The organism is Roseobacter sp. HKCCA0882 (assembly GCF_037805225.1).
In the GTDB taxonomy this organism is placed as follows: Bacteria; Pseudomonadota; Alphaproteobacteria; order Rhodobacterales; family Rhodobacteraceae; genus M30B80.
In genome coordinates, this window is sequence record NZ_JBBLYI010000001.1 from 1 (window position 1) to 54,286 (window position 54,286).

At 55.7% G+C, this 54,286-nt stretch carries 68 protein-coding genes and 1 tRNA gene (1 of these 69 cut by a window edge); 55 read left to right on the forward strand and 14 right to left on the reverse strand.

The features are described from left to right. The 10 genes from AAC622_RS00005 to rplP form a co-directional block, all read left to right on the forward strand. Positions 1–77, forward strand: a 77-nt coding sequence (locus tag AAC622_RS00005) for an EF-Tu C-terminal domain-related protein (protein ID WP_340261355.1), incomplete at its 5' end; no start/stop codon positions are given. Positions 78–222: 145 nt separating this feature from the next. After that, a complete protein-coding gene (gene rpsJ, locus AAC622_RS00010) occupies positions 223–531 on the forward strand; it encodes a 30S ribosomal protein S10 (protein ID WP_010400227.1) in 309 nt (102 codons plus the stop codon). A 14-nt stretch (positions 532–545) separates the two neighbouring features. Beyond that, a complete protein-coding gene (gene rplC, locus AAC622_RS00015) occupies positions 546–1,289 on the forward strand; it encodes a 50S ribosomal protein L3 (protein ID WP_340259764.1) in 744 nt (247 codons plus the stop codon). Further along, positions 1,289–1,909 carry a 50S ribosomal protein L4 gene (rplD, locus tag AAC622_RS00020; protein ID WP_317657408.1) on the forward strand — a complete coding sequence of 207 codons (621 nt, stop codon included), beginning with the start codon at positions 1,289–1,291 and terminating at the stop codon, positions 1,907–1,909. Before rplC ends, rplD begins: the two co-directional genes overlap by 1 nt. Then, positions 1,906–2,202: a 50S ribosomal protein L23 gene (locus AAC622_RS00025; RefSeq protein WP_317657409.1), complete on the forward strand. Its 297-nt coding sequence runs from the start codon at positions 1,906–1,908 to the stop codon at positions 2,200–2,202. Before rplD ends, AAC622_RS00025 begins: the two co-directional genes overlap by 4 nt. A 307-nt stretch (positions 2,203–2,509) precedes the next feature. Continuing rightward, positions 2,510–3,352: a 50S ribosomal protein L2 gene (rplB, locus tag AAC622_RS00030; protein ID WP_317657410.1), complete on the forward strand. Its 843-nt coding sequence runs from the start codon at positions 2,510–2,512 to the stop codon at positions 3,350–3,352. Positions 3,353–3,355: 3 nt separating this feature from the next. Beyond that, complete coding sequence (rpsS, locus tag AAC622_RS00035; protein ID WP_217777634.1) at positions 3,356–3,634, forward strand: 30S ribosomal protein S19; 279 nt, start codon at positions 3,356–3,358, stop codon at positions 3,632–3,634. 3 nt (positions 3,635–3,637) lie between these two features. Continuing rightward, positions 3,638–4,018 carry a 50S ribosomal protein L22 gene (gene rplV, locus AAC622_RS00040; protein ID WP_317657411.1) on the forward strand — a complete coding sequence of 127 codons (381 nt, stop codon included), beginning with the start codon at positions 3,638–3,640 and terminating at the stop codon, positions 4,016–4,018. Beyond that, positions 4,018–4,725, forward strand: coding sequence for a 30S ribosomal protein S3 (gene rpsC, locus AAC622_RS00045; RefSeq protein WP_317657412.1), 708 nt, complete (start codon positions 4,018–4,020; stop codon positions 4,723–4,725). The genes rplV and rpsC overlap by 1 nt, the downstream gene beginning before the upstream one ends. A gap of 12 nt (positions 4,726–4,737) precedes the next feature. Beyond that, positions 4,738–5,151: a 50S ribosomal protein L16 gene (gene rplP, locus AAC622_RS00050; protein ID WP_317657413.1), complete on the forward strand. Its 414-nt coding sequence runs from the start codon at positions 4,738–4,740 to the stop codon at positions 5,149–5,151. Positions 5,152–5,209: 58 nt separating this feature from the next. On the opposite strand, the gene AAC622_RS00055 is transcribed toward rplP, so the two are convergent. Beyond that, positions 5,210–5,830: a 2OG-Fe(II) oxygenase family protein gene (locus AAC622_RS00055; protein ID WP_340259765.1), complete on the reverse strand. Its 621-nt coding sequence runs from the start codon at positions 5,828–5,830 to the stop codon at positions 5,210–5,212. 242 nt (positions 5,831–6,072) lie between these two features. Between AAC622_RS00055 and rpmC the strand changes: the two genes are divergently transcribed. The 27 genes from rpmC (at position 6,073) to AAC622_RS00190 (ending at position 24,790) form a co-directional block, all read left to right on the forward strand. After that, positions 6,073–6,282: a 50S ribosomal protein L29 gene (rpmC, locus tag AAC622_RS00060; RefSeq protein ID WP_317657415.1), complete on the forward strand. Its 210-nt coding sequence runs from the start codon at positions 6,073–6,075 to the stop codon at positions 6,280–6,282. Further along, positions 6,282–6,512: a 30S ribosomal protein S17 gene (gene rpsQ / locus AAC622_RS00065; protein ID WP_317657416.1), complete on the forward strand. Its 231-nt coding sequence runs from the start codon at positions 6,282–6,284 to the stop codon at positions 6,510–6,512. Before rpmC ends, rpsQ begins: the two co-directional genes overlap by 1 nt. A 75-nt stretch (positions 6,513–6,587) precedes the next feature. Then, entirely contained in the window at positions 6,588–6,956 is a 369-nt protein-coding gene (rplN, locus tag AAC622_RS00070; protein WP_005621870.1) for a 50S ribosomal protein L14, read from the forward strand. A gap of 1 nt (position 6,957) precedes the next feature. Next, a complete protein-coding gene (gene rplX, locus AAC622_RS00075; RefSeq protein WP_340244637.1) occupies positions 6,958–7,263 on the forward strand; it encodes a 50S ribosomal protein L24 in 306 nt (101 codons plus the stop codon). Beyond that, positions 7,263–7,826: a 50S ribosomal protein L5 gene (rplE, locus tag AAC622_RS00080; protein WP_317657418.1), complete on the forward strand. Its 564-nt coding sequence runs from the start codon at positions 7,263–7,265 to the stop codon at positions 7,824–7,826. The genes rplX and rplE overlap by 1 nt, the downstream gene beginning before the upstream one ends. A gap of 21 nt (positions 7,827–7,847) precedes the next feature. Continuing rightward, a complete protein-coding gene (gene rpsN / locus AAC622_RS00085) occupies positions 7,848–8,153 on the forward strand; it encodes a 30S ribosomal protein S14 (protein WP_340244635.1) in 306 nt (101 codons plus the stop codon). Positions 8,154–8,166: 13 nt separating this feature from the next. Next, a complete protein-coding gene (rpsH, locus tag AAC622_RS00090) occupies positions 8,167–8,559 on the forward strand; it encodes a 30S ribosomal protein S8 (RefSeq protein WP_317657420.1) in 393 nt (130 codons plus the stop codon). 13 nt (positions 8,560–8,572) lie between these two features. Further along, positions 8,573–9,106 (forward strand): 50S ribosomal protein L6, encoded by a 534-nt coding sequence (gene rplF / locus AAC622_RS00095; protein ID WP_340259766.1) that lies wholly within the window; start codon positions 8,573–8,575, stop codon positions 9,104–9,106. Positions 9,107–9,117: 11 nt separating this feature from the next. Further along, positions 9,118–9,477 (forward strand): 50S ribosomal protein L18, encoded by a 360-nt coding sequence (gene rplR / locus AAC622_RS00100; protein ID WP_317657422.1) that lies wholly within the window; start codon positions 9,118–9,120, stop codon positions 9,475–9,477. 120 nt (positions 9,478–9,597) lie between these two features. After that, on the forward strand, positions 9,598–10,161 hold the full coding sequence (rpsE, locus tag AAC622_RS00105) for a 30S ribosomal protein S5 (RefSeq protein ID WP_317657423.1): 564 nt from the start codon (positions 9,598–9,600) through the stop codon (positions 10,159–10,161). A gap of 12 nt (positions 10,162–10,173) precedes the next feature. Further along, positions 10,174–10,362, forward strand: coding sequence for a 50S ribosomal protein L30 (gene rpmD / locus AAC622_RS00110; RefSeq protein WP_213675014.1), 189 nt, complete (start codon positions 10,174–10,176; stop codon positions 10,360–10,362). 106 nt (positions 10,363–10,468) lie between these two features. Then, positions 10,469–10,942 (forward strand): 50S ribosomal protein L15, encoded by a 474-nt coding sequence (gene rplO / locus AAC622_RS00115; RefSeq protein WP_340259767.1) that lies wholly within the window; start codon positions 10,469–10,471, stop codon positions 10,940–10,942. A 129-nt stretch (positions 10,943–11,071) separates the two neighbouring features. Then, on the forward strand, positions 11,072–12,448 hold the full coding sequence (gene secY / locus AAC622_RS00120) for a preprotein translocase subunit SecY (RefSeq protein ID WP_340259768.1): 1,377 nt from the start codon (positions 11,072–11,074) through the stop codon (positions 12,446–12,448). Then, positions 12,445–13,101 carry an adenylate kinase gene (locus AAC622_RS00125; RefSeq protein ID WP_340259769.1) on the forward strand — a complete coding sequence of 219 codons (657 nt, stop codon included), beginning with the start codon at positions 12,445–12,447 and terminating at the stop codon, positions 13,099–13,101. Before secY ends, AAC622_RS00125 begins: the two co-directional genes overlap by 4 nt. 178 nt (positions 13,102–13,279) lie before the next feature. Further along, on the forward strand, positions 13,280–13,648 hold the full coding sequence (gene rpsM, locus AAC622_RS00130; protein ID WP_317657427.1) for a 30S ribosomal protein S13: 369 nt from the start codon (positions 13,280–13,282) through the stop codon (positions 13,646–13,648). A 14-nt stretch (positions 13,649–13,662) separates the two neighbouring features. Then, positions 13,663–14,052, forward strand: a complete 390-nt coding sequence (gene rpsK / locus AAC622_RS00135) for a 30S ribosomal protein S11 (protein ID WP_213675009.1) — start codon at positions 13,663–13,665, stop codon at positions 14,050–14,052. Positions 14,053–14,162: 110 nt separating this feature from the next. Next, on the forward strand, positions 14,163–15,179 hold the full coding sequence (locus AAC622_RS00140) for a DNA-directed RNA polymerase subunit alpha (RefSeq protein ID WP_340259770.1): 1,017 nt from the start codon (positions 14,163–14,165) through the stop codon (positions 15,177–15,179). 117 nt (positions 15,180–15,296) lie between these two features. After that, entirely contained in the window at positions 15,297–15,716 is a 420-nt protein-coding gene (gene rplQ / locus AAC622_RS00145; RefSeq protein ID WP_317657430.1) for a 50S ribosomal protein L17, read from the forward strand. A gap of 118 nt (positions 15,717–15,834) precedes the next feature. Further along, positions 15,835–17,154 (forward strand): replication-associated recombination protein A, encoded by a 1,320-nt coding sequence (locus AAC622_RS00150; RefSeq protein ID WP_340259771.1) that lies wholly within the window; start codon positions 15,835–15,837, stop codon positions 17,152–17,154. 55 nt (positions 17,155–17,209) lie between these two features. Continuing rightward, positions 17,210–17,590: a fluoride efflux transporter CrcB gene (crcB, locus tag AAC622_RS00155; protein WP_340259772.1), complete on the forward strand. Its 381-nt coding sequence runs from the start codon at positions 17,210–17,212 to the stop codon at positions 17,588–17,590. Then, complete coding sequence (locus tag AAC622_RS00160; protein WP_340259773.1) at positions 17,587–18,651, forward strand: RluA family pseudouridine synthase; 1,065 nt, start codon at positions 17,587–17,589, stop codon at positions 18,649–18,651. Before crcB ends, AAC622_RS00160 begins: the two co-directional genes overlap by 4 nt. After that, positions 18,648–19,331, forward strand: a complete 684-nt coding sequence (locus AAC622_RS00165; protein ID WP_340259774.1) for an HAD-IA family hydrolase — start codon at positions 18,648–18,650, stop codon at positions 19,329–19,331. The genes AAC622_RS00160 and AAC622_RS00165 overlap by 4 nt, the downstream gene beginning before the upstream one ends. Continuing rightward, positions 19,328–20,059 carry an ATP12 family chaperone protein gene (locus tag AAC622_RS00170; RefSeq protein WP_340259775.1) on the forward strand — a complete coding sequence of 244 codons (732 nt, stop codon included), beginning with the start codon at positions 19,328–19,330 and terminating at the stop codon, positions 20,057–20,059. The genes AAC622_RS00165 and AAC622_RS00170 overlap by 4 nt, the downstream gene beginning before the upstream one ends. Before the next feature lie 230 nt (positions 20,060–20,289). Then, complete coding sequence (locus AAC622_RS00175) at positions 20,290–21,309, forward strand: amino acid ABC transporter substrate-binding protein (protein WP_340259776.1); 1,020 nt, start codon at positions 20,290–20,292, stop codon at positions 21,307–21,309. Positions 21,310–21,444: 135 nt separating this feature from the next. Then, a complete protein-coding gene (locus tag AAC622_RS00180) occupies positions 21,445–22,659 on the forward strand; it encodes an amino acid ABC transporter permease (protein ID WP_340259777.1) in 1,215 nt (404 codons plus the stop codon). A gap of 1 nt (position 22,660) precedes the next feature. Beyond that, positions 22,661–23,977: an amino acid ABC transporter permease gene (locus AAC622_RS00185; protein ID WP_340259778.1), complete on the forward strand. Its 1,317-nt coding sequence runs from the start codon at positions 22,661–22,663 to the stop codon at positions 23,975–23,977. Between the two features lie 12 nt (positions 23,978–23,989). After that, positions 23,990–24,790 carry an amino acid ABC transporter ATP-binding protein gene (locus tag AAC622_RS00190; protein WP_317657439.1) on the forward strand — a complete coding sequence of 267 codons (801 nt, stop codon included), beginning with the start codon at positions 23,990–23,992 and terminating at the stop codon, positions 24,788–24,790. Between the two features lie 6 nt (positions 24,791–24,796). Here the strand turns inward: AAC622_RS00190 and AAC622_RS00195 are convergent, their stop codons facing one another. The 7 genes from AAC622_RS00195 to ttcA all read right to left on the reverse strand — a co-directional run bounded on the left by AAC622_RS00195 (position 24,797) and on the right by ttcA (position 31,116). Then, positions 24,797–25,303, reverse strand: a complete 507-nt coding sequence (locus AAC622_RS00195; protein WP_340259779.1) for a SixA phosphatase family protein — start codon at positions 25,301–25,303, stop codon at positions 24,797–24,799. Next, positions 25,300–25,950, reverse strand: coding sequence for a ferredoxin (locus tag AAC622_RS00200; protein WP_340259780.1), 651 nt, complete (start codon positions 25,948–25,950; stop codon positions 25,300–25,302). The genes AAC622_RS00195 and AAC622_RS00200 overlap by 4 nt, the downstream gene beginning before the upstream one ends. Positions 25,951–25,991: 41 nt before the next feature. After that, positions 25,992–26,855: an acetylglutamate kinase gene (gene argB, locus AAC622_RS00205; RefSeq protein WP_340259781.1), complete on the reverse strand. Its 864-nt coding sequence runs from the start codon at positions 26,853–26,855 to the stop codon at positions 25,992–25,994. 90 nt (positions 26,856–26,945) lie between these two features. Continuing rightward, entirely contained in the window at positions 26,946–27,602 is a 657-nt protein-coding gene (gene yihA, locus AAC622_RS00210; RefSeq protein ID WP_317657443.1) for a ribosome biogenesis GTP-binding protein YihA/YsxC, read from the reverse strand. After that, positions 27,599–28,345, reverse strand: coding sequence for an MOSC domain-containing protein (locus tag AAC622_RS00215; protein WP_340259782.1), 747 nt, complete (start codon positions 28,343–28,345; stop codon positions 27,599–27,601). Before AAC622_RS00215 ends, yihA begins: the two co-directional genes overlap by 4 nt. Further along, positions 28,342–30,165, reverse strand: a complete 1,824-nt coding sequence (yidC, locus tag AAC622_RS00220; protein ID WP_340259783.1) for a membrane protein insertase YidC — start codon at positions 30,163–30,165, stop codon at positions 28,342–28,344. The genes AAC622_RS00215 and yidC overlap by 4 nt, the downstream gene beginning before the upstream one ends. A gap of 105 nt (positions 30,166–30,270) precedes the next feature. Further along, positions 30,271–31,116: a tRNA 2-thiocytidine(32) synthetase TtcA gene (gene ttcA / locus AAC622_RS00225; protein WP_340261357.1), complete on the reverse strand. Its 846-nt coding sequence runs from the start codon at positions 31,114–31,116 to the stop codon at positions 30,271–30,273. 129 nt (positions 31,117–31,245) lie between these two features. Here ttcA and AAC622_RS00230 point away from each other — a divergent pair, with 129 nt between their 5' ends. Further along, complete coding sequence (locus tag AAC622_RS00230; RefSeq protein ID WP_340259784.1) at positions 31,246–31,770, forward strand: DUF3833 domain-containing protein; 525 nt, start codon at positions 31,246–31,248, stop codon at positions 31,768–31,770. Here the strand turns inward: AAC622_RS00230 and yidD are convergent. The 3 genes from yidD to rpmH form a co-directional block, all read right to left on the reverse strand. Further along, positions 31,752–32,000: a membrane protein insertion efficiency factor YidD gene (yidD, locus tag AAC622_RS00235; protein WP_340259785.1), complete on the reverse strand. Its 249-nt coding sequence runs from the start codon at positions 31,998–32,000 to the stop codon at positions 31,752–31,754. The two genes, AAC622_RS00230 and yidD, sit on opposite strands and share 19 nt — an antisense overlap. Then, positions 32,001–32,360, reverse strand: coding sequence for a ribonuclease P protein component (gene rnpA / locus AAC622_RS00240; protein ID WP_340259786.1), 360 nt, complete (start codon positions 32,358–32,360; stop codon positions 32,001–32,003). 95 nt (positions 32,361–32,455) lie between these two features. Beyond that, positions 32,456–32,593 carry a 50S ribosomal protein L34 gene (rpmH, locus tag AAC622_RS00245; RefSeq protein ID WP_317657449.1) on the reverse strand — a complete coding sequence of 46 codons (138 nt, stop codon included), beginning with the start codon at positions 32,591–32,593 and terminating at the stop codon, positions 32,456–32,458. 243 nt (positions 32,594–32,836) lie between these two features. Between rpmH and AAC622_RS00250 the strand changes: the two genes are divergently transcribed. Continuing rightward, on the forward strand, positions 32,837–34,228 hold the full coding sequence (locus AAC622_RS00250; RefSeq protein ID WP_340259787.1) for a sensor histidine kinase: 1,392 nt from the start codon (positions 32,837–32,839) through the stop codon (positions 34,226–34,228). Positions 34,229–34,275: 47 nt separating this feature from the next. Further along, positions 34,276–34,352, forward strand: a tRNA-Arg gene (locus AAC622_RS00255). Positions 34,353–34,438: 86 nt separating this feature from the next. Here the strand turns inward: AAC622_RS00255 and AAC622_RS00260 are convergent. Beyond that, complete coding sequence (locus AAC622_RS00260) at positions 34,439–35,041, reverse strand: DUF1285 domain-containing protein (RefSeq protein WP_340259788.1); 603 nt, start codon at positions 35,039–35,041, stop codon at positions 34,439–34,441. 76 nt (positions 35,042–35,117) lie between these two features. Here AAC622_RS00260 and AAC622_RS00265 point away from each other — a divergent pair, with 76 nt between their 5' ends. Genes AAC622_RS00265 through AAC622_RS00280 form a run of 4 tightly spaced genes read left to right on the forward strand, consistent with a single transcriptional unit; the run spans position 35,118 to position 41,902 of the window. After that, positions 35,118–36,119 carry an AAA family ATPase gene (locus AAC622_RS00265; RefSeq protein WP_340259789.1) on the forward strand — a complete coding sequence of 334 codons (1,002 nt, stop codon included), beginning with the start codon at positions 35,118–35,120 and terminating at the stop codon, positions 36,117–36,119. Beyond that, a complete protein-coding gene (locus tag AAC622_RS00270) occupies positions 36,120–37,016 on the forward strand; it encodes a DUF58 domain-containing protein (RefSeq protein ID WP_340259790.1) in 897 nt (298 codons plus the stop codon). Then, on the forward strand, positions 37,013–39,808 hold the full coding sequence (locus AAC622_RS00275) for a DUF4159 domain-containing protein (protein ID WP_340259791.1): 2,796 nt from the start codon (positions 37,013–37,015) through the stop codon (positions 39,806–39,808). The genes AAC622_RS00270 and AAC622_RS00275 overlap by 4 nt, the downstream gene beginning before the upstream one ends. Before the next feature lie 3 nt (positions 39,809–39,811). Further along, positions 39,812–41,902 carry a hypothetical protein gene (locus tag AAC622_RS00280; protein WP_340259792.1) on the forward strand — a complete coding sequence of 697 codons (2,091 nt, stop codon included), beginning with the start codon at positions 39,812–39,814 and terminating at the stop codon, positions 41,900–41,902. Here AAC622_RS00280 and AAC622_RS00285 read toward each other — a convergent pair. Beyond that, entirely contained in the window at positions 41,889–42,299 is a 411-nt protein-coding gene (locus tag AAC622_RS00285; protein WP_340259793.1) for a CopD family protein, read from the reverse strand. The two genes, AAC622_RS00280 and AAC622_RS00285, sit on opposite strands and share 14 nt — an antisense overlap. 122 nt (positions 42,300–42,421) lie before the next feature. On the opposite strand from AAC622_RS00285, the gene AAC622_RS00290 reads away from it, so the two are divergent. The 4 genes from AAC622_RS00290 to AAC622_RS00305 all read left to right on the forward strand — a co-directional run bounded on the left by AAC622_RS00290 (position 42,422) and on the right by AAC622_RS00305 (position 47,032). Next, positions 42,422–43,861 (forward strand): FAD-linked oxidase C-terminal domain-containing protein, encoded by a 1,440-nt coding sequence (locus tag AAC622_RS00290; protein WP_340259794.1) that lies wholly within the window; start codon positions 42,422–42,424, stop codon positions 43,859–43,861. A gap of 63 nt (positions 43,862–43,924) precedes the next feature. Next, positions 43,925–45,064, forward strand: a complete 1,140-nt coding sequence (locus AAC622_RS00295) for an FAD-binding protein (protein ID WP_340261359.1) — start codon at positions 43,925–43,927, stop codon at positions 45,062–45,064. Positions 45,065–45,082: 18 nt separating this feature from the next. After that, complete coding sequence (gene glcF, locus AAC622_RS00300) at positions 45,083–46,405, forward strand: glycolate oxidase subunit GlcF (protein ID WP_340259795.1); 1,323 nt, start codon at positions 45,083–45,085, stop codon at positions 46,403–46,405. A gap of 153 nt (positions 46,406–46,558) precedes the next feature. After that, a complete protein-coding gene (locus AAC622_RS00305) occupies positions 46,559–47,032 on the forward strand; it encodes an Hsp20 family protein (RefSeq protein ID WP_340259796.1) in 474 nt (157 codons plus the stop codon). Positions 47,033–47,112: 80 nt separating this feature from the next. On the opposite strand, the gene AAC622_RS00310 is transcribed toward AAC622_RS00305, so the two are convergent. Further along, on the reverse strand, positions 47,113–47,997 hold the full coding sequence (locus AAC622_RS00310; protein ID WP_340259797.1) for a hypothetical protein: 885 nt from the start codon (positions 47,995–47,997) through the stop codon (positions 47,113–47,115). Positions 47,998–48,150: 153 nt separating this feature from the next. On the opposite strand from AAC622_RS00310, the gene miaB reads away from it, so the two are divergent. The 7 genes from miaB to lnt form a co-directional block, all read left to right on the forward strand. Beyond that, positions 48,151–49,473 (forward strand): tRNA (N6-isopentenyl adenosine(37)-C2)-methylthiotransferase MiaB, encoded by a 1,323-nt coding sequence (gene miaB, locus AAC622_RS00315; protein ID WP_340259798.1) that lies wholly within the window; start codon positions 48,151–48,153, stop codon positions 49,471–49,473. Between the two features lie 205 nt (positions 49,474–49,678). Continuing rightward, positions 49,679–50,263, forward strand: coding sequence for an OmpA family protein (locus tag AAC622_RS00320; RefSeq protein WP_340259799.1), 585 nt, complete (start codon positions 49,679–49,681; stop codon positions 50,261–50,263). Between the two features lie 11 nt (positions 50,264–50,274). Next, complete coding sequence (locus AAC622_RS00325; protein ID WP_340259800.1) at positions 50,275–50,601, forward strand: hypothetical protein; 327 nt, start codon at positions 50,275–50,277, stop codon at positions 50,599–50,601. A 124-nt stretch (positions 50,602–50,725) separates the two neighbouring features. Then, a complete protein-coding gene (locus AAC622_RS00330) occupies positions 50,726–51,745 on the forward strand; it encodes a PhoH family protein (protein WP_317655747.1) in 1,020 nt (339 codons plus the stop codon). 11 nt (positions 51,746–51,756) lie between these two features. Next, a complete protein-coding gene (gene ybeY, locus AAC622_RS00335; protein ID WP_340259801.1) occupies positions 51,757–52,251 on the forward strand; it encodes an rRNA maturation RNase YbeY in 495 nt (164 codons plus the stop codon). A gap of 44 nt (positions 52,252–52,295) precedes the next feature. Beyond that, a complete protein-coding gene (locus tag AAC622_RS00340; RefSeq protein WP_340259802.1) occupies positions 52,296–53,195 on the forward strand; it encodes a hemolysin family protein in 900 nt (299 codons plus the stop codon). A gap of 2 nt (positions 53,196–53,197) precedes the next feature. Next, positions 53,198–54,286: the 5' portion of an apolipoprotein N-acyltransferase gene (lnt, locus tag AAC622_RS00345; RefSeq protein ID WP_340259803.1), read on the forward strand. 432 nt of this gene lie beyond the right edge of the window; 1,089 of the gene's 1,521 nt are visible here — the first part of the coding sequence; it begins with the start codon at positions 53,198–53,200; its stop codon lies beyond the right edge, outside the window.

A 54,286-nucleotide genomic window follows, 5' to 3' on the forward strand; every position in this document is an offset into this window, starting at 1 on the left:
AAGATGGTCTGCGCTTCGCCATCCGCGAAGGCGGCCGCACAGTCGGCGCAGGCGTGGTCTCCAAAATCATCGCTTAAGATTTGAGATTGGCACGCGGGGGAAACCCCGCGTGCCATCTTCACCCGCTGGGTGCAATTTCGCACCCAAATTGAAACCGGTTCGACGAGGAAATGTGGTGACACATTGCCCTCCTCTCAATCGTAAAGGATCAGAGTAATGGCCATTCAAAGCCAAAACATCCGTATCCGCCTCAAGGCGTTTGATTACCGCGTTCTGGATGCCAGCACGCAGGAAATCGTGAACACCGCCAAGCGGACGGGTGCACAGGTGCGCGGGCCTATCCCGCTGCCAAACAAGATCGAAAAATTCACTGTTCTGCGTGGGCCTCACATCGACAAGAAGAGCCGCGACCAGTGGGAAATTCGCACCCACAAGCGTCTGTTGGATATTGTTGATCCAACACCACAGACTGTGGACGCATTGATGAAGCTCGACCTCGCCGCTGGCGTGGATGTCGAGATCAAGGTCTAAGGGGGGCATCGGATATGTTGCGCTCTGGAGTGATCGCTAAAAAATTGGGTATGACCCGCCTGTTCATGGAAGATGGTCGTCAGATCCCTGTGACTGTTTTGCAATTGGATGGTCTTCAGGTTGTGGCACAGCGCACCACTGACAAAGATGGCTACACTGCCATCCAGCTCGGTGCAGGTTCCGCAAAAGCAAAGCGCGTTTCGGCGCCAATGCGCGGCCATTTCGCCGCTGCAAAGGTTGAGCCTAAGCGTAAGCTTGCGGAATTCCGTGTTGACCCTGAGAATTTGGTGGCCGTTGGTGAAGAAATCACCGCAGACCATTATTTCGAAGGTCAATTCGTTGACGTGTCTGGCACCTCGACCGGTAAAGGTTTCGCGGGTGCGATGAAGCGCCATAACTTCGGCGGTTTGCGTGCGTCTCACGGCGTTTCGATCAGCCACCGTTCGCATGGTTCGACAGGTCAGTGTCAAGATCCTGGTCGCGTGTTTAAGGGCAAGAAAATGGCAGGCCATTTGGGCTCGGTGCGCGTCACCACTCAAAACCTGCAAGTTGTTCGCACCGATGCAGATCGTGGCCTGATCATGGTCAAAGGCGCTGTTCCTGGCACCAAAGGTGGTTGGGTGACCATCAAAGATGCGGTGAAAAAGCCATTCCCTGAGAATGCTGTTTTGCCTGCTGCTTTGAAATCCGCCGCCGCAGCTGCGCCTGCAACCGAGGCCCCCGCAGAGGACGCCCCCGCCGAGGGAGGTGAAGCATAATGAAACTTGACGTCATTAAATTGGACGGTGGCAAAGCGGGATCAGTTGATCTTGGCGATGACATTTTTGGTCTTGAGCCCCGTGCTGACATCCTGCACCGCGTTGTCCGTTGGCAGCGTAACAAGGCGCAGGCAGGCACGCACAAGGTTAAAACTCGTTCTGAAGTCAGCTATTCGACCAAGAAGATCTATCGCCAAAAGGGCACTGGTGGCGCGCGCCACGGGTCTCGTAAGGCGCCGATCTTCCGTAAGGGTGGCATTTACAAAGGCCCAACCCCACGCAGCCATGCGCACGAGCTTCCTAAGAAGTTTCGTAAGCTTGGTCTGAAGCACGCTTTGTCTGCCAAAGTGGCGGCAGGCGAGTTGGTGATCATCGAAGCAGCGGCCATGGCCGAGGCGAAAACCGCACAATTGGCCAAGCAGGTGAAGAACCTTGGTTGGAAGCGTGCCTTGATCATTGACGGTGCAACGGTTGATGCGAACTTCGCCCAAGCGGCGCGCAACATCGAGGGTCTCGATGTGCTGCCATCCATGGGCGCGAATGTCTATGACATCCTCAAGCGCGACACTCTGGTGTTGACGAAGGCGGGTGTCGAAGCACTGGAGGCTCGCCTAAAATGAGCACGAAGCCAGAACATTATGACGTGATCCGCCGCCCGATCATCACGGAAAAAGCCACTATGGCCTCCGAGAACAATGCGGTTGTGTTCGAAGTTGCGATTGATGCGAATAAACCCCAGATCAAGGAGGCTGTTGAAAGCCTGTTTGGTGTGAAGGTGAAAGCGGTCAATACAACTGTCACCAAAGGCAAGAACAAGCGTTTCCGTGGCATCGCGGGCACCCGTAAGGATGTCAAGAAGGCCTATGTAACGCTCGAAGAAGGCAACACAATCGACGTGGCCACAGGTCTTTGATCTGTCCCACGTTCGGGCGTTTTGCCTGATCTGACCTCAGCGAGGCCCCGACTGCGGATGCGGTTGGGGCCTTGTTCATCGCAAAGGCGGCTACACAGTCGGGAAGGGGCCTTGACCTTAGGGCTTCACTTTCCTACACAGCGCCATCGCGATAGCCCCAGATTCGTCTGGGGCTTTCCTGTTGTTCGCATGAACGACATTTCACTGGGACCTTCGGGGCCCTTATTTATCGGTCACCCAATTCGGGGGACTTACAACATAGGTGGGTTTTTAATTACCTGCCGTTAGCAAACGGAAGACAGAAAGCATGGCACTTAAGTCGTATAAGCCGACGACGCCGGGCCAGCGCGGGCTGGTGCTGATCGACCGTTCGGAGCTGTGGAAAGGACGTCCTGTCAAATCCTTGACTGAGGGTTTGACGAAAAAGGGCGGTCGGAACAATACCGGACGGATTACCGCACGCCGCCGCGGTGGTGGCGCGAAGCGTCTATATCGTATCGTGGATTTCAAGCGTCGTAAATTTGACGTCACAGCCACGGTTGAACGGATCGAATACGATCCTAACCGCACCGCCTTCATCGCGTTGATCCGCTACAGCGATGGCGAGCAGGCCTATATCCTAGCGCCACAGCGTTTGGCTGTTGGGGATGCGGTTGTCGCCTCTGCAAAAGCAGATATTAAGCCCGGTAACGCAATGCCATTTTCGGGCATGCCCATCGGGACAATCGTTCACAATATCGAATTGAAGCCCGGTAAAGGTGGCCAAATCGCACGCGCGGCGGGCACGTATGCCCAGTTCGTTGGTCGTGACGGTGGCTATGCTCAGATCCGCCTCTCTTCTGGTGAATTGCGTCTGGTGCGTCAGGAATGCATGGCAACCATTGGTGCCGTGTCAAACCCTGACAACTCGAACCAAAACCTTGGTAAAGCGGGCCGCGTCCGCCACATGGGCAAGCGCCCAAGCGTCCGTGGTGTTGCGATGAACCCAATCGATCACCCACATGGTGGTGGTGAAGGCCGCACATCTGGTGGCCGTACGCCAGTTACCCCATGGGGTAAGGATACCAAGGGCACACGCACCCGCAACAAGAACAAGGCATCGCAGAAGCTGATTATCCGCTCGCGTCATGCCAAGAAGAAAGGGCGTTAATAGATGAGCCGTTCTGTATGGAAAGGCCCTTTTGTCGACGCATACGTCCTCAAGAAGGCAGAAAAAGCGCGGGAGTCTGGGCGCAACGAAGTGATCAAAATCTGGTCGCGCCGTTCAACCATCCTGCCGCAATTCGTTGGCCTCACCTTTGGTGTCTATAACGGGCAAAAGCACATCCCCGTGAACGTCACTGAAGACATGATCGGTCAGAAATTCGGTGAATATTCTCCAACGCGCACCTATTACGGGCACGCTGCGGATAAGAAAGCGAAAAGGAAGTAAGCCATGGGCAAGGATAAGAATCCCCGCCGCGTGGCGGACAATGAAGCGATGGCAAAACTGCGCATGTTGCGCACAAGCCCGCAGAAATTGAACCTCGTCGCGCAAATGATCCGTGGGAAGAAAGTTGACAAGGCTTTGACCGCGTTGACCTTTTCCAACAAGCGCATCGCGATTGACGTGAAGAAATGCCTTCAGTCTGCCATTGCGAATGCTGAAAACAACCACAGCCTTGATGTGGATGAATTGGTCGTTGCCGAAGCATATGTTGGTAAGAACCTGATCATGAAGCGTGGTCGTCCACGTGCCCGTGGTCGGTTTGGCCGCATCCACAAGCCGTTCTCTGAACTAACCATCAAGGTTCGCCAGGTCGAGGAGCAAGCGTAATGGGTCATAAGGTAAATCCAATTGGCATGCGCCTGCAGGTCAACCGCACTTGGGACAGCCGCTGGTATGCGGACACCAAGGATTACGGCAACCTGTTGCTCGAAGATCTGCGTATGCGTGAATTCGTGGCGAAAGAGTGCAAGCAAGCTGGTGTCTCCAAAGTCATCATCGAGCGTCCGCACCGCAAGTGCCGCGTCACCATCCACACCGCTCGCCCTGGTGTTATCATCGGGAAAAAAGGTGCGGATATTGAAGGCCTGCGCAAAAAGCTGGCCGCAATGACCGACAGCGAATTGCACCTCAACATCGTTGAAGTGCGCAAGCCAGAAGTTGATGCGGCATTGGTGGCAGAGTCCATCGCTCAGCAGCTTGAGCGCCGCGTTTCGTTCCGCCGCGCAATGAAGCGCGCCGTGCAGAACGCGATGCGCATGGGTGCCTTGGGTATCCGTGTTAACGTGGCTGGTCGCTTGGGTGGTGCTGAAATCGCCCGCACCGAATGGTATCGTGAGGGCCGCGTGCCGCTTCACACATTGCGCGCAGACATTGACTACGCGCATGCAGAAGCGTCCACACCTTACGGGATCATTGGGATCAAGGTCTGGATCTTCAAGGGTGAAATCCTTGAGCATGATCCATCGGCGCGTGATCGCCGTTTGGCCGAAATGCAGGATAGCGGTGGGGCACCACGCCCGCGCCGTGATCGCTGAGGAGTTTGACAGATGCTGCAACCAAAGCGCACAAAATTCCGCAAGATGCACAAAGGCCGCATCAAGGGTGAAGCAAAAGGTGGGTCTGACCTGAACTTTGGCACCTTTGGCCTGAAAGCCCTTCAGCCTGAGCGCGTTACCGCGCGCCAGATCGAAGCTGCCCGCCGCGCCCTGACACGCCACATGAAACGTCAAGGTCGTGTATGGATCCGCATCTTCCCTGACACCCCTGTAACTTCGAAACCAACCGAAGTGCGTATGGGTAAAGGTAAAGGTTCGGTCGATTACTGGGCATGCAAGGTCAAACCAGGCCGCGTTATGTTTGAGATTGACGGCGTTAACGAAGAAATCGCACGCGAGGCGCTGCGCCTTGCCGCGATGAAGCTGCCAATCAAAACACGCACCGTGGCACGCGAAGACTGGTAATTTCAGTTTCGTTTGTGAAAATCAAAACCCCCGCAGAGCAATCTGCGGGGGTTTTTCTTTAGTCCCAACGATAATTAAAGCTGACGCTGATCCGCTCATCCTCGGCCATATTCATCGGCACCTCATGGCGCAACCAGCTTTCCCATAGCAGCACATCACCGACATTCGGCTTTACATAGATAAAGGGCTGTAATTCTGCGCGTGCGGTCTTGGCCCGCGTTGGGGCCGCCATCATGCGCGACAGGCGCGGGTCTTCCAGTTTCAACGCCGATGCACCTTCGGGCATTGCAACATAGGTCGTCCCCGAAATCACCGAATGCGGATGAATATGCGAGCTATGCGTGCCGCCTTCGGGCAGGATGTTGATCCATAAATCCTCAAGAACCAAAGCGCGGCCATCCAGATCGAATTCCAAATCCTTGACGAATTCAGCGACATGATGATCGAGAATTTTCACCAAATCCGCAAAGATCGGAAAGCGCCAAGGCAGATCGGTGAGCGAGGCATAGGACGTATATCCAGGATATCCGTTTTCCTCGCACCATGTTTGACCTGCTTCGTCATCTTCTGCGATAACCAGGCAAGATTGCTCTAACTCGGCCAAATCAAGGTGAGGGGCTGCCTCGTGCAGATTGCCGTGATAGAGGAGTGTGACGAATAAGGATGATATCTGTGCCATAGGCCTTCCTTAGATCAAGATGCGCCAAGCCGCGCGGAACGGATGACGGAACCATAGCCTAGGTCTAGGTGCGGGGCGAGGGCAGACCACAACCGCCTTTGAAAAACGCGGATAAATTCCCCCGTGGGGTTGCCATATGCCCAAGATGCGCGTATGTGCCGCCGTTATCCACCTACTCCAACGGAATCAGGGTGACGCTTTTTGCGGCCCTCCGTTGATTGTTGAAAAGGAAGACCAACGCGATGAACGCGCAAGACCTACGTGATAAAACGCCTGACCAGCTGCGTGATCAGCTTGTTCAGTTGAAGAAGGAAGCGTTTAACCTGCGCTTCCAACAGGCCACTGGCCAATTGGAAAACACCGCCCGTATGCGCCAAGTGCGCCGTGACGTGGCCCGTGTGAACACGATTCTATCTCAGAAGGCAGCAGCAGCCGCAGGGGAGGCCAACTAATGCCCAAACGTATCCTGCAAGGTGTTGTCACCTCTGATCAGAATGAACAAACCGTCACCGTGTCTGTAGAGCGCCGCTTTACGCACCCAGTGATGAAGAAGACGGTTCGTAAGTCCAAGAAGTATCGGGCCCACGATCCGCAGAACCAATTCAAAGTTGGCGATATCGTCCGCATTCAGGAATGTGCGCCAATTTCGAAGTCGAAACGCTGGGAAGTCATCGCAAACTAAGCGCTGATTTTCAGTTTAACGAAACCCTGGGGGTAATGTCCGCATCGGCGCCCCCAAAGGTCGGGAGATACCACTATGATCCAGATGCAGACCAATCTGGATGTAGCTGACAACTCTGGCGCTCGCCGAGTTCAGTGCATCAAGGTTCTGGGTGGATCCAAGCGGAAATATGCCTCGGTGGGTGACATCATCGTGGTCTCCGTTAAGGAAGCCATCCCACGCGGTCGTGTAAAGAAGGGCGATGTCCGTAAGGCCGTTGTCGTGCGCACCGCAAAAGAAGTTCGCCGCGAAGATGGCACAGCCATCCGTTTCGACCGCAATGCGGCCGTGATCCTCAACAACAACAACGAGCCTGTTGGCACCCGTATCTTCGGGCCAGTTGTGCGTGAGTTGCGTGCGAAGAACTTCATGAAGATCATCTCGCTCGCTCCGGAGGTGCTGTAATATGGCTGCCAAGTTGAAAAAGGGCGACAAGGTCGTCGTGCTTGCTGGCAAGGATAAGGGCAAAGAGGGTGAAATCTCTGCCGTTATGCCAAAGGCCAACAAGGCCATCGTGGACGGCGTGAACATCGCCATCCGTCACACCCGCCAATCTGCACAGGGCCAAGGCGGCCGCCTTCCAAAGGCGATGCCAATTGACCTGTCCAATCTGGCGCTTCTGGACAAAAACGGCAAACCCACCCGTGTTGGCTTCAAGGTTGAAGACGGTAAGAAGGTGCGTATCGCCAAAACCACGGGGGAGGCCATCTAATGCTTGATACGGCAAACTATACCCCACGCCTGAAGGCGGCTTTTGCTTCGACTGTTCGCCCTGCGATGAAGGAAGAGTTCGGCTATAAGAACGATATGCAAATCCCACGTTTGGATAAGATCGTTCTGAACATCGGCGCAGGCGCCGAAGCCGTGCGTGACAGTAAAAAAGTCAAATCCGCTCAGGAAGACCTCAGCGCGATTGCAGGCCAGCAGGCCGTTGTGACCAAGGCAAAGAAATCCATCGCGGGCTTCCGTGTTCGCGAAGATATGCCTCTTGGCGCAAAGGTTACCCTGCGCGGCGACCGCATGTATGAATTCCTTGATCGTCTGATCACTGTGGCTATGCCGCGCATCCGCGACTTCCGCGGCGTGTCTGGCAAGTCCTTTGACGGCCGTGGCAACTACGCCATGGGCATCAAAGAACATATCGTTTTCCCTGAAATCAACTTCGACAAGGTCGATGAGGTTTGGGGAATGGACATTATCATTTGCACCACCGCGAAAACTGACGCGGAAGCCAAGGCGCTGTTGAAGCATTTCAACATGCCCTTCAATTCGTGATCGCGGGAGGAGAGTAGAACAATGGCAAAGAAGTCCATGGTTGCACGCGAAGTTAAGCGCCAAAAGCTTGTTGCGAAATACGCAACAAAGCGTGCCGCGCTGAAAGAAATCGCGAATGATGAATCGAAGCCGATGGAAGAGCGTTTTAAAGCTCGTCTGAAACTGGCAGAGCTGCCACGTAACAGCTCCGCCACTCGTCTTCATAACCGTTGCCAGCTCACGGGGCGCCCAAAGGCCTATTACCGTAAGCTGAAAGTCTCGCGTATCATGCTGCGTGAATTGGCCTCGAACGGCCAAATCCCCGGCATGGTTAAGTCGAGCTGGTAAGGAGGTCTGACAGATGAATGATCCTCTTGGTGATATGCTGACCCGCATCCGCAATGCGCAGATGCGTGGCAAGTCCACAGTCGTGACGCCCGCTTCCAAGCTGCGTGCTTGGGTCTTGGATGTATTGGCCGATGAAGGCTATATCCGCGGCTACGAGCGCACCTCTGATGCCGCAGGGCATCCTGCGCTGGAAATCAGCCTGAAATACTATGAAGGCAGCCCCGTGATCCGCGAGATTAAGCGCGTATCCACCCCCGGTCGTCGTGTTTACATGAACGTGCAGGATATTCCGCAGGTTCGGCAAGGTCTTGGTGTTTCCATCGTCTCCACCTCCAAAGGTGTGATGTCCGATGCGAATGCACGTCAGGCCAATGTCGGCGGCGAAGTTCTCTGCACCGTATTCTAAGGAGGCCTGAAGCATGTCTCGTATTGGGAAAAAACCGGTCGGACTGCCTGGTGGTGTAACAGCCACTGTGTCGGGCCAGACGATCGAGGTGAAGGGGCCAAAAGGCACCCGTAGCTTTACCGCCACCGATGATGTCACAATCGCAGTCAATGACAACGCGGTTGATGTGACACCACGCGGCAAGTCCAAGCGTGCGCTCCAGCAATGGGGTATGAGCCGTTCGATGGTTCAGAACCTCGTCACTGGCGTGACGGATGGCTTCAAGAAAGAGCTGGAGATCACAGGTGTGGGTTATCGCGCCGCTATCCAAGGCAATGTTCTGAAACTGTCCTTGGGTTATAGCCACGATGTGGATTTCCAAGTGCCACAAGGTGTGACGGTGACAACACCAAAGCCAACCGAAGTGGTGATCGAAGGGATTGATCAGCAATTGGTCGGTCAGGTTGCAGCAAACATTCGCGAATGGCGTGCGCCCGAGCCCTATAAGGGCAAGGGGATCCGCTATAAGGGCGAATATATCTTCCGCAAGGAAGGTAAGAAGAAGTAAGGGCGACGAAGATGGCAAACAGCAAACGAGAACTGTTCCTCAAGCGCCGCCTGCGCGTTCGGAACAAGCTGCGGAAAATGGCAGACGGGCGTGCGCGCCTCTCTGTTCACCGCTCGAACAAGAATATCAGCGTTCAGTTGATCGACGATGTAAAAGGCGTGACTTTGGCCTCGGCATCTTCGCTCGAAAAAGATCTGGGCGTTGTTGGCAAGAACAATGTCGAAGCGGCCGCAAAAGTGGGCGCAGCGATTGCAGACCGTGCAAAGAAAGCAGGCGTGTCGGAATGCTATTTCGACCGTGGCGGTTTCTTGTTCCACGGCCGCGTCAAAGCTTTGGCTGACGCAGCCCGCGAAGGTGGTTTGAAGTTCTAATCCATGTAGGCGGCGCGCAAGTGCCGCCTCGATGATCGGGGAGAGGGCCTTTCATGTGCCCCTCACTGCGATTGACCAAAACAGGCGCGCGGGATGCGCCAGAACTGAAGGATGCCAAACATGGCAGAACGTGAACAACGTCGGGGCCGTCGCCGCGAAGAGCGCGAAGAAACCCCAGAATTCGCCGACCGTCTGGTCGCAATCAACCGCGTATCGAAGACCGTAAAAGGTGGTAAGCGTTTCGGCTTTGCCGCTCTGGTGGTTGTCGGTGACCAGCGTGGTCGTGTGGGCTTTGGCAAAGGAAAAGCCAAAGAAGTGCCTGAAGCGATCCGTAAGGCAACCGAACAAGCCAAGCGCAACCTGATTCGCGTGCCTCTGCGCGAAGGCCGAACCCTGCACCACGATGCGCAGGGCCGTCATGGCGCAGGCAATGTTGTGATGCGCACCGCCCCTGAGGGGACGGGGATCATCGCGGGTGGTCCAATGCGCGCCGTGTTCGAGATGCTTGGCATCAAGGACGTTGTTGCGAAATCATTGGGCTCGCAGAACCCTTATAACATGATCCGCGCAACCCTTGATGGTCTGCGTCAGGAAAGCTCGCCTCGTCAGGTGGCTGCGCGCCGCGGCAAGAAAGTTGCCGACATCCTGCGCAAGCCCGAAGCCGAAGTTGCGGCAGACGCCTGAGGAGAGTGAGCAATGGCTAAAACTATCGTTGTAAAACAGATCGGCTCGCCGATCCGCCGCCCTCAAGACCAGCGCGCAACGCTGATTGGTTTGGGTTTGAACAAGATGCACAAAACCCGCGAGTTGGAAGATACCCCTTCCGTGCGTGGCATGATCAACAAGATCCCGCATCTGGTAGAAATCATTGAGGAGCGCGGTTAATCCGCGCCCTTAATCCTGCCCCAGCTTTCTGGGGCGCTTTTGATCATTGTGCCGCGTTTGCCGCCACGGTCGCTCGGGTGGTAATTCCGGCTAAAGGAGTAGCGACATGAAACTGAATGAATTGCGCGATAACCCAGGTGCAACCAAGAAAGCCAAGCGAATTGGCCGTGGCCCTGGTTCTGGCAAAGGTAAAATGGGTGGCCGTGGTATCAAAGGTCAGAAATCCCGTTCGGGTGTGGCCATCAACGCCTATGAAGGCGGTCAGATGCCCCTCTATCAGCGCCTTCCAAAGCGTGGCTTCAACAAGCCAAACCGCAAAGAATTCGCTGTCATTAATTTGGGCCTGATCGAGAAATTCCTCGAGGCGGGCAAATTGGACGCAAAAGCAGAAATCACCGAAGATGCATTGGTTGCATCGGGCTTGGTGCGCCGCAAGTTGGACGGCATCCGCGTTTTGGCCAAAGGTGATATCTCGAAGAAAGTAACGATCACTGTCACAGGTGCTTCCAAAGCAGCGGTTGAAGCTGTTGAAAAAGCAGGTGGCAAGCTCAACGTAGCGGCATCAGCAGCGGCAGAGTAATCTGCCGCAGGCTTTCGACCAAGATGAGCCTTGAGACTTGCGGCTGAGCCGCATACATCAAGGGCAGGGTTTATCGCGCCGCAAGATCGCAAGCTCGGTCTTGCGGCGCAATATATGATGAGGGGCGGTATGGCTTCAGCAGCTGAACAAATGGCGGCTAATCTGAGTTGGAAGTCGTTTGGCAAAGCGTCCGAATTGCGCCAGCGCATTTGGTTCACGCTTGGTCTTTTGATCATTTATCGGATCGGCACCTATATTCCTGTTCCAGGGATTGACGGGCAAGAGTTGCGCAATTTCTTTGACGCGGCCTCTGCAGGTCTGGGCGGTGTTTTGAACATGTTCACAGGCGGCGCCCTAAGCCGCATGGGTGTGTTCGCATTGGGGATCATGCCCTATATTTCAGCCTCGATCATTGTGCAGCTGATGACCTCGATGGTGCCTGCCTTGGAGCAGTTGAAGAAAGAGGGCGAACAGGGCCGTAAGAAAATCAACCAATATACGCGCTACGGCACGGTCGCCTTGGCAACCGCGCAGGCCTATGGTTTGGCTGTCAGCATGGAGTCGGGCGGTCTTGCCTCGGACCCGGGTTGGTATTTCCGCGCGGCCTGTGTGATCACCCTTGTGGGCGGGACGATGTTCCTGATGTGGCTTGGCGAGCAGATTACGCAGCGCGGCATCGGTAACGGCATTTCTCTGATCATCTTTGTTGGTATCATCGCAGAAATCCCTGCGGCTCTGGCGCAGTTTTTTGAACAGGGCCGTTCTGGTGCCTTGTCCACGCCTATGGTTTTGGGCGTGATTGTGATGTTGATCGCAACGCTGTTTTTCGTGGTGTTCATGGAACGCAGCCTGCGTAAGATCCACATCCAATACCCCCGCCGCCAAGTCGGCATGAAGGTCTATGATGGCGGCAGCAGTCATTTGCCGATCAAAGTTAACCCTGCGGGCGTGATCCCAGCGATCTTCGCATCATCCTTGTTGTTGTTGCCAACAACCATGACGACCTTTTCGGGCAGTGAGGCGTCAGGGCCAGTTCTGTCATGGATCCTTGCAAATTTTGGCCCCGGTCAGCCCCTCTATCTGCTGTTCTTTGCAGGTATGCTGATTTTCTTCACCTATTTCTACACGCTGAATGTGGCCTTTAAGACCGATGATGTGGCGGACAATCTAAAAAACCAAAATGGGTTTATTCCGGGCATCCGTCCTGGTCAGCGCACTTCGGAATATTTGGAATATGTGGTGAACCGTGTTCTCGTGCTTGGTGCAGGGTATTTGACCTTGGTCGCCCTCCTGCCCGAGATTGTGCGCTCGAACTTGTCAATCACGGCTTATTTCGGCGGCACATCCATTTTGATCATCGTCTCGGTCGGCATGGACACGGTGCAGCAGATCCAATCGCATTTGCTGGCCCATCAATACGAGGGCTTGCTTGAGCGATCTCAACTGCGTGGCCGCAAAGGGACGGGCGCGGGGCGTGCCAAGCGCCGCACGCCACAGCGCAAATGACCGCGATTATTCTTCTCGGCCCCCCAGGTGCGGGTAAGGGAACCCAAGCGCGCCTCTTGGTTGAGGCGCGTGGCATGGTTCAGCTTTCCACCGGGGATATGTTGCGCGAGGCGCAGGCCTCTGGCACGGAAATGGGCAAACGGGTCGCCGATGTGATGGCCCGTGGTGAATTGGTGACGGATGAGATTGTCATTGGCCTGATCCGCGAGAAACTAGATGCTGGCCCTGCTGGCGGCGTCATCTTTGACGGGTTTCCCCGCACCTTGGCACAGGCAGATGCGCTTGAGGCATTGCTGGCCGAGATGGGTCTTGCACTTGATGCCGTGATTGAAATGCGTGTGGATGATGAGGCTCTTGTGGCCCGGATCACGGCGCGCTCAACCTGCGGTGGTTGCGGTGAGGTGTATAATGACATCACCAAACCAATTCCTGCCGATGGCACCTGCAGCACCTGTGGCGGTACCGAGTTCAAGCGCCGCCCGGATGACAATGAAGACAGTCTGCGACAGCGCCTGATGGAATATTACAAAAAGACATCGCCGCTGATTGGCTACTACTATGCCAAGGGGCATTTGCAGGCGGTGGATGGTTTGGGCGAGATTGATGCGGTCGCAAGCGGCATCGCAGCCATATTGGATCAGCCCAAATCTTAACCCCTATCCCCTTGACGGGGGAAGGGAAAAAGCCTATGCGCAGGCTTCCCATTAAGGGAATCATCGGGCGGATGCCGCCCGATCAATCGAAAAAGGTCTTGCGGCTTTTTTGCGGCAAGACCTTTTGGTTGTGAAAAAAGGTTCTGGAGCTACGGAACCGCAACGAGAGGAAAGATAAGTGGCACGTATCGCAGGGGTCAACATCCCCACAGCCAAGCGCGTTCCTATTGCGCTGACATATATCACTGGCATTGGCCAATCATCTGCATATTCAATCTGCGAAGCCGTGGGGATCGACCCTGCGCGCCGCGTAAATGAATTGTCTGACGCCGAAGTCTTGAAAATTCGTGAACATATCGATGCGAATTTCACCGTAGAAGGTGACTTGCGCCGTGAAGTTCAGATGAACGTAAAGCGTTTGATGGATTTGGGGTGCTATCGTGGCCTCCGTCATCGCCGCAACCTGCCTGTGCGCGGTCAGCGCACCCACACCAACGCGCGAACCCGTAAGGGGCCTGCAAAGGCAATCGCGGGTAAGAAGAAGTAAGGGGAGGCAGATAAATGGCTCGTGACAAGACCCGCGTAAAACGCAAAGAACGTAAAAACATCGCCGCTGGTGTGGCGCATGTGAACAGCTCGTTCAACAACACAAAAATCCTGATCTCTGACGTGCAGGGCAATGCGATCGCTTGGTCGTCTGCTGGCACGATGGGGTTCAAGGGCAGCCGTAAATCCACCCCCTATGCCGCGCAGATGGCCGCAGAAGATGCGGGCCGCAAGGCACAGGAACATGGTGTGAAAACACTCGAAGTCGAAGTGCAGGGGCCAGGCTCTGGTCGTGAATCCGCACTTCGTGCTTTGGCCGCTGTTGGGTTCCAGATCACGTCTATTCGTGACGTGACCCCAATCGCGCACAATGGCTGCCGCCCGCCAAAGCGTCGCCGCGTGTGACAAGTGCGATTTTTCTTGGGTCGCGTGCGCGTCACGCGGCCTGAGTGGTTATTTGATCCTCGAGCGTCTCTGGCCTTGGATCGGTCAGCGACAGGAATGGAGGCTCCACAATGATCCATAAGAATTGGCAAGAACTGATCAAGCCAACCCAGCTGGTTGTAAACCCTGGCACCGACCCTGCGCGCAAGGCAACTGCGATTGCCGAGCCGCTTGAGCGTGGCTTTGGTCTGACGCTTGGCAACGCGCTGCGCCGCGTTTTGATGGGCTCGCTGCAAGGCGCGGCCATCACCTCTGTGCAGATCGATAACGTCTTGCACGAGTTTTCCTCGGTCGCCGGTGTGCGCGAGGATGTAACGGATATCGTTCTCAACCTCAAAGGCGTGGCCTTGCGAATGGAAGTTGAGGGGCCAAAGCGCCTTTCCGTGACCGCAAAAGGGCCTAAGGTTGTCACCGCAGGCGACATTTCCGAAAGCGCAGGTATCGAAGTTCTGAACAAGGATCACGTGATCTGTCACTTGGATGACGGCGCGGATTTCTTCATGGAACTGACGGTGAACACGGGCAAAGGCTATGTGTCTGCAGATAAGAACCGGCCGGAAGATGCGCCAATTGGTCTGATCCCGATTGACGCGATCTATTCGCCCGTCAAGAAAGTATCCTATGACGTGCAGCCGACCCGTGAAGGTCAGGTTCTCGATTACGACAAACTGACTGTCAAAGTGGAAACAGATGGCTCGGTCACCCCTGAGGATGCCTTGGCCTATGCTGCACGTATCTTGCAGGATCAATTGCAGATCTTCGTCAACTTTGACGAGCCAGAAGCCGCAGGTCGTCAGGATGATGATGATGATCTCGAATTCAACCCGTTGCTCCTCAAGAAGGTGGACGAGTTGGAATTGTCGGTTCGCTCTGCAAACTGCCTGAAGAATGACAACATCGTCTATATCGGTGATCTGATCCAGAAAACCGAAGCCGAGATGCTGCGCACGCCAAACTTTGGCCGCAAGTCCTTGAACGAGATCAAGGAAGTGCTGTCTGGTATGGGCCTGCATTTGGGTATGGATATCGTTGATTGGCCGCCAGACAATATCGAAGAGCTGGCTAAGAAATACGAAGACAATTTTTGATTTCGCAAGGGGCGCGCGTGATGCGCGCCTCTCGCACCCCCGGGCATCCCGCCCCAATAAGGAGAGAGACGCAACGCACGGCTCTCGGACAAAGCATGAAATGAAGGAGATTTAACCATGCGTCACGGATCTGGCTATCGCCGTCTGAACAGAACCCATGAACACCGCAAAGCGATGTTCTCGAACCTTGCTGGCTCATTGATTGAGCATGAGCAGATCAAAACCACCCTGCCTAAGGCGAAAGACCTGCGCCGTGTGGTTGAGAAGCTGATCACATTGGGCAAGCGCGGTGACTTGCACGCACGCCGTCAAGCGGCTGCTGCGTTGAAGCAAGACGCCCATGTAAAGAAATTGTTCGAAGTTCTCGGCCCCCGCTATGCGGAGCGTCAGGGCGGCTATGTGCGCGTTCTCAAGGCGGGTTTCCGCTATGGTGACATGGCGCCAATGGCCATCATCGAATTCGTGGATCGTGATCCCGAAGCAAAAGGTGCCGCAGATCGTGCGCGCCTTGCTGCAGAAGAAGCGGCTGCTGAATAAGCGCACCTCTTTTGCGAATAGTTTTGAAAACCCCTCGCGCCAATCGCGGGGGGTTTTCTTTTTGCGCGACCGCGCATGGGGGATTTTCCTCTGCCCCTGCAAAGGCTAGGCTTTGGCCATGAGTGATCTCTTTCAATCTGATCCAGACCCCTCCCCAAAGGCGCAGGCCATGCGCCCCTTGGCAGATCGTGTACGCCCGTCCGAGTTGAAGGATGTGATTGGTCAGCAGCATTTGCTAGGGCCTGAGGGCAGTTTGCGGTTGATGTTGGATGCCGGGGCGCTGTCCTCGTTGATTTTCTGGGGGCCACCTGGCGTGGGCAAGACCACGCTTGCACGGCTTTTGGCGCGAGAGACGGATTTCCAGTTTGAACAGATCAGCGCGATTTTTTCAGGCGTGGCGGAGCTGCGCAAAACATTCGATGCCGCAAAGCTGCGCCGCAAAGCGGGGCAGGGCACGCTTTTATTCGTGGATGAAATCCACCGCTTTAACAAAGCCCAACAAGATAGTTTTTTGCCCCTGATGGAGGATGGCACAATCTTGTTAGTGGGAGCCACGACCGAGAACCCCAGTTTTGAGATCAATTCCGCTGTGCTGTCTCGCGCGCAGGTTCTCACCTTGAACCGTCTTAGCGAGGACGACCTGCGCGCCCTTTTGGCACGGGCTGAGCGCGAATTGGCGCGCGATTTGGCCTTGCCTGAAGAAACTCAAGCAGCCCTCATTGCCATGGCCGATGGGGACGGGCGTGCCATGTTGAACCTCATCGAACAGGTGGCTGCATGGCCCGACCATGCGGGGGTGTCCGCGGCCACGCTCTCTGTGCGGCTACAGCGCCGCGCCGCGCAATATGACAAGTCGGGCGATGGCCATTACAACCTGATTTCTGCTTTGCACAAATCCATTCGCGGGTCTGATCCAGACGCGGCTCTCTATTGGTTCTCGCGCATGTTGGAGGGGGGCGAAGACCCTCGGTTCTTGGCGCGCCGTCTGACGCGTATGGCGGTTGAGGATATTGCCCTTGCTGACCCGCAGGCGCAGCAGGTCTGTTTGGCCGCGTGGCAAAGCTACGAGCGTTTGGGCTCGCCCGAGGGTGAGCTGGCCTTGGCCAATGCTGTGATCTATCTGGCCCTCGCGCCAAAATCGAATGCCGCCTATGTCGCCTATAAGGCCGCGCGTAAATTGGCGGCGCAGACAGGATCGCTTGCCCCGCCGAAGCATATCTTAAACGCCCCAACCAAGCTGATGAAAGAGCACGGCTATGGCGCAGGCTATGCCTATGATCACGATGCTGAAGATGGGTTTTCTGGGCAGAATTACTTTCCCGATACAATCACGCGCCCCAGTTTCTATGAACCTGTAGAGCGTGGGTTTGAGCGCGATCTTGGAAAGCGGGTAGCATATTTTGCGAAGCTTAGGCGCGACCGAAACCGCGATGAGTGACCCGTGCCGCCGCTTTTGGTTGACAACAGACAGGCAGGGGCAGAAAGAGCCACCCATGATTTGGACAGTTTTTCAGGTGGCCCTTGGGGGCGCGATTGGTGCATCGCTGCGCTATCTTGTTGGCGTGGGTCTACATCGTGCGCTTGGGCCGACCGCTTTTCCCGTTGGGGTGATCTCGGTCAATATTCTTGGCTCTTTCTTGATGGGCCTTTTTGTGGGCCTTGCCGCACAGCGCGGGCTGACCCATTTATCCCCTTTCGTCATGACGGGGATCTTGGGCGGGTTTACAACATTTTCTTCCTTTTCGCTTGAGGTCATCACGCTTTATGAGCGGGGCGATTTAGGGTTGGCGGCGGCCTATATTCTGGGCTCGGTCATCCTTTCTCTCGTTGCGATTTTCTTGGGGTTGATGCTGACACGGGTGGCGCTGCCATGACGGGTGTTCAGGTTTTGGCTGTCGCGGATGCAGATGCGGACCAGCGGCTTGATCGGTGGTTCCGCCGCCTTTTCCCGCATATCCCGCAAGGCCGCATTGAAAAGATGTGCCGTAAAGGTGAAATCCGTGTCGATGGTGGGCGCGTGAAACCCGCAACACGCCTGCAATCTGGGCAGGAGGTGCGCATCCCCCCCTTGCCTGACCCAATGCCCGAAGATGCGCTTGGCGCGCCGCGGGTGCAGAAATCGGCCATCTCGGACGCGGATGCCGCGATTATGCGCCGCGCGGTCATCTATCAAGATGATCATCTGATTGCGATTAACAAACCCGCAGGTTTGCCCACACAAGGCGGCAGCGGGCAAGGGGGGCGGCACGTTGATGCGTTGGCGGCCTGTCTCGCGCGCGAGGGTGAGGATAAGCCGCGCCTTGTTCATCGCTTGGATAAGGACACATCGGGCGTTTTGCTCTTGGCGCGCAGCAGGCAAGCCGCGCAGGCCCTCACCGATGCCTTTCGCCATCGTGAGACGCGCAAGATTTACTGGGCCGCCGTTGCAGGCGCGCCTTTGCCCCGAATGGGCAAAATCAAGTTTGGACTGGTAAAGGCCGCAGGTCATGGCAAAGGGGGCGAAGGCGAAAAGATGCGCTGCCTTCATCCGTCTGAAATCGCCACCACCGATGGGGCCAAGCGGGCCGAGACGGATTATGCAACGCTCTCTGCGCTTGGGGGGCGGGTGTCATGGGTGGCGATGGTGCCGATTACTGGTCGCACCCATCAATTGCGCGTCCATATCGCAGAGCTTGGCCACCCGATCGTGGGGGATGGCAAATATGGCGGCAGCAGTCAGGAAAATTTGGGCGATGGATGGGGCGCGCAATTGGGGGGTGAAATCAGCCGCAAACTGCATCTTCACGCGCGCTATCTGAAATTCCGTCACCCTTTCACCAAACGGGATCTCACGCTAACCGCAGCCTTGCCTGATCACATGGCCCGCACTTGGGAATTGTTCGACTGGCGCGCCGAAGATGTGCCCGTTGACCCGTTTTATGACGAGCTCGGATGACTGCGCCTTATCTGATCATTTTCGATGTCGATGGCACGTTAATCGACAGTCAGGCACATATTGTAGCTTCGATGGAGGCGGCATTTGGCGGCCTTGATTTGCCTGCGCCAAGCCGTGCGCAGACCTTGTCAATAGTAGGCCTATCGCTACCCGTGGCCATGCTGCGCCTTGCGCCTGATCATAGTGCCGAGATGCGCGCTGATTTGGTCGAAGGGTATAAGGCGGCCTTTCAATCTTTGCGCCTCAGCGCGGATGGCGCGGCCTTGTCGCCGTTGTTTGAGGGGGCGATGTCAGTTCTAGAGAAACTGCAGTCTGACCCGCGCTTTGTTTTGGCTATTGCAACTGGCAAGTCACGGCGGGGGATGGAACATATTATGGATCAACATGGGCTGCGACCCTATTTTGCCTCCGTTCAGGTTGCGGATGATCACCCCTCAAAGCCACATCCCGCGATGGTGAAGGCCTGTTTGTCTGAATGTGATGTGCCCGCCGCGCGGGCCGTGGTGATTGGCGACACGACCTATGATGTCGAAATGGCGAAGGCCGCAGGCGCACAGGCTATTGGCGTCTCTTGGGGGTATCACAGCGTAGAGGATTTGCGGCAGTCTGGGGCCGACCCCATTTTGCAGCGCTTTGGTGATTTGCCCGCTGCCCTTGAACGAATTTGGAGCCTTACATGAGCGAATGGAAAGCCCGCCGTTTTTGGACATCTGCCAGCGTTGAAACGGTGGAAGGTGGCTATACGGTTCACTTAGACACACGGGCCGTCAAAACACCGCTTAAGGCGCCGCTGATTGTGCCAACCCAAACCATGGCCGAGGCGATTGCAGCAGAATGGATGGCCCAAGCCGAAGAGATCAAGCCCCTCACCATGCCTGTCACACGGTCGGCAAATGCCGCGATTGATAAGGTCAGCGCACAAAAGCCAGAGGTTGTGGCGATGCTAGCGGCCTATGCTGAGACAGATTTACTCTGTCACAGGGCAGATCACCCACAGGAATTGGCCACACGCCAAGAAGCGGGATGGCGACCCGTTTTGGACTGGGCTGCAAGCGAGCTGAACGCGCCCTTGATCGTCACAATCGGCGTTTTGCCCGTGCCGCAACCGCAGGATAGCCTTGATCGGGTGCATCAACTTCTCTCGCAGTTTGATAATTTTTCTTTGACCGCATTGCATGACCTGATTTCCATCTCTGGCTCAGCCCTAATGGGGCTTGCCGTGGCGAAAGGCCAGTTCTCGCCGCAAGAGGCATGGAATCTGTCGCGAATCGATGAAAATTTTCAGGCAGAGCTTTGGGGCGCAGACGAAGAAGCCTTGGATGTGGCCGCGAAGAAAAAGGACGCTTTTCTTCACGCAGCACATTTTTACAGACTTGCAGGCGGGCACGAGGCCCTTGGGGCAGGTTGAGGCCTTTTTTTAATGAATATGTCATTTGCCCAAGCAGAAAGCATCCCGTGAACGGCTGCTATAAAGTTAGGCTTTACGTTTCGTAAACCTAGCTTCAACCCTTGACCTTGGGCGGTATATTTGTCCAATTAAGCGGCATTGGCTCGCTTCTGCGGGCCACTGACATGAAAGTGGTCTTACGGCCATTGAGGAAACAGCCCAAAAGGGCGGTCCAATAGGAAGAGGTAAACATGAAAAAATCTGTAGTCCTAGCTACGCTGGCAGTTGCTGGCATGGCTGCGGGTATATCCCAAGCGTCGACCCTTGATGAGGTCAAAGCGCGTGGCAGCCTGAACTGTGGTGTGACCACAGGTCTCACAGGCTTCGCAGAACCAAATGCCAGCGGCGTTTGGGAAGGTTTTGACGTTGCGGTATGCCGTGCCGTTGCAGCCGCCGTATTCGGCGACCCAATGGCGGTTGAGTTCGTTCCAACCACTGGTCAGACCCGTTTCACCGCGTTGGCCTCTGGCGAAGTTGATATGTTGGCACGTAACACCACATGGACCTTCAGCCGTGACGTTGATCTGAAGTTCGAATTCGTGGGCGTGAATTACTATGACGGTCAGGGCTTTATGGTTCCTGCATCCTTGGGCGTGTCTTCCGCGCTTGAGTTGGACGGTGCAACCGTATGTATCCAGACTGGCACAACCACCGAGTTGAACTTGGCTGACTTCTTTGCTTCGAACAACATGAGCTACGAGCCCGTGCCAATCGAAACAAACGCTGAAGCACAGCAGCAGTATCTTGCAAACGCCTGTGACGTGTACACCACAGACGCTTCTGGCCTAGCTGCAACTCGTGCAACCTTTGAAGATCCGAGTGCGCATGTTGTTCTACCAGAAATTGTCTCCAAAGAGCCCCTTGGGCCACTTGTTCGTCACGGTGACAACGAGTGGGGTGACATTGTTCGCTGGTCTCTAAATGCGTTGATCGCGGCAGAAGAGATGGGCATCACTTCGGCAAATGTTGCTGAATTGGCTGCTGCACCAGGTAACAATCCGGAAATTAACCGTATCTTGGGTACTGAAGGCGAACTCGGTGCGATGCTTGGCTTGGAAGCAAACTGGGCGGTTAACGTGATTTCTGCGGGTGGTAACTATGGCGAAATCTTCGATCGCAATATTGGAGAAAGCACCCCAATCGGTCTTGCACGCGGCTTGAACGCTCAGTGGACAGATGGCGGCCTGCTCTACAGCCCACCATTCCGCTAAGGTCTGAACGGAAGAAGGGCGCGGCATTCCCGCGCCCTTCTTCTATTCTAACATCCAAAATTAAGCTGAAATTTTTGCGACTTGTTTGTGCCGCATTCAAACTGTTTTTCTCTGATTTAATGACAGGATTCCGCCATGGCTTCTATACCGGATCCAAGTTCTGAACCCTTCCGCTTTGGTCAGTTGATTTACGATCGTCGCTATCGCTCAATGACGATCCAAGTATTCGCTTTCATTATGATCATGGCCTTTCTTTGGCAGCTTGGCTGGAACACGGTTCAAAACCTGTCTGCGCTTGGCAAAGATTTTGATTTTGGTTTTTTGGGATCGCGCGCTGGCTATGATATCAACCAGCGCTTGATCGAGTACTCCAACGACAGCACCCATGGCCGTGCCGCGATTATTGGGATCTTGAACACGCTGCTTGTCGCCTTTTTGGGCTGTATTCTTGCCACGATTATCGGCGTGATCGCAGGCGTTTTGCGTCTCTCGAAAAACTGGATCGTAGCGCGCTTGATGACGGTCTATGTGGAAGGATTCCGCAACATTCCGTTACTGTTGTGGATCCTTGTGATCTTCGCCGTCATGACCGAAGCCACCCCACAGCCGCGCGATTTCCGCGAAGGCGGGGACGCGTCCATGATGCTGTTCGACAGTGTCGCGATTACCAATCGAGGTATTTTCATCCCCAGCCCGATTTGGGGGGAAGGATCAAACCTGCTTATGGCAGTGTTTGTTGCTTCGCTCTTTGCCATTTGGGCCTTCCGACGCTACGCGCGCAAAAAACAAGAAGCCACAGGTCAAATCCTTCCTGTGTTCTGGATTTCCATAACGTTGTTTTTTGTGCCTACGGTTATTTTCTATTTTATCCTTGGTGGGCCGATAACATTGCAGCTGCCTGAATTGGGAGGTTTCAACTTTACGGGCGGCCTACAGGTCCGCAACTCTCTGATTGCTTTGTGGTTTGCGTTATCGCTCTACACAGGCGCATTTATCGCAGAGATTGTGCGTTCAGGGATTTTGGCGGTATCACGCGGGCAAACCGAGGCGGCTTATGCCTTGGGCTTGCGCCCCAACCGCACGATGAATTTGGTGATCCTGCCGCAGGCCTTGCGGGTGATCATCCCACCCCTGATTTCGCAATATCTGAACCTGACCAAGAACTCCTCCTTGGCGATTGCGGTGGGTTATATGGATGTGCGGTCTACCTTGGGTGGGATCACGATCAACCAAACAGGCCGCGAGCTTGAAGGGATGCTACTTTTGGGCGTCTTTTACTTGGTCACATCCCTAATCATTTCGGGCGTGATGAATGTCTACAACAACGCCGTTAAGTTGAAGGAGCGCTGAGATGGCAAATTCTGCGAATAGCTCCGTTTCTTATGTGCGCACCGAGATGCTGCCCGAGCAGGCCCCGCCTGTCTCGGAAGCGGGCGTGGTGAAATGGGTGCGTGAAAACCTGTTCTCTGGCTTGCTCAATACAATCCTAACAATTCTGTCTTTGGTCGCGATTTATTGGGTGGTCAGCCATGTTTTCCAATGGTTCGCCTATGGCATTTGGACTGCAAATTCACTGAGTGAGTGCCGTGAGGTGCGTGACGCGCTTTACGCCGATGGTCGCAATGTCGCCTGTTGGGCCGTCTTGAGCGAGCGTTGGAACCAACTTCTCTTTGGGTTCTACCCAGCCGATGCATATTGGCGCCCTGTTGTGGCTTTGATTGTGTTTTTCATCGCCGTTGCGCCTGTGATGTTCAACTTTGGTGGCCGCAAATTGGCGATCTTCTCGGCCGTGTCGCCCTTCATTTGCTACTGGCTGTTATGGGGCGGGTCGATTTGGGGGCCAATCCTGACGGCTCTGGGCTTTGTTTTGGCATGGTTGGCCTATGGCCAGATCACACGGCAATTCGGGGCTTTGGCGAGCATCGTGGCGAGCATCCTTGTGCCGCTGATCTATTGGCGCTTTGGGGTTGCCCCACTAACGGGACTGGCCGATGGCATCTTGCCCATTGGAATTGAAAATATCCAATCCAAGGATTTCGGCGGGTTTATGTTGGCGCTGATCATCGGGATCACGGGCATTGTTCTGTCTTTGCCGCTTGGGATTTTGCTGGCGCTTGGGCGTCAGTCTGATTTGTTCATCATCAACAAATTCTCGGTGATCTTTATTGAGGTGATCCGCGGCGTTCCGTTGATTGTGTGGCTGTTCACGGCATCGCTTTTGTTGAACTACTTCCTGCCGCCCGGAACAAATTTTGACCTGATGCTCCGCGTGATTATCATGGTCACGCTCTTTGCCGCTGCCTATATGGCCGAGGTTGTGCGCGGTGGTTTGGCCGCCCTGCCTCGTGGGCAATATGAGGGGGCAGATAGTCTGGGCTTGGATTACTGGCAATCCATGCGCTTGATCATCCTGCCTCAGGCTTTGAAAATCTCAATCCCGGGCATCGTGAACACGTTTATCGGTTTGTTCAAAGACACAACCCTCGTGGTGTTCATAGGTCTGCTTGACCCAATCGGTTTGTCTAACGCGATCCGCGCCACGACCGAATGGAATGGGATTTACTGGGAATTGTTCATCTTCATCGGGCTTTGCTTCTTTGTGTTTTGCTACGCGATGTCCCGCTATTCGCAATATCTTGAGCGCAAGCTCGCAACAGATCGTCATTAAGGAGAGGCCGATATGAGTGAAGCCACCCCCTCCATCCAAGATCGTGAGATCAACCGTTCGCAGATGAAAGTCACTGATGAGGTGGCGGTTGAAATTCGCGATATGAACAAATGGTATGGTTCGTTCCATGTTTTGCGGGACATCAACCTTACTGTGAACCGCGGCGAACGTATCGTGATCTGCGGGCCATCTGGCTCGGGGAAATCTACGCTGATCCGCTGCATCAATGCATTGGAGGAGCATCAAAAGGGCTCCATCACTGTGGATGGCACATTGCTGTCAAATGACCTCAAGAATATCGACAAAATCCGTTCCGAGGTTGGGATGTGCTTTCAGCATTTCAACCTGTTTCCGCATTTGACCATTTTGGAAAACTGCACATTGGCCCCAATTTGGGTGCGCAAGACGCCCAAGAAAGAGGCCGAAGAAACGGCAATGTATTTCCTTGAGAAGGTGAAAATCCCCGATCAAGCGCATAAATATCCAGGTCAGCTGTCAGGGGGGCAGCAGCAGCGTGTGGCCATCGCGCGCAGCCTCTGTATGCGTCCGCGTATCATGCTGTTTGACGAACCGACATCGGCACTTGACCCTGAGATGATCAAGGAAGTTTTGGATACGATGATCCAATTGGCTGAAGAAGGTATGACCATGCTCTGCGTGACCCATGAGATGGGTTTTGCCCGTCAGGTTGCCAATCGCGTGATCTTTATGGATGCAGGCCAGATTGTTGAACAAAACGAGCCTGAGCCGTTCTTCACCAATCCGCAAAATGACCGCACCAAGCTGTTCTTGAGCCAAATCTTGGGACACTGATCCCGCTTAGGGCAAGTCACGCGGGGTGATAAAGGCGCGGGCGACCCCCGCGCCTATTTCTATATTGGCCCAAGATGTTGCGTTAAAGTCCACGACTAAGGTCGCGGCTGTAGGGTAGCGGGTGAATTTCTCGTGTTGGGGTTGTGTTGCCACCAGCGAGCGCGCCAAGCTACCAATACCGGGATTATGCCCGATGACGCCCAATGTGCGGCCCTCACTGGCCCTGATGACATTCAGCATATCAGGCGGCATCGCGAGATAAAGCGCGCGTGTATAAGAAACTTCGATTTCCGCACCGCTAAAGGATCGGGAAATCGCCGCCCATGTATCGACAGCACGGGTTGCGGTCGAGCTAAGCACGTGATCAGGCCGATACCCCTGCGCCTCAAGCCATGTTCCAACGCGCGGTGCATCCTCTATTCCGCGGGCATTGAGGGGGCGGTCATGGTCATCCAACCCTGCATCGCCCCAATCTGATTTTGCATGGCGTATTAAGATCAACGTCAGGGTCATGGGTGAAAGCTCCGCATGTGGAAATGTGATTGCGCCTCAACGCGTCCAAAGTTTTGTGAGATCGGGCAGGCGCGCCGCGCCCTGCAGCCCTTGGTCATGCAATCTGCTCCCGCCATTGTGTTCAGATGGTTGTGGCATCGGATCGTATCATAGCCCGATCCGTCAAAGGCTGCGACAGGGCATGCGCTGCGGCAGGGTTGGTGCGTGCAGCTGTCGCATGGGCGGTCTTGTACAGGCGCCTGAGGTATCGCATAGGGCAGGCCAAGTGCGCCGCGAAAGGAGACAAACAATCCCGATTGCGCATGGATGAGCAGCCTTATTGGGCTGGGCCATACTGCACCTGTCGTCAAAGCCCATTGGTAAAATGGTGCATAGGGTGGGCCACCAAAGGGAAAATAGGCTTCCCCCCCAATCTCGCGGGCCCAGTCACCGATGACCCGCGCAGACCAGCGATCCATCGGGTCAGGGGCGCCATCACGATATTCGGAGCTGTCTTCAAACGCAGACCAAAAGTGAGGCTCATCAGGCCCCAAAAGCACCACGGTTTTTACCTCATGGCCTAGGCCGTGACTGCCGTCTGGGGCAAAATGCCCCAAAATGCGAAGGTGCCGCGCATGCGCGCCTTGTAAAAGGTCGGTCAGGTTCATTCTTTAGCCTGCGCTGATTGCTCTGCGCTGCGCAAGCGAAACTAGGCGCGGATGATTGATCCTGCCCCGTGATCCGTGAACAATTCCAAAAGGCAGGCATTGGGCGCGCGCCCGTCCAAAATAACGGCAGCGCGCACGCCTGCGCGTACGGCTGACAGGGCCGTTTCGGTTTTGGGGATCATGCCGCCTGCGATGACCCCGCTTTCGGTCATGGCCTCAACATCGGCGGCGCTCAATTCGGTTACCACTTCGCCATCGGCATTTTTGACGCCCGACACATCAGTCAAAAGCAGCAGGCGATCTGCCTTCAGGGCGGCGGCAATAGCCCCCGCTGCCGTGTCGCCATTGATATTATAGCTGTGACCATCACGATCTGCACCAATGGGGGCAATCACAGGGATCATCTCGGCCTCAAAGAGTTGCCGCAGAAGGGTCGTTTCTACCTCACTGGGTTCGCCGACAAAGCCAAGTTCGGGGTCGGCCATTGTGCAGGTGATCATCGAGGCATCTTTGCCCGACAGACCAACTGCGCGCCCGCCTTCGGCGTTGATCGCCTGCACGATGCGCTTATTGACTTGACCCGACAGAACCATTTCCACAACAGCCATGGTGGCGGCATCCGTGACCCGCTTGCCGCGCGTGAAGGTGGAGGTCACGCCAAGCTTTTCAAGCATCTCATTGATCATTGGCCCGCCGCCATGCACCACCACAGGGTTCACCCCAACCGTGCGCATCAGCATCACATCGCGCGCGAATGAGGCCATCCCCTCATCCGATCCCATCGCATGACCGCCCAATTTGATCACCACAATCGCCCCGTGATAGCGCTGCAAGTAAGGCAGGGCTTCGTTCAAGGTGCGGGCGGTCGAGAGAAAATCACGCATTTTGGCTGTCTGCTTCTTCATCTTTGGCGTTCCAAACTGATCCCGCGCCATATTGGGCGCGCTCGATTACTTCCATAAGGCAGGAAGGCTTGGCTGTGAAGGTGGCTGTTCTCAAGCAAGCCCTGCGATCAAGGCCCGAAGGTTTTCAATACCCCAACCTTTTTCTGAAGAGGTCATCAAGAGCTCGGGATAGGCGGCGGGGTGTTTTGACAGCGCCTTGCGCACTTGGGCCAAAATTTTATCGCGTTCAGCTTCTTTTACCTTGTCGGCTTTGGTCATCACGACCTGAAAGGTCACAGCTGATTGATCAAGCAGGGTCATGATCTCGTCATCAACCGCCTTGATCCCATGCCGAGTGTCGATAAGCACGAAAGCGCGGCGCAATGAGACGCGGCCTGATAGATAGGCCTTGAGCAATTTCTGCCATTTCTCGACCACCGCAACAGGCGCTTCTGCATAGCCATAGCCTGGCAAGTCGACCACATAATGGCTCTCGCCAAGTGTGAAGAAGTTGATTTCTTGCGTCCGTCCGGGTGTGTTTGAGGCCCGCGCCAAGTTTTTGCGCCCGGTCAGCGCATTGATCAGCGAAGATTTCCCAACATTTGAGCGCCCAGCAAAGCATATTTCAAGCCGATCTGCAGGGGGCAGGCCATCCATGGCAACAACGCCTTTGACAAAATCTGCACCGCGCGCAAACAGCAGCCGCCCCTTCTCAAGGCTGATCTCATCGGCATCTTCGGCCAGCGGGAAAGGCAGGGCTGCACTCACCAGATAATCTCCACTTTATCCCCTTGGGCGATATGCCCTGCTTGGGTGGTTTCTGCGTATACGCCAAATTCGCTGTGATCCCAACCGCTTTGCAATATTTGCAGAGTTGGCACATCCCTTACCCCTGTGTCAGGATTTGCTTCAGTTGCACGACAACGGGTTATTGGTTCTACGATTTTTAGGCGGGCCTCGCCAATCGCGAGGGTCGCCCCAATCAGGTCAAGCTCTTCCCAAGGGGCTAGACCCTCAAGCCAAAGATTCCCACGAAAGCGGCGCGGATCCAGTGGCGTATCGGCCCGCGCCTCTAAGGCGCGCAGCGAGGCAAGATTTAGAATTGAAATCGAGGCAAAATTTGCATCGGTCATGCCTGATTTAGGCGCTGTGACCACCGCCATCGGGGCGGGTCGCTCGGTCGGATAAATTGCCCCTAGCCATGCAATCAAATCGCTGTGGTCGCATTTTGGGTCGAATATGTGATCTGGCAAATCAGGGTGCGACAGGCGGATTGTGCCATTGTCCAAACAACAGGCCGTGATGGCCATAAGCTGAGGGGCCTTTGCGCCGCGCAGGAAATTTCGGCAGGGCTGCCATTGCCCCTGCACGGGGTCAGCCCCCGCTTCAATAACCGCATAGGCACGATCAAGCGGCAAAGCGCAATCGGGGGCCATAAAGGCCCCCGAAATACGTTCTGCGCCAATACCCTTAATCGGGTGTCGCCATATTTGGTCGAGTGTGACGCTCACTTAGCGTTCTTTGCGGCGCTGCGTTTGAAACTTGCGCGGATATTGCCAAACAGATCGGGCTTATACCCTTGGTGGCGCATGATCGTGTATTGCTGCGCAAAGGTCAGGGTGTTGTTCACGATCCAGTAAATCAACAAGCCTGTCGCGAAATGGCCCAACATGAACATAAAGATAAAGGGCAGCCACGCGAAAATCGCGGCCTGTGTTGGGTCAGTGGGCGCTGGATTCAGCTTTTGCTGCAACCACATCGAGATGCCCAAAAGGATGGGCAGAACCCCGATAAAGATCAGCGCAAGGATACTGCCTGGCTCTGGCGCTGGCCATGGGAACAGGCCGAACAGGTTGAAGATCGAGGTGGTATCAGGTGCTGACAGATCCCGAATCCAGCCAAAGAACGGTGCGTGGCGCAATTCTAGCGTCACGAAAATCACCTTATAGAGCGAGAAGAAAATCGGGATTTGCAGCAAAATCGGCAAGCAGCCCGAAGCGGGGTTCACCTTGTTCTTCTTATACAGCTCCATCATGCCTTTTTGCATGGCTTCGCGGTCATCACCTGCGCGCTCTTTCAGCTTCTCCATCTCTGGTTGAAGCTCTTTCATCCGCGCCATGGAGGCATAGGATTTATAGGCAAGCGGGAATAAGACAGCCTTGACGATGAAAGTCAGCGCAATAATCGCAAGACCCATATTGCCAATCATCACATTCAGATTGTGCAGCAGCCAGAACATCGGCTTGGTGATGAAATAGAACCAACCCCAGTCAATCGAGTCGAGAAAGCGATCAATCCCGCCTGCGTCCTGATAGTTGCGGATGGTTTGCCATTCCTTCGCTCCTGCAAAGAGCATGGTGGTGACTTCGGCCGTTGCCCCAGCAGCAACATCAACTGCGGGCATCCGCGCTTCGGTTTGATAGATATCCGCCCCCGCCACGTGGCGCGTTGCGGCCACAAAGGGCTGACCCGCACCAGGGATCAAGGTGGTCATCCAATATTTATCGGTAAAGCCGATCCAGCCGTTTTCGGCAACATCCACCAATTCTGCCGCCGCGCCTTCGCTGGGCATGACATCGAATTCGGTGACGTTTTCATAACCGATCTCGTCCAAAGTGCCGTCTGCTTTACGAACAACACCTTCGTGAAGGATGAAGAAATTCTGCAAATCTGCGGGTAGGCCGTGGCGGGCCACGATACCGTAAGGGGCCAAGCGCACAGGCGCGCCCGAGGTGTTGCGCACAGATTGCGTTACAGAGAAAATGAAATTCGCATCGACCGAGATCACGCGATTGAAAATCAGGCCGTTGCCATTATCCCATCCAAGGGTAACGGGGGTCGTGGTCGTTAGGGTTTCGCCCTCGACCAAACGCCATTCGCTGTTGGGGCCAGGCACTTGGTCAAAATCAAGCGCGCCGCCGGGCGCCCATCCATAAAGGGCGTAATAGGCATTTGGGCCGCCAACTGGCGATAGAAGGCGCACGATATTTGCGTCTTCATCAATCGTTTCACGGTAGTTTTTTAGGGACAGGTCATCAATTCGCCCGCCCAAGAGTGAGATTGAGCCGAGCAATTCATCGGTTTCAATCGCCACGCGTGCCGAGGAGGATAAAGCCACGGCGCGTGTTTCTTCCGCACCGATCAGAACAGGGTCGCCTGATCCTGCGCTTGGCGGCAGAATGGCATCTGCGGGCGCGGTCGTATCGGATGCGGCTGCCGCGTCCGTTTGCGTTACCTGTGGGTCTTCAGGGGGAAACAGAAGAAACCACACCAAAATGACGAGAAAGCTCAAGGCCGTGGCCAGGATCAGGTTCTTGTTCTGATCTTCCATGATCGCGCTATGCCCTATGATTTATTGACAGTCGGGTTCAATAGGCTAGCGGCGCAAAGGTCAAGGGGTTTGCGCCGAATATCGCGAGAACTGCGCCAATCTGGCCTAGTCTTGTCCCGTATTTTCGGCACGCCGCGTCAGGCCGATGAAATCAAATAATTCAGGGTCAAGCAGATGCGATGGGCGCACATTCATTACGGCCGAGAAAATCTTTTGCCGCCGCCCAGGTGCGCGGGCTTCCCACTCATCCAAGAGGCGTTTGATGGCTTGGCGTTGTAGCCCGTCTTGCGATCCGCACAGATCACAGGGAATGATGGGATAGTTCATCGCGCGGGCGAAGGTTTCACAATCCGCTTCGCTGACATGGGCCAGCGGACGATAGACAAAAAGATCCCCTTCATCATTCAAAAGCTTGGGTGGCATCGAGGCCAGTTTGCCGCCGTGAAACAGATTGAGGAAAAATGTTTCTAGAATGTCATCGCGGTGGTGGCCCAAAACAACGGCTGAACACCCTTCTTCGCGGGCAATGCGATATAAGTTGCCACGGCGCAATCGTGAACACAGCGCGCAATAGGTGCGGCCTTGCGGCACTTTATCCATCACAATTGAATAGGTGTCTTGATATTCAATCCGATGCGGCACGCCCATCTTTGTGAGAAACTCTGGCAATACCGTTGCAGGAAATCCAGGTTGGCCCTGATCTAAGTTGCAGGCCAAAATCTCTACGGGCAGCACGCCGCGCCACTGCAATTCGGTCAAGGCTGCCAAAAGCGTGTAACTGTCTTTGCCGCCCGACAGGCAGACCAACCATTTCGCGCCGCGCTCAATCATGCCGTAGCGGTCAATCGCCTCGCGGGTTTCACGGATGATCCGCTTGCGCAGTTTTTTAAATTCGGTGCTTGAGGGCGCGCCGTGAAAGAGCGGGTGGATATCCTCTGCATCGTCCAACATGGTGCGGCCTTCATCTTCACGCGGTTTTGATGTGCCTGCCATAGGCGAGGCAAGGCAGAAACGTCAAGTAAACTTGCATTCTGCTCGTTTGCGCTAGCTTAGCAAATAGGCAGATAAGGACGGGGCATCATGAAAAAATTGGCATTGGCGGCGCTTTTGATGTTTACGGCCTGCACGGGTAAACCTGCGCTTGATGCTCCAAATCTCAGCAGCCGCGCCTTGAACCTAGAAGAATTTTTTCAAGGTGATCTTGTGGCCTATGGTCAGTTTCAGGATGTCTTGGGCGAGGTGCGCCGCCGCTTTGAGGTGAAGATCAACGGGACATGGGATGGGGAAACCCTGCGTTTGGTCGAAGATTTCGTTTATGAAGATGGCAGCACCGAACAGCGTATTTGGCTCTTGGAAAAGCTGGACGAACAACGATGGCAAGGAACGGCTGACGGGGTGATCGGCATCGCAACGGGCGAGGAGCGTGGAGATGTCTTTAATTGGGCCTATACGATTGACCTGCCAGTGGCGCAGGGTGAAACCCTGCGGGTCAGCTTTGATGACTGGATGTGGCTCTTGAGTGATGACCGATTGCTCAACCGTGCCTATATGAAGCGCTTTGGCGTGACCATCGGCGAGGTCATCATTTATTTCGAACGGGGTTGATCTCCGCCCTTTGGTGGCACTGGGTCGTAACCTGATCCGCCAAGAGGGTGGCAGCGTCCAATGCGGCGCAGCAAAAGATAGCTGCCTTTGATCGGTCCATGTCGCTCAAGCGCCTCAAGCGCATAGGCGCTGCAGGTCGGCTGATAGCGGCAGTTAAACCCTACCCATGGGCTGAAAATCACCCGATAAGCCCGAATAGGCAAAGATAGGATCCATGCCAATATGTGCATCTACGCCCCCCGCTTTCGCGGCGCGTGGATGCGGGATAAGGCTGCGACCAACTCTACCTGCATTTGCGCAAAAGGATGCAACAAGGTGACTTCGGGACGGCCCACCAACACATAGTCCCACCCCGCTTGCCCATGCAGGGCTAATGTGTCGCGCGCAATTTCACGCAAGCGGCGCTTTGCGCGGTTACGCGCCACCGCATTGCCGATCTTTTTAGAGCAGGTATAGCCAACGCGGATCACCTTTGGATCCACGCCCTCATCCGCGTCACGCTTGCGCGCCTGAAGCAAGAAGGCAGGCGCAGGCGCACGGGCCGCTTTGGCAGCCCGTAAGAAATCGGCACGTTTGCACAAGGTTTCCATGATCCAAGCCCGATTTGGCGTTCAAATGCAAAAAGCCCCTGACGAAATCTCGGCAGGGGCGCGTTGAGGGTTGCCCCTCAAAGCCTGAGAAACGCTTATGCGCTCAGAGATTTGCGGCCACGCGCGCGGCGCGCGTTCAAAACCTTGCGGCCTGCTTTGGTCGCCATGCGTGCGCGGAAGCCATGACGGCGCTTGCGCACGAGGTTTGAAGGCTGAAAAGTCCGTTTTGACATCGGCTTGCTCCAGTTTGCTGGTCGGCGCGCGCCTACGCGCGCAAGTCACACGACCAAAAGAATCCGTATAAGGCCTGCGGCATACGCAAAGCAAAGCGGCGTGTCAATAAATGCGCGCGGTAAAATGCAACCTAACTCAAGTTTATTGTGATGGGCATAGAATCGCGCAACATATGCGCGGGGCGTTACAATTCCACAATAAAACAACTATCTATGTGGCTGAGGGTATGCGGGGAAGGTTTCGTGTTTAACACACTCTCGGGACGATTTTTGATTTTGACCCTGTGCTTCGTAATGTTGGCAGAGGTTTTGATCTTCGTGCCATCGGTGGCCCGATTCCGTGAGGATTATCTTTTGTCGCGCCTTGAGAGGGCGCAAATTGCGTCACTGGCCCTTTTGGCGAATGATGGGATGGTTGATCCTGCGCTTGAGGATGAATTGCTGCGCAATGCAGATGTATTAAACGTTGTGTTGCGGCGGGACGCGGTGCGGGAACTGGTGCTAGCTGCGCCGCAAATCCCGCCTGTGGCCACCACCTATGATCTGCGCAATCCTCCATCCTTGGGTTTGATCCGCGATGCCATGATGCAGCTTTGGGATCAAAGAGATCGCACAATCCGCGTGATTGGCGCGCCTGTGCGCGATGCGGGCCTTGAGATCGAGGTGACCATGCACAGCGCCCCCTTACGCGCCGCTATGGTCGAGTTTGGTCTGCGGATCCTTGCCCTGTCGGCGGTGATTTCTGCCTTCACGGCGGCGCTTTTATTTTTCTCTGTGCGGTATTTCCTTGTGACACCGATGAACCGCGTGGTCGGGCAGGTGCGCGCCTATGCGGATGCACCCGAAGATGCCCGCCGCATCATAACGCCAAGCGCGGGCTTGCATGAGTTGCGGGATGCTGAGGTCGCTTTGAACAAGATGCAGACCCAACTGACCGCCGCCCTGAAGCAGAAGGATCATCTTGCGCAGATGGGCGCGGCTGTGGCCAAAATCAGCCATGATTTGCGAAATATCCTAACCACAGCCAGTCTGATGGCGGATCGTTTGGAGGGCAGCGATGATCCTGCCGTGCAGCGCACCACGCCAAAGTTGCTGCAATCTTTGTCACGGGCGGTCAATCTTTGCGAAGGCACCTTGGCCTTTGGTCGTGCGCAAGAGCCACCACCTGCCTTGGCGCGGGTAGATGCAGCGGGGCTGCTGCGCGATGTGGTCGAAAGTGAATCGCTTGGGCCAGATGCGGAGGCGATTGAATTCGATGTCTGTGTTGAAACAGGTTTGACCCTGCGCTGCGATGCTGAACAGATTTTCCGCGTGTTGAGCAACCTCATCCGCAACGCAAGGCAGGCCATTGCAGCACAAGGGGGGGTAGGCGTGATCCGTATCTCGGCCCAAGCTGCCCCAAATGAAGACGGGTGGGAAATTCGTATTCGCGACACGGGGCCGGGACTGCCAGAAAAGGCGCTAGAACATTTGTTCAAACCTTTCCAAGGCGGCGCGCGCAAAGGTGGCTCGGGTCTTGGCCTTGCCATAGCGGCGGAATTGGTGCGCGGGCATGGTGGCGCGCTGACTTTAGAATGCAGCACCTCTAAGGGAACTGAATTTAGAATTTGGCTGCCCTCACAACCTTTGGGGTGAATTCGCCCTTGCGCTGCGGTGACATGGGCGTTAAGAGCCACCTCCACGCGCTGGTAGCTCAGTTGGATAGAGTACTTGACTACGAATCAAGGGGTCGGGGGTTCGAATCCTCCCCAGCGCGCCATTTCCCTTACAGTTTTGGTTTGTTTGTCCGCAGTGTCTCGCCTCTGCGCTTGAGTTCCAGCGGCATGACGCGAGTAGAGCTTTGGCTTAGGTTGTGAGTTCTGAGACAGGAATAAAGGGAAAGAATGTCCCGCAAGACCAAACGCCGAACCAATCTGCGCCGCCCGTGTTATGCGCCACACCAAGATCGACAAGCCGATAAAAGCTCTTGCGATCGATAAGCGCCTCAAGACCGCGCCGCACTAAAACGTAAGGCGAAGGTTCCCCATCCGCGCTGCGGGTGAGGCGAATGGGGCTTTGGGCGCTGGCGCTGATGGTGTCGCCCACATTGGTTGTAAATTGCACCTCTTGCGCCGCGCCCTCGCCTCTCACAATAAAATCCTGCGCTACGAACGGGGCATCTTCGACCCGGATCCCCACCTTTTCTACGGGGGTCACGAGGAAATATTTATCCCCCTCCCGTTTCAGAATCGTTGAAAACAGGCGCACCATGCGCGGTCGCCCAATCGGGGTGCCGTTGTAAAACCATGTCCCGTCACGCCGAATTTCCATGTCGATATCGCCGCAAAAAGGTGGGTTCCATTGATCAACAGGGGGCAGTTTGCCTTGCTTTTGCGCATTGGTCGCGGCGGCAAGCAGGGATTCAGGCGTCATGGTCACGATGTTTTGTCTCCTATGGGCTTTTGCCATTTGTGGTCGGCGCCATAGTTAGATTTACTAGCGAACAGGTTACGACCCCAACATAATCATTATGCGGAGCATTTCTATGGCTGAGCTTGAAAACCTGACATCCGAGATTGATCGGCTTGGTGCGCAGCTTGGTCAGGCGCGGGCAGAAATTTCCAAACGCATTATCGGTCAAGATCAAGTGGTCAGTCTGGCTTTGGCGGCGATGTTGTCAAACGGCCATGCCCTGCTGATGGGGTTGCCGGGTTTGGGGAAAACACGGCTTATCGACACGATGGCCCAAGTCATGGGTCTGCGTGCCAATCGGGTGCAATTTACCCCTGACCTGATGCCCGCCGATATTCTGGGGTCCGAAGTTTTGGATACAGGCCCCGATGGGCAGCGCAGCTTTCGCTTTTTGGAGGGGCCTGTATTTTGTCAGCTGTTGATGGCCGATGAGATCAATCGCGCCAGCCCGCGCACGCAAAGCGCCCTCCTGCAAGCGATGCAGGAGCGAGAGGTCACAATCGCGGGTGCTGCACGCCCATTGCACGCCCCATTTTTGGTTCTGGCCACGCAGAACCCGATTGAACAAGAGGGCACATATCCATTGCCTGAGGCGCAGCTTGATCGCTTTTTGTTGCGCATTGATGTGGCCTATCCTGATCGCGCGGCGGAGCGGGACATATTGATTGCGACAACGGGCCCAAGTGAGGCGGCAACAGCCCAAGTTTTTACCGAAGCCGATTTGATTGCGGCACAAAATTTGGTGCGCCACATGCCCGTAGGGGATCGGATTTGTGACATGATCCTTGATTTGGTGCGCGGATGTCGCCCTGACCCTACGGCTGATCCCGCGCGGATCGCGGCGCATTTGGCTTGGGGTGCGGGGCCGCGTGCCGCGCAGGCCTTAATGGTTTCAGTGCGCGCACGGGCGTTGATGGAGGGGCGATATGCGCCTTCTGTCGAGGATATTCGCGCTATGGCCCCTGCGGTTTTGATCCACCGAATGGCGCTTGGTTTTGCCGCGCGGGCCGAAGGCCATGATCTGGCCGTTCTCTTGGCCCGCGAAATTGATCTTGTTTTGGATCACGCAGCCTAAATGCCCCCGCGCGCCTCGCATAGTGATCCAACCGATCTCATGCGCCTCTGCGCTGATGCGGCTGCCCATGCGGCAGGTTTGCCCGCGTTGTTGGTTGCTGCAGAGCATTTGGCGTCCAGCGTGCATTTGGGGGATCATGGCCGCCGCCGCGCAGGCGGGGGGGATGAGTTTTGGCAATATCGACATGTCCAAGCAGGGGACAGCGCCACAGCGATTGATTGGCGCAGGTCGGGGCGAGGGGATGGATATTACGCCCGCCAAACCGAATGGCAGGCTGCGCAAAGCCTGCTGATATGGTCTGACCCTGCGGAGTCTATGCGGTATAGCTCTCTCTCGGATCCAATGGCGCAAAAACGGATGCGCGCTAATGTGATTGCGTTGGCCTTGGCCGAATTGGTTTTGCGCGCAGGTGAACGGGTCGGGTGGTTAAATAGCCAGACCCCGCCGCGTGCAGGGGTTACACAGCGCGAAGGTTTAGCGCGCGATTTACTTGCCCCAAAATCAGGCGAGGTCATTGCGCAGACTATACCCAACGGCGCAAAGATTGTGATCCTGTCCGATTTTCTGCGGGGAACGGATGAATTGGTCATGGTTCTGCGCAAGGCGACCGAGGCGCGCGCGCGCGGTGTCATTCTTCATCTTATGGATCCCGCTGAAATGGCCTTCCCTTTTGCGGGGCGTGTTTTGTTCCAAGATCATCCCGCAGGGCCCGAGTTCGAGACGCAAGCGGCAGATGCATTGCGTGATGAGTATCAAGCGCGGTTAGACGCCCATCGTGCCAATCTGATGATCGAGGCACAGCGCCATGGATGGCCCTTTTTCACTCATGTAACCGACCACCCTGCCAGTGTGGCGTTGATGTCCCTCTATCAGGCTTTGTCAGAGGCGCGGCAATGATTGGGGCGCTTGGATTTTCGGCGGCGTGGGTCTTGGCGGCTTTGGCGGTGTTGCCCGCCCTTTGGTGGCTGTTGCGCGTTGTGCCGCCGCAGCCAACGCGCGTTTACTTCCCCGCGCTGATCTTTTTGCTGGGATTGACCGATAAAGAAAATGACAGTGCCAAAACCCCGTGGTGGCTGTTGATGCTACGCCTTATGGCGGCAGGGTTTTTAATCTTGGCCTTGTCTGGCCCCGTGGTGAACCCGCCTCCGTCTGAGGGAGATGAAACGCAACAAGCCCCTTTGGTGATTTTGCGCGATGGAGGTTGGGCAAGCGCGCTTGATTGGTCTGCAGAACAACAGGCCATAGAGGCCAATTTGCGCGCCGCCATCCGCGATGGGCGTGCTGCTGTCGTCATTAGCCTGACCGAGCAGCCTCTGGCTTCGCTTGAGGCGCTGCTGACCTCTGGGGATGAGCAAATCACGCGGCTCTCTGCGATGCGCCCCGCACCCTTCGCGCCCGATTATGCCGCTTGGTCAGATTGGTTCGCAGAGCAATCCATTCCCTTTGACGGGCTTTGGTTTTCAGACGGATTCGCGCATGGCAGTGAACGCGCGGGCTTGGCTGAGCTTTTGGCCGCGCGGGCGGCGCGGCTGCGTGTGATCGAAACGGGCGACAACCTTTCGCGGATGGTCGCCCTTGCCCCGCTTGAGCAAGGCGGGGATGGTGTCACGCTCAGGCTCTTGCGCGCGGAATGGCCCGCGTTGCCATCGGCGCGTTATCTCGTGCAAGGCTTTGGGCCTGATCCATCAGGCGTGCCGCGCGTGTTGGTTGAGGCTGAAGCGGTCTTTGAAGAGGGGGCTGTAGAGGCCAACCTTGCCCTTACCCTGCCGCCCGAATTGCGCAATCGCCTTACCCGCTTTGAGGTGGCGGGACAACCGCAGGCGGCTGCTCGTTTATTGATTGATGACAGTCTCGCACGGCGCGAGATTGGGTTGGTTGCGTCAAATGCCCCTCAAGAGGGGCAGGCCTTGCTTTCCCCCTTCCATTATCTGCGCGAGGCGCTGTCCCCGAATGTCGATCTTATCGAGAGCGGTTTGGCCGAGATTTTGCCCGCAAATCCCGATGTGATCATTTTGGTTGATGTGACCCGTTTGCCGGAAACAGACCAATCCGATTTGATGGCATGGGTGGAGCAAGGTGGCCTGTTACTGCGCTTTGCTGGGCCACGAATGGCCGCATTGTCACCCGCCGAGATGCAAGCCGATGCACTGATGCCCGTGCAACTGCGCCAAGGCGGGCGTGCTTTGGGCGGGGCGATGTCATGGGCCGATCCGCGCAAGCTAAACCCTTTCCCAGAGACATCCCCGTTTTTTGGCCTTGCCATCCCTGATGAGGTTACGATCAGCCAACAGGTTTTGGCGCAGCCAGGCCCAGATTTGGCGGCGCGCAGTTTGGCCGCCTTGGAAGATGGCACGCCATTGGTCACGCAAATGACACGGGGGGCAGGGCGTGCTGTGTTATTCCATGTGACCGCCAATGCAGAATGGTCAAACCTGCCGCTGTCGGGTCTGTTTGTGCAGATGTTAGAGCGGCTCTCTGTCTCTACCCGCCCGATCAGCGCGGAGGGCAAAGATTACACAGGGCTTAGCTTTGTTTCCGCGCAAGTGTTGGACGGGTTTGGTGCGCTTTATGATGCGCAGGGCGAAATCACAGTTGCGGGTGAAGATTTGCAAAGCGGGGCACTATCGGCCGATATGCCGCCAGGCCTGTATCAGACCACTACGGGTCACGTGGCTCTAAATGTGATCAAATCTGCGCAGGATCTGACTGTGGCAGATTGGCCTGCAAACGTGTCGGTCATACGGGGACTGAGCGCCCCACCAACGCCCCTTGCGCCTTGGTTGTTCCTGTTGGCGCTGATTGCGCTTGCCGCAGATATGATTGGCAGCTTGGCTGTTACGGGGCGGCTGCCTGTGCGGGCCAAAGCCGCGCTTTTTGTGGTGGTCTTGGTGGCGCCCTTTGCACCCAGTGACGCGCAAACCCTAACGCCCGAAGACATGTTTGGCCTGATCGCTACCGAAGATTTGCGCTTGGCATATGTCGTTACGGGCGATGATGCGGTGGACGAGATTTCGCGCGCAGGGCTGCAGGGTTTGTCCGATACGCTTTGGGCGCGCACCACGATTGAGCCGAGCCCACCCGTAGGCGTGGAGTTGACGCGCGATGAGTTGGCGTTTTTCCCGCTCCTGTATTGGCCCGTGACAGAAAGTCAAAACCGCCCTTCTGATGATGTCTATCAGCGCCTCAACGCCTATTTGCGCGGCGGGGGCATGATTGTTTTCGATACCCGAGATGGAGATCTTGGCGGCATTGGTGGCGCAACGCCCGCTGCACGTCGTTTGCAGGATTTGGCGCAGGGCTTGGACATTCCGCCCCTCGCGCCAATCCCTGAGGATCATGTTTTGACCCGCGCCTTCTATTTATTGGCCGATTTCCCAGGGCGCTATACTTCGCGCGATATTTGGGTTGAGGCGGCCCCACCCGAACCTGATCCTGCCGAGGGCATGCCCTTTCGCGCGCTCAATGATGGGGTCAGCCCCGTGATTATTGGTGACAATGACTGGGCTGCGGCATGGGCGGTTGATGGGGCAGGTCGCCCACTCTTGCCCATTGGGCGTGGATATGCGGGTGAGCGTCAGCGTGAAATTGCGCTCCGGTTTGGGGTCAATCTTGTGATGCATGTCTTGTCTGGAAATTACAAATCCGACCAAGTCCATGTGCCGGCCTTGCTGCAAAGATTGGGGAATTAAGGGATGGGTATGATGATCCTATTTGATCCTTATCTCCCTCCCATGGTCGTGGCTGTTGTGGCGGCTGTGTTGTTGATGATCACGGGCTATGCTGCACTGCGCGGCCTGCGCGGGTGGCCCTATCGTGCCGTTGCGGCGATGGTTGCACTTGTGGCGCTGATGCGCCCAATCTGGCAGGAGGAAACCCGCGCCCCTCTGGCCGATATCGGCCTAGTGGTGGTGGATCAATCGGCATCGCAAGGTTTGGCCGATCGTCCCGCCCAAACCGAAGCCACGCTTGCAGCCCTTGTCGCAGAATTAGAGACAAAAGGGGTCGAGGTTGAACTGCGCTATGTGGCCGATGCTGATGGCAATCAAGGGACGCAGCTTTTGTCTGCCTTAAGCGGGCTTGCTGCGGAATTGCCCCAAGAGCGCATTGCAGGCTCATTTTTGCTGACAGATGGGCAAGTGCATGATCTGGACGCAATGCTCACAGGGATTGGCCCCGTTCACGCGCTGATCACGGGGCAGGCGGATGATTGGGATCGCGCCCTTCAAATTGAAACTGCCCCCGCCTATGGCATTTTGGGCGAAGATGTAAAAATCGCATTGCGTGTCAGTGATTTCGGCCCCCTCCCTGATGGGGTGGATGCGCGCCAGACCGAGGTGATTTATTGGATTGACGGGAACGAACCTCAACGCGCGATTGTGCCAGTTGGGCAGCCGCTTGAATTAACATTGAACCTCGCCCATGCAGGGCGGAACGTTGTGCGCTTTGAGGTGCCTGTGCAGGCGGGGGAATTAACCCCGCGCAACAATGTCGCTTATGCGCAGGTCAATGGGGTGCGGGATCGTTTGTCGGTGCTGCTTGTCTCAGGCGAGCCACATATGGGCCAACGGACATGGCGCAATTTGTTGAAATCTGACCCTGCGGTGGATTTGGTGCATTTTACCATTCTGCGCCCCCCTGAAAAGCGCGACAATGTTCCTGTGTCAGAATTGTCCTTGATAGCCTTTCCCACACGTGAGCTGTTCATGGATCAAATTGATGATTTCGATTTGATCATCTTTGATCGGTATCAACGGCGCGGGATATTGCCCCTGATCTATCTTGAAAACGTGGCGCGCTATGTCCGTGATGGCGGCGCGGTTTTGGTGGCGGCAGGCCCTGATTTTGCGGGGGCAGGGTCGCTTTATCGTTCACCTTTGGCCGATATTCTGCCCGCCGAGCCGACCGCGCGCGTGTTTGAAGAACCATATTTGCCGCATCTTTCCCGCCTTGGTGCGCGCCACCCTGTGACGCGGGGCCTTGAGGCGGCGCATTTACCAATTGCAGGATCAGATCAGCCATGGGGGCGGTGGTTCCGGCAAGTTGAGGTTGCCCCAAACGCGGGCGATGTCGTGCTTGAGGGGGTAGGTGATGCGCCGCTTTTGATCTTGGATCGCGTGGGTGAGGGGCGTGTCGCGCTCTTGGCCTCGGATCATGCATGGCTGTGGGATCGGGGATACGAGGGCGGCGGCCCACAATTAGAGCTTTTGCGCCGTCTGGCCCATTGGATGATGAAAGAGCCAGATCTTGAGGAGGAGGCGCTAAGCGCCGAAGCCGATGGTCGCGAGATGCGCATTACCCGTCAAACTATGGGGGAGGGCGTTGCCTCAGTCATTGTGACAGCGCCAGATGGGGAAGACATCACCGTGCCATTGCATGAGACGGCCGAAGGTATGTTTGAAGGCAGCTATCTTGCCCCAGAAGATGGGCTTTACCGCGTAAGTGATCCAAATGCGGCAGATCTGTCAGATATCGTTGTGGGCATTGGCCCTGCCAACCCGCGCGAATTTAGCGAGGTTATAGCGACAGGCGATCTTCTTCGTCCTCACCTTGAGGCAACGGGCGGGGTGGTGTTTTTCCTGCGCGATGCTCTGCCTGATCTGCGTCTTGTGCCCGAAGGGCGCGGTGCAGTAGGGCGCGGTTGGATGGGGCTTTATGCCCGTGATGCCTTTGTTACACAGGATGTGCGCGCCCGACCGCTTGTTCCTGTTTGGGTGTATCTCATCGCAGGTTTGGCTGCGCTTGCCGCGGCATGGCTGCGCGAAGGGCGCTTTAGAGGGGCTTAAAGACCACCACGATCAAAACGGCGATGGCGCCAAACACGCTGACCTCATTAAAGACCCGTAGGTAAAAATCGCTTTCGCGGAACTCGCCTTTTAGGGCGCGCAGGATCAAGCGACCCGTCCAGGCGTAATGCGCGCCAAGCAGGCTGACGAGGCTCAGTTTCACCCAGACCCAAGGCGCGAAATTCCAAAACCACCCAAGCCATAGCCCAGTGGCAATCGCAATCACACCAAGCCCTAGCGAAAAGCGGTAAATGCGAATCGTCAGATCGCCTGTTGGGCCAAATTCACCAAGCCGCGCATATTCCCGTTTCCAAAAGATAATGGCGCGGGGGACGGCAAAAATACCTGTCATCCAGCCCATGACGCAAAGAATATGTATGACTTTGACCCAATCCATGCTGCCTTGCTGCCTGTTTTGTTAAGTTTCGTCTATGGGCAATTCGGTCGCGCATGGCTTTTGCTTGCACAATCCTCCAAATTGGTCTAGAAATCTTACCAATACCGCAGGGAGTGCTGATTATGGAAATGCCAAAACCAAACCCCGCCATTTTGGCCAAGCGCACGCGGATCATTTCGCGGTTGCGCGATGTGCTGCCCGATGATGCGGTTATTGATGATCCACATGAAACGCGGGCCTATGAATGTGACGCTTTGACGGCCTATCGCTGCCCGCCTTTGGTGGCGGTGTTGCCCCGGTCCACGGCTGAAGTCTCTGAGGTGCTGCGCATTTGCCACGAGGAGGGGGTGCCTGTTGTTCCACGTGGTTCTGGCACCTCGCTTGCGGGCGGGGCCTTGCCTACGGCCGATAGCGTCATTTTGGGGGTGGCGCGCCTGACACAGGTTCTGGAAACCGATTACGACAATCGATTCATCCGTGTACAGACAGGGCGCACTAATCTCAGCGTGACGGGCGCTGTTGAGGCGAATGATTTTTTCTATGCCCCCGACCCATCAAGCCAATTGGCCTGTGCGATTGCGGGGAATATCGGGATGAATTCTGGCGGTGCGCATTGCCTAAAATATGGGGTGACGACCAACAACTTATTGGGCGCCACGATGGTGATGATGGATGGCACAGTCGTTGAGATTGGTGGCGCGCATTTGGATGCGGGCGGCCTTGATCTATTGGGCGTGATTTGCGGCAGCGAAGGACAGCTTGGCGTGGTCACGGAGGCCACTTTGCGTATCCTCCGCAAACCCGAAGGTGCGCGCCCCGTATTGATGGGATTTGACAGCAATGAGGTCGCAGGGGAATGCGTCTCTGATATTATCAAGGCGGGCGTTCTGCCTGTGGCAATCGAATTCATGGATCGACCCTGTATCGAGGCGACTGAGGCCTTTGCCAAGGCGGGCTACCCGATGTGCGAGGCTTTGTTGATTGTCGAGGTTGAAGGATCTGAAGCGGAAATCCGCGAACAACTTGATGTGATCCTCGACATTGCCAAGCGCCACAATCCCGTGGAATTGCGCGAGGCAGCAGATGCCGATCAGGCCGCACGCATTTGGTTGGGCCGAAAATCAGCCTTCGGTGCGATGGGCCAGATCAATGATTATATGTGCCTTGATGGCACGATCCCCGTCTCAAGCTTGCCGTACGTTCTGCGCCGCATCGGCGAGATGAGCAAGGAATACGGACTTGGCGTTGCCAATGTCTTTCATGCAGGGGATGGCAATATGCACCCGTTGATCCTGTTTGATGCCAACAAACCAGGCGATCTGGAACTGTGCGAGGCTTTTGGCGCGGATATCCTCAAGCTCTGTGTTGAGGTGGGCGGTTGCCTGACGGGCGAACATGGGGTGGGCATTGAAAAGCGTGATCTGATGCTGACGCAATATACCCCAACAGACCTCGAAGCGCAGCTTTGGGTGAAGGATGTGTTCGACCCCAAATGGCTCTTGAACCCAGCAAAGGTGTTTCCGCTTTCGGTCACTGAAACCCGCCGCGATCACGCTGCCTAAGCGAAATTTCATCCCCTGATCTCATCTTGGGGGCCTACCTTATGAAAGGGGCGTTGCGCTATGTTGCAACCGAAATCCGAGGCTGAATTGGCCGATTGTCTCGCCGCAGCAAAACATCCCATGGCGATCCGTGGGGGTGGCACACGCCCGATTGGCCGCGCGGTTGCGGGCGAAGTTTTGTCAACGGCGGCCTTGAAGGGGATCACGCTTTACGAGCCTGGCGCGCTGACCTTGGTTGCGCAAGCTGGCACGCCATTGGCCGAAATTGAGGCAGTGCTTCATGCCGAGAACCAACGCCTGCCCTTCGAGCCAATGGATCATCGCGCGCTATTGGGCACAGACGGAACGCCCACAATCGGTGGGGTGGTTGCTGGCAATGTTTCGGGGCCGCGCCGCATTCAAGCGGGCGCCGCGCGTGACAGCTTGATCGGCGTGCGTTTTGTTGATGGGTCGGGAACCGTCATCAAGAATGGCGGTCGCGTGATGAAAAACGTCACGGGCTATGACCTCGTGAAACTGATGGCAGGCAGTTACGGCACGCTTGGGGTTCTTTCCGAAGTCTCCTTCAAGCTTCTTCCCGAAGTCGAAACCTGCGCCTGCCTGATCCTTGAGGGGTTGTCGGATCAGTCCGCCGTGGCCGCGCTGTCGCGCGCCTTAGCCTCACCCTATGAGGTGACAGGGGCCGCGCATGCCGCCAATCGTGGTGGCAGGTCGCGCACCATGCTGCGTCTTGAAGGTTTTGCCAAAAGCGTGGCCTATCGCACAGATGCCCTACGCGGCGTTCTTGCCGAGTTCGGGGCCGTGGAGGTGATATCTGATCCCGATCTGGTGCGGCAGATGTGGAAAGATCAACGCGATGTGACCGCGTTTGCGGGGCAAACGGGCGATGTCTGGCGCATCTCGTGCAAACCCAGTGACGGGCCTGCGATTGCCGCGAAAATCAAGGGCGAAGTGATCTATGATTGGGGCGGCGGTCTGATTTGGGCCTTGGTGAGGGAAGGGCATGATCTGCGCAAGACCCTTGGTGCATTTGGTGGCCATGCTACGCTGATCCGTGCATCTGAGGCCACGCATGCCCGCATCCCGACCTTCCACCCTGAGCCTGCGCCTTTGGCGGCGCTCTCAGATGGGTTGCGCCGCAAATTCGACCCAAAAGGAATTTTGAACACAGGGCTGATGGCCACGGCCATGCCCGCCGCATAAGGAAGGGCGTGTTTCGCCATGCAGACGACATTCACCCCAGAACAGCTTGCCGATCCTGCCACCGCGCGCTCGAACGAGATTTTGCGCGCCTGTGTCCATTGCGGATTTTGCACGGCCACTTGTCCGACCTATCAAGTGTTGGGCGATGAATTGGACAGTCCGCGCGGGCGGATTTATCTGATCAAGGATATGCTTGAATCTGGGCGTCCAGCAGACGCAAAAACCGTCAAACATATTGACCGCTGCTTGTCCTGTTTGGCTTGTATGACCACCTGCCCTTCGGGGGTGCATTACATGCATTTGGTCGACCATGCCCGCGCCCATATTGAGCGCACCTATAAGCGCCCCTTTATGGATCGTGTTCTGCGCTTTGCCTTGGCGAAAATTCTGCCCTATCCGACACGGTTTCGCCTTGCACTTTTGGGGGCGAAGATTGGGCGGCCTTTTGCCTTTTTGATGCCTGATGCCCGGCTTAAGGCGATGTTGAACATGGTGCCTGCGCAAATCCCGCCCGTTAGTCGCAATGATGATGCGCAAAGTTTTGCGCCGCATGGCGCGCGCAAAATGCGGGTTGCTTTGATGACGGGATGCGCACAACGGGCGCTGAATACGGATATCAACGATGCCACAATTCGCCTGTTGCGCCGTTTGGGCTGCGAGGTGGTTGTGGCCGAAGGTGCGGGCTGCTGTGGGGCCTTGACCCATCACATGGGCCGCGAGACGGAATCGCATGCCTTTGCGGCAGCCAATATCAAAGCATGGATGCGCGAGGCGCGCGGCGCAGGATTGGACGCGATTGTGATCAACACTTCAGGCTGCGGAACCACAGTCAAGGATTACGGACATATGTTCCGCAATGATCCTTTGGCCGAAGATGCTGCAACCATCTCAGGTCTTGCGATGGATATTTCGGAGCTTTTGCAAAAATTGGACTTGTCTGACGCCAAAGCCCCCGAAGATTTGAACGTGGCCTATCATGCAGCCTGTTCGCTGCAACATGGCCAAAAGGTGAAAACCGCGCCGAAGGATTTACTGAGAGCCGCAGGGTTCACGGTGCTGGAACCTGCCGACAGTCACCTATGCTGCGGATCGGCAGGCACATATAACCTTATGCAACCTGAAATCTCGGGCAAGCTCAAGGCGCGCAAAATCCGCACGCTTGAGGCCTTGCAGCCCGATGTGATTGCTGCGGGCAATATCGGCTGCATGATGCAAATTGGGTCAGGCACAGGGCATCCTTTGGTGCATACGGTCGAGTTGCTTGATTGGGCCACGGGTGGGCCGAAACCGCCTGCGATGTCGCGCGCACCGCAGGAAATCCCTGTGCCAATCTTGCGCTAAATCCCTGTTTCAAGGGTCTTGAAACCCAAACAGCTGCTTCCAATATCAGAGAGGTCGGTGCCGCCAAGCGGGCCGACCTAAACCTTTGTTGGCGTGTCTCATGATGTAGAGCGCCACGAAAACCTTGGTATCGCTTCTGATGGAGGATGTCCTATGCGAAACTACGACCTAACCCCCCTATACCGCGCCACTGTCGGCTTTGATCGTATGGCTGATTTGTTAGACAGCCTGCTGATGCAGGACACGGGCGCGAACAGCTACCCCCCCTATAATATCGAAAAAACCGATGAGAATACCTATCGTATCTCTATCGCTTTTGCGGGTTTTTCAGAGGCTGAATTGCGTGTTGAGCAACGCGAGACGGAACTGGTCATTGCGGCCCGCAAAGAAAAAGACGACACCGTCCGCACCTATTTGCATCGTGGCATTGCAACCCGCGCTTTTGAGAAGCGGTTCCAATTGGCCGATCATGTGCGCGTGACCCAAGCAAGCCATGAGAACGGCATGTTGCATGTCGATCTCTTACGTGAGGTGCCAGAGGCAAAAAAACCGCGTCAGATTGCCATCACATCTGGCAAGGCATCCAAACAAACACCAGCACTTGAAGTGACGGATGTAGAGGTCTGAGACAGACCTTCAGACACCCCTGCGCGCGCGCCCTCCCTCGTGCGCGCAGGCGGTGTTCCGTAGCAGGGGCGTCTGTGAGACTAGAACCACTGCCCTGTTTCCATCAGGCCCAAATCCATCAATTGCTGACTAGACCATTGGAACCGCTTTGAGCGGTGCCAGCGAAAATCCCCGATATCATAGCGAGATCCTGCATTGCTGCGCAGTGCTTTGGCCACGCGAAACGAACAGATGGTTGCGGTAATGGAATGGTGCCATTGGCACGCAAAAGTGTTCATTTCCTCGTCACTGAGGCGATGATCTTCGAACATTTGCAGCCCTTCCTTCGCCCGAAAGAACCCGATCCGATCAATGCGCCGCCGTTCTTTGGGAACATGTTCCTCAAAGCGCCAGCGTAAACCGCCAAAAAAATCATGGTGGCGATCCTTGGCGTGGCCCGTTTCATCACGGCGCGCATCGGCAAAATACCCTGCACTGTCGAGCATGGCATGATCTAGGTTCACGGCATTTGGTGCAATGTTCAGGTCTTGTGCGTAGAGATCAATCACATAGGTCAGCGCGCAGTCGCGGCGTTCTTCCGCGATGAAGGCTGCCATTTCGCCCACAGTGCGATCCTCGCAGAACGGGTAAAAGAAATATTCAGCGTTATAGCAGTAATGCACCCATTCATTTGGCACGAGAGGGATCAGCGCATTCACAAGACTGGCGGCAGCATCTGCGCGGCGGGTTTGCGCGCGAATAATCGAAACAGTGTTTGGGGCGTGCCCCTCTGTCTCGGGCGAGATGTCCAAACCAGCGGGGGCTGCGATGAACACATGGCGAAACCCCAATTGCATCAAATGAGACAGTGTCGAGGCCAATTCAACCCGATCCTCTGCAATCAAAATTGCAAAAGGCCCCTTGCCAAACCCGCCCCGCGGCAGGCGGCGAAATTCGGCCAAAGATGCATAGTCTTTGATCTGCATATTCGGTTTATTCCGACCAATTCTGAAATTTTTGTAACCCAACCCCAATTTGCGGTGCTTTGTGGTCTATTGTAATGGGTCACATGCGTTGATGTGCGCCCTCTCTTGGGCTAAATGACCCTGTGCTGCGATCTGCGAAAAAGGCCCTGTGCAATGACTGAACCCAAAAAGCTATTCGTGAAAACCTATGGCTGCCAGATGAATGTCTATGACAGCGAGCGTATGGCAGAGGCGCTGTCTGGTCAGGGCTATGAGCAGGTGGGCAGTGCGGAAGAGGCGGATATGATCCTGCTGAACACGTGCCACATTCGCGAGAAAGCATCGGAAAAGATCTACTCGGAATTGGGCCGCCTGAAACCTTTGCGTGATGAGAACCCCAATCTGAAAATTGGTGTTGCGGGCTGTGTCGCGCAGGCCGAAGGCGAAGAGATTATGCGCCGTCAACCGATTGTGGACTTGGTCGTTGGCCCGCAGACCTATCACCGCCTTCCTGCCATGATGCGCGCGGTTGAGGCAGGGGAAAAGGCCCTTGATACGGATTTCCCCGAAGAAGATAAGTTTCTGCATCTGCCAAAAGATCGCCGTGCCAAGCGCGGGCCTTGTGCTTTTTTGACGGTGCAGGAAGGCTGCGACAAATTCTGTGCGTTTTGCGTTGTGCCCTATACCCGAGGCGCTGAGGTCAGTCGCCCCGTTTCACGCATTTTGGGGGAGGCGCGCGATTTGGTCGAACGCGGCGTGCGCGAAATCACGCTTTTGGGGCAAAATGTGAATGCCTATCATGGGCAAGATGAGGATGGGCGCGAATGGGGACTTGCGCGCCTGATCCGTGAATTGGCGAAAATCGAAGATTTGGCGCGTATTCGCTTTACCACATCGCACCCCAATGACATGGAAGATGACCTGATCGCGGCTTTTGGCGATTGCGACAAGCTGATGCCCTATCTTCATTTGCCTGTGCAATCGGGGTCTGATCGCATTCTCAAAGCCATGAACCGCAAACATACCGCGCAGGACTATCTCGCCCTGATCGCACGCATCCGTGACGCGCGCCCTGATCTATTGCTGTCAGGGGATTTCATCGTGGGCTTCCCAGGGGAGACAGATGAAGATTTTGCGCAAACGATGGATTTGGTGCGCAAAGTGAATTACGGTCAGGCCTATTCCTTCAAATATTCCGCGCGTCCCGGCACGCCTGCTGCCGAGCGTGCAGCTGTTGCGCCTGAGATTGCAGATGCCCGTTTGCAAGAATTGCAGGCGCTTTTGACCGAACAACAAAGGGCGGCTCAAGATGGAATGGTGGGGCACGAAATGCCAGTTCTGTTTGAAAAGCATGGGCGCCAAGAGGGGCAATTGATTGGGAAATCGGGCTATTTGCATTCGGTTCATGCTATCGCCCCCGCTGAACTAATTGGTCAAGTGGCAATGGTTCGAATCATTAAGTCTGCCACCAATTCCTTGACAGGCGCGTTGGCATAGTCTGCGGATGTCTGGGGCGGCCTTCGGCGCTTAGGATGCCCCAACAGGAACAATTTCTCACAATTTGTTGAGATTGTTTATTTATTTATATCTAAATATTGATATATTTTTCTTTCCGAAGCGAAATTGCTCGGATATTCTCCCGAATAATCGCGCTGTTAACCATTTTTCCGCATTTTAGAGGGATGGTCGAAGGGAAAGAATTTTGAGATTGGGCATGCTTTTGAACAGCTTTATCCAACGTGGAATGGCACATGCCGTGCGGTTTTTGGCACTTGGGCTGCTTGCCTTTATGCCGCAATTCGCGGCGGCACAGAGTGGGGCTATTTCTGGTCGCGTGCAGCCAGGGATCTGGATTGATCCTGACGGCTGTATGCATTGGGTCGCCGATGGCGGTCTTGAGGGTTATATGGAGGGGCGTGTGAATCCGCAAACGGGGATGCCTGTCTGCATGCGCGTCAACACCTGCGCAGTGACGAATAGCGATGTTCTTTTTGCGACAGACAGTGCGCATTTGACCGCAAATGGTCGCGCGCAGTTGGAACAGTTTTTCCGCTCGGCGGGTGCGTTTGCCTATGCGATTTATGGGCATACTGATGCGCGCGCCTCCGATGAATACAATATCCGCCTCTCGCAGGCGCGTGCCGAATCGGTGGCCAATGTGGCGCGCAGTGTTGGGGCGCGCGTGGCGCGTGAAATTGGCTATGGCGAACGCCGACCAATTGCGCCCAATGACAGCGCCTCCAATATGCAGCGCAACCGCCGCGTTGAAATCGTATGTTACAGATGAAGGGGGCCATGATGCGTCAGCGATATTTGGCCATTGCCCTAATTGGGGCGGCTACATTTTTGTCGGGCTGTTCAGGGCGAGACCGCCCAATTGCGAGTAATCGTGATCGCGGTTTTGACGCAAAAGACCTTAGCCAATTACAGGCCGCCATCTATGTCGACCCTGATGGTTGCCACATTTGGATGATTGACGATGGCGCGGAAGGGTATTGGTCGCGCCGCCGTGATCCCGTGTCTGGCTTGCCTGTTTGCACGGCTGTTGCCCCGCCAAATTCAGTTGTTGGTGACTACGCCACGGGTGGGGTTGTGCCTGATATGCGCTCCGCTGGTTTGTTCTAGGCGCAAAAATCGGTCATCTGCCGTCTAGATATGTGAAATTTTCGTGCATCTCACACTAGCTATTGATTTGGCTGCGAGGGCTTGGCACTCTCAAGTCAGGAATCTTCTCTGAGCGAAGGAGAGTATGTTGGCATTGTCCACGTTGAGCGCACCCGCCACCCCTAAATCTGGCCCCCCTGCGGATTTGCAGCTGAGCTTTCCTGACAATCGCCTTCTGATCGACCTTTGTGGAGAATTCGACCGAAATCTCACGCAAATTGAAACAACGCTGTCGGTGCAGATCATTCGCCGTGGCAACCAATTGGCCGTGCATGGCGAGGCGCGGGAGCGCGCTGCAGAAGTTTTGGGCAGTCTCTATGCGCGATTAGAGGCAGGAAAATCTGTAGAGGCCGAAGATGTCGAGGGCGCAATCCGTATGCGTGGCTCTGTTGAGGGGACAGGCGTTCGCGCGGGGGACCAGATTGAAATGTTTGGTGCATCCTCGTTGGAAATCGGCACCCGCAAGAAAACGGTCGAGCCTCGCACTGATGCGCAAAAAGCCTATGTTCAAAACTTGCTGAAAAATGAACTGGCCTTTGGGATTGGCCCTGCGGGAACGGGGAAAACCTATTTGGCGGTTGCTGTCGCGGTGAACCGCTTGATCAATGGCCATGTGGATCGGATCATCTTGTCGCGCCCCGCCGTAGAAGCGGGCGAGCGTCTGGGATTCTTGCCTGGGGATATGAAGGACAAGGTCGATCCCTATATGCAGCCCCTTTATGATGCGCTGCATGATTTTTTGCCTGGTCGACAACTGCAGAAATTGATGGAAGAAAAAACCATTGAAATTGCACCTTTGGCGTTCATGCGGGGGCGGACATTGGCCAATGCCTATGTGGTTTTGGACGAAGCCCAAAACGCAACCACAATGCAAATGAAGATGTTCTTGACCCGTCTGGGACGCGGCAGCCGTATGGTTATCACGGGTGATCGCAGTCAGGTTGATTTGCCGCGCGGCGTGAATTCTGGCCTTGCTGAGGCCGAACGCATTTTGGGTGCTGTCTCAGGGATCAGCTTTAACTATTTCACTGCAAAAGATGTGGTGCGTCATCCGATGGTCGCCAAGATTATCGAGGCCTATGACGCCGATGAGGTTAAAGGTTAGGCGCAAGGCGCATGGAAATTGACATTCTGATCGAAAGCCCTGCGTGGCAGGCTTGTGACATTGAAGATGTCACTGCGCGCGCGGCAGACGGCATCTGTGCCAAGCTTGGGCTTGATCCTGCGCGGTTTGCAGTTTCGGTTTTGGCCTGTGACGATAGCCGCATCGCAACCCTAAACAGCGATTTTCGCAGTAAGCCGACACCGACCAATGTGTTGTCTTGGCCCGCAGAAGAGATTGACCTGCCCCTTGGTCAAATGCCCAAATTGCCGACCCCCGCTGCGGATGGCCCACCACATGAATTGGGCGATATTGCAGTCGCCTATGAGACCTGCGCCCGCGAGGCGGAGGAGCAGGGCAAAGATTTTGATGATCATTTGACCCATTTGATGGTTCATTCGATCCTTCATTTGTTGGGATTTGATCATATAAATGACCCCGATGCCGCGGTGATGGAAAGTTTAGAGATACGCATCCTTGCCAGACTGGGGGTTGCTGACCCATATTAGGGCGGATGGCACAAGTTTTGTCAGTGTAACCTTGGAAAGGGGCTATGAGCTCAAATCCCGAACCCTCGTCTATCGCGGCGCAAAGCGCGCCCCTTGATGACGAGCCTCTGCCGCAAAGGCAAAGTTTCTTCTCCCGTCTTTTTGGGTCTAACCCATCAGACCCCGATCATGCAGATCATGCCGAAGGCGAAAGCCTAAGCCACCCCGCAAGCGAGGGTAAATCCTTTGCGCAATTTGGCATGTCCAATCTGCGCCGTTTGCGGGTCGAGGATGTGTCGATCCCGCGTGTCGAGATCACGGCGGTGCCTGCTGATATCAGCCTTGAAGATCTCATCGCGGTGTTTCGCGAAAGCGGCAACACGCGCCTGCCTGTTTATGATGGCACGCTCGATAGCCCTATCGGCCTCGTCCATTTGAAAGACGTTGCTTTAGGCCATGGCTTTCACAAGTCGGAGGGTAATTTCGATTTACGCTCTATGCTGCGGCCCTTGCTCTATGCGCCGCCCTCCATGCCGATTGGGGTGCTTCTGCAAAAAATGCAGACCGAGCGCACCCATATGGCTTTGGTGATTGACGAATATGGCGGCGTCGATGGTTTGGTGACCATCGAAGATTTGATCGAACAGGTCATCGGTGAGATTGAAGATGAGCATGATGTCGAAGAAGACAGCCCATGGAGCCATGAGAAATCAGGCGCTTATCTCGCCCTTGCCCGCGCCCCATTAGACGAGTTTGAAGCCGAGATTGGGATCAAACTGCTGGACACTGACGAAGATGAGGAAATCGACACCCTTGGTGGTTTGGTGTTCAAACTGACGGGGCGTATTCCCGCGCGCGGGGAAATCGTTCCGCACCCTTCTGGTGCCGAGTTTGAGGTTGTCGATGCCGATGCGCGGCGGATCAAACGGTTGCGTGTGCGATTGCCCAAAGGTGACGCTGCGTGATCATGACACGGCTGCGCGATCCGCGTCTGTTGGCATTTTGCGCAGGTTTAGGCGCGGCTCTGGGCATTGCGCCATTTAACATACTCATCGCGACCCCATTGGGTTTGGGCGCTTTGATCTATCTCTTGGCCCAATCACCAACCCCCAAGGCCGCGGCGGTTTCTGCGTTTTGGGGGGGATTGGGCTACTTCATCCTTGCGCTACATTGGATTGTCGAGCCATTCATGGTCTATGCGGCGCAAGAGGGGTGGATGGCCCCTTTTGCGATTTTGGGCTTATCAGGTGGGTTGGCCCTGTTTTTCGCACTGCCCGTCTGGGCGATCTGCGCCTTGGCCCGTCCCCAAGGCCGTGCGGCCCGCTTCATGGCGATTGTTCTGGCGCTGTCATTTGGGGAATATCTGCGCGCCTATATCCTGACGGGGTTTCCTTGGGCGATGTTTGGGCACGCCATGATTGGCAGCAATTTGCGGATTTTGGCGGGGGTCATCGGTGCGCATGGGATGGGCTTTTTGCTGCTCGGTGTTGCGGGTCTTTTGGCCCATTTTGCAATTAATGGGGCGTGGCGTTTCGCTGGGGGGCTGTTGGGTGGCATTGTGGCGCTTTGGGTGTTCATGCCAGTGTTTCCCGCGCCACAGGCGGCCCCAGATGCGCCGCTCATCCGCATCATTCAACCCAATGCTGCACAAGACCTTAAATGGCGGCCCGAGATGAAGCCGTTTTTTCAAGATCGGATTCTTGATCTCACCGCTCTGCCCGTCCGTGAGGCAGGGGGCGCACGGCCTGATTTGGTGCTTTATCCCGAAACGGTTTTAACTTCGCTCTTGGAGAATACCGAAACCATCCGCCAAGATCTCGCCTCTGCTGCAGGCGGTGGCCTGTTGTTTTTGGGCGCACAACGCCTTGAGGGGGAGGTTGCTTACAACTCCCTTGCACTGGTGGATCAAACGGGCGCAGTGACCGCAACCTATGATAAGCACCATTTGGTTCCTTTCGGGGAATATATGCCATTGCAATCCCTTGCGCGCGAGATGGGGTTACACGGGCTCGCAAATCGCATGGGTCTTAGTTTCTCGCGCGGGTCAGGGCCACAG

Excerpts from the sequence above, each read along its gene's own strand:
- AAC622_RS00055 (WP_340259765.1), bottom strand. The coding sequence starts at position 5,830 with ATGGCACAGATATCATCCTTATTCGTCACACTCCTCTATCACGGCAAT.
- rpmH (WP_317657449.1), bottom strand. The coding sequence starts at position 32,593 with ATGTCAAAACGGACTTTTCAGCCTTCAAACCTCGTGCGCAAGCGCCGT.
- argB (WP_340259781.1), bottom strand. The coding sequence starts at position 26,855 with ATGAAGAAGCAGACAGCCAAAATGCGTGATTTTCTCTCGACCGCCCGC.
- glcF (WP_340259795.1), top strand. The coding sequence starts at position 45,083 with ATGCAGACGACATTCACCCCAGAACAGCTTGCCGATCCTGCCACCGCG.
- rpsN (WP_340244635.1), top strand. The coding sequence starts at position 7,848 with ATGGCAAAGAAGTCCATGGTTGCACGCGAAGTTAAGCGCCAAAAGCTT.
- rpsC (WP_317657412.1), top strand. The coding sequence starts at position 4,018 with ATGGGTCATAAGGTAAATCCAATTGGCATGCGCCTGCAGGTCAACCGC.
- AAC622_RS00195 (WP_340259779.1), bottom strand. The coding sequence starts at position 25,303 with ATGACCCTGACGTTGATCTTAATACGCCATGCAAAATCAGATTGGGGC.
- rpsK (WP_213675009.1), top strand. The coding sequence starts at position 13,663 with ATGGCTCGTGACAAGACCCGCGTAAAACGCAAAGAACGTAAAAACATC.
- ybeY (WP_340259801.1), top strand. The coding sequence starts at position 51,757 with ATGGAAATTGACATTCTGATCGAAAGCCCTGCGTGGCAGGCTTGTGAC.
- AAC622_RS00170 (WP_340259775.1), top strand. The coding sequence starts at position 19,328 with ATGAGCGAATGGAAAGCCCGCCGTTTTTGGACATCTGCCAGCGTTGAA.
- rplV (WP_317657411.1), top strand. The coding sequence starts at position 3,638 with ATGGGCAAGGATAAGAATCCCCGCCGCGTGGCGGACAATGAAGCGATG.
- yidC (WP_340259783.1), bottom strand. The coding sequence starts at position 30,165 with ATGGAAGATCAGAACAAGAACCTGATCCTGGCCACGGCCTTGAGCTTT.
- AAC622_RS00180 (WP_340259777.1), top strand. The coding sequence starts at position 21,445 with ATGGCTTCTATACCGGATCCAAGTTCTGAACCCTTCCGCTTTGGTCAG.
- AAC622_RS00260 (WP_340259788.1), bottom strand. The coding sequence starts at position 35,041 with ATGGCAAAAGCCCATAGGAGACAAAACATCGTGACCATGACGCCTGAA.
- rplO (WP_340259767.1), top strand. The coding sequence starts at position 10,469 with ATGAAACTGAATGAATTGCGCGATAACCCAGGTGCAACCAAGAAAGCC.
- AAC622_RS00165 (WP_340259774.1), top strand. The coding sequence starts at position 18,648 with ATGACTGCGCCTTATCTGATCATTTTCGATGTCGATGGCACGTTAATC.
- rplD (WP_317657408.1), top strand. The coding sequence starts at position 1,289 with ATGAAACTTGACGTCATTAAATTGGACGGTGGCAAAGCGGGATCAGTT.
- AAC622_RS00325 (WP_340259800.1), top strand. The coding sequence starts at position 50,275 with ATGCGTCAGCGATATTTGGCCATTGCCCTAATTGGGGCGGCTACATTT.
- rplB (WP_317657410.1), top strand. The coding sequence starts at position 2,510 with ATGGCACTTAAGTCGTATAAGCCGACGACGCCGGGCCAGCGCGGGCTG.
- AAC622_RS00265 (WP_340259789.1), top strand. The coding sequence starts at position 35,118 with ATGGCTGAGCTTGAAAACCTGACATCCGAGATTGATCGGCTTGGTGCG.
- rplN (WP_005621870.1), top strand. The coding sequence starts at position 6,588 with ATGATCCAGATGCAGACCAATCTGGATGTAGCTGACAACTCTGGCGCT.
- rplR (WP_317657422.1), top strand. The coding sequence starts at position 9,118 with ATGGCAAACAGCAAACGAGAACTGTTCCTCAAGCGCCGCCTGCGCGTT.
- rpmD (WP_213675014.1), top strand. The coding sequence starts at position 10,174 with ATGGCTAAAACTATCGTTGTAAAACAGATCGGCTCGCCGATCCGCCGC.
- AAC622_RS00340 (WP_340259802.1), top strand. The coding sequence starts at position 52,296 with ATGAGCTCAAATCCCGAACCCTCGTCTATCGCGGCGCAAAGCGCGCCC.
- rplF (WP_340259766.1), top strand. The coding sequence starts at position 8,573 with ATGTCTCGTATTGGGAAAAAACCGGTCGGACTGCCTGGTGGTGTAACA.
- AAC622_RS00200 (WP_340259780.1), bottom strand. The coding sequence starts at position 25,950 with ATGAACCTGACCGACCTTTTACAAGGCGCGCATGCGCGGCACCTTCGC.
- AAC622_RS00330 (WP_317655747.1), top strand. The coding sequence starts at position 50,726 with ATGTTGGCATTGTCCACGTTGAGCGCACCCGCCACCCCTAAATCTGGC.
- AAC622_RS00185 (WP_340259778.1), top strand. The coding sequence starts at position 22,661 with ATGGCAAATTCTGCGAATAGCTCCGTTTCTTATGTGCGCACCGAGATG.
- rpsE (WP_317657423.1), top strand. The coding sequence starts at position 9,598 with ATGGCAGAACGTGAACAACGTCGGGGCCGTCGCCGCGAAGAGCGCGAA.
- AAC622_RS00305 (WP_340259796.1), top strand. The coding sequence starts at position 46,559 with ATGCGAAACTACGACCTAACCCCCCTATACCGCGCCACTGTCGGCTTT.
- AAC622_RS00025 (WP_317657409.1), top strand. The coding sequence starts at position 1,906 with ATGAGCACGAAGCCAGAACATTATGACGTGATCCGCCGCCCGATCATC.
- AAC622_RS00175 (WP_340259776.1), top strand. The coding sequence starts at position 20,290 with ATGAAAAAATCTGTAGTCCTAGCTACGCTGGCAGTTGCTGGCATGGCT.
- AAC622_RS00285 (WP_340259793.1), bottom strand. The coding sequence starts at position 42,299 with ATGGATTGGGTCAAAGTCATACATATTCTTTGCGTCATGGGCTGGATG.
- rnpA (WP_340259786.1), bottom strand. The coding sequence starts at position 32,360 with ATGGAAACCTTGTGCAAACGTGCCGATTTCTTACGGGCTGCCAAAGCG.
- AAC622_RS00230 (WP_340259784.1), top strand. The coding sequence starts at position 31,246 with ATGAAAAAATTGGCATTGGCGGCGCTTTTGATGTTTACGGCCTGCACG.
- AAC622_RS00310 (WP_340259797.1), bottom strand. The coding sequence starts at position 47,997 with ATGCAGATCAAAGACTATGCATCTTTGGCCGAATTTCGCCGCCTGCCG.
- AAC622_RS00125 (WP_340259769.1), top strand. The coding sequence starts at position 12,445 with ATGACCGCGATTATTCTTCTCGGCCCCCCAGGTGCGGGTAAGGGAACC.
- miaB (WP_340259798.1), top strand. The coding sequence starts at position 48,151 with ATGACTGAACCCAAAAAGCTATTCGTGAAAACCTATGGCTGCCAGATG.
- rpsS (WP_217777634.1), top strand. The coding sequence starts at position 3,356 with ATGAGCCGTTCTGTATGGAAAGGCCCTTTTGTCGACGCATACGTCCTC.
- AAC622_RS00140 (WP_340259770.1), top strand. The coding sequence starts at position 14,163 with ATGATCCATAAGAATTGGCAAGAACTGATCAAGCCAACCCAGCTGGTT.
- AAC622_RS00190 (WP_317657439.1), top strand. The coding sequence starts at position 23,990 with ATGAGTGAAGCCACCCCCTCCATCCAAGATCGTGAGATCAACCGTTCG.
- ttcA (WP_340261357.1), bottom strand. The coding sequence starts at position 31,116 with ATGTTGGACGATGCAGAGGATATCCACCCGCTCTTTCACGGCGCGCCC.
- rplE (WP_317657418.1), top strand. The coding sequence starts at position 7,263 with ATGCTTGATACGGCAAACTATACCCCACGCCTGAAGGCGGCTTTTGCT.
- AAC622_RS00280 (WP_340259792.1), top strand. The coding sequence starts at position 39,812 with ATGGGTATGATGATCCTATTTGATCCTTATCTCCCTCCCATGGTCGTG.
- AAC622_RS00160 (WP_340259773.1), top strand. The coding sequence starts at position 17,587 with ATGACGGGTGTTCAGGTTTTGGCTGTCGCGGATGCAGATGCGGACCAG.
- crcB (WP_340259772.1), top strand. The coding sequence starts at position 17,210 with ATGATTTGGACAGTTTTTCAGGTGGCCCTTGGGGGCGCGATTGGTGCA.
- yidD (WP_340259785.1), bottom strand. The coding sequence starts at position 32,000 with ATGCACATATTGGCATGGATCCTATCTTTGCCTATTCGGGCTTATCGG.
- AAC622_RS00270 (WP_340259790.1), top strand. The coding sequence starts at position 36,120 with ATGCCCCCGCGCGCCTCGCATAGTGATCCAACCGATCTCATGCGCCTC.
- secY (WP_340259768.1), top strand. The coding sequence starts at position 11,072 with ATGGCTTCAGCAGCTGAACAAATGGCGGCTAATCTGAGTTGGAAGTCG.
- rplC (WP_340259764.1), top strand. The coding sequence starts at position 546 with ATGTTGCGCTCTGGAGTGATCGCTAAAAAATTGGGTATGACCCGCCTG.
- AAC622_RS00290 (WP_340259794.1), top strand. The coding sequence starts at position 42,422 with ATGGAAATGCCAAAACCAAACCCCGCCATTTTGGCCAAGCGCACGCGG.
- rpsQ (WP_317657416.1), top strand. The coding sequence starts at position 6,282 with ATGCCCAAACGTATCCTGCAAGGTGTTGTCACCTCTGATCAGAATGAA.
- AAC622_RS00150 (WP_340259771.1), top strand. The coding sequence starts at position 15,835 with ATGAGTGATCTCTTTCAATCTGATCCAGACCCCTCCCCAAAGGCGCAG.
- rpmC (WP_317657415.1), top strand. The coding sequence starts at position 6,073 with ATGAACGCGCAAGACCTACGTGATAAAACGCCTGACCAGCTGCGTGAT.
- AAC622_RS00275 (WP_340259791.1), top strand. The coding sequence starts at position 37,013 with ATGATTGGGGCGCTTGGATTTTCGGCGGCGTGGGTCTTGGCGGCTTTG.
- rplX (WP_340244637.1), top strand. The coding sequence starts at position 6,958 with ATGGCTGCCAAGTTGAAAAAGGGCGACAAGGTCGTCGTGCTTGCTGGC.
- rpsH (WP_317657420.1), top strand. The coding sequence starts at position 8,167 with ATGAATGATCCTCTTGGTGATATGCTGACCCGCATCCGCAATGCGCAG.
- rplQ (WP_317657430.1), top strand. The coding sequence starts at position 15,297 with ATGCGTCACGGATCTGGCTATCGCCGTCTGAACAGAACCCATGAACAC.
- rplP (WP_317657413.1), top strand. The coding sequence starts at position 4,738 with ATGCTGCAACCAAAGCGCACAAAATTCCGCAAGATGCACAAAGGCCGC.